The organism is Pseudomonas sp. RIT409, from assembly GCF_003052515.2.
Classification (GTDB): domain Bacteria; phylum Pseudomonadota; class Gammaproteobacteria; order Pseudomonadales; family Pseudomonadaceae; genus Aquipseudomonas.
Genome location: NZ_QARE02000002.1, coordinates 113009 through 170679, shown reverse-complemented (window position 1 = coordinate 170679; position 57671 = coordinate 113009). Strand labels below are relative to the sequence as shown.

Here is a 57671-nt window from a genome sequence, read left to right as displayed (position 1 = left end):
TATTCAGCCACTGGCTGTTCGGCTGACTTGGGCGACGTGGTGGGGTCGACCGGAAGAGTGAAAGTACGCAGATCAATGGTCGGGGCACTGCCACCGCCCAGGCGATGGTCCAGAACCAGCAATTTGGCGTGGGTCATGCCCTGGGTCAGTTGGCTCAGGTACTGCTCGAGCAGAAAGGCTTGGCCCGCCTTGGCATAACCCTGTTGTTCGGCACCGAATCGCAGGTCGGCGCTTTGCGCAGTGGCCAGCACTTCGCGCGACGTTGCCGCGGCCTGGTCATGCGCGACGCTGGCGTGCAGTTGCGCAAGGTTGGCCTGATCCGCCGCAGCGCCCCGCTCGCGAGCGATGAGCGCCTGGGCGCTGATCTGCGCCGCCTGGACACCGTGGTAGGCGTTGGCTGCACCGGCAGGGGGGTGGATCGACTCAACGACGGTTGCGAGGATCTCAACGCCACTGTCGAGTTTTCTCAGGTCCCGCGCGACGGCGCTGCCAATATCGGCCGCCAGATCCGTGCGCTGTTCCCCGAGCAACTCATCAAGCGTCCGCGAAGCGAAATCGTGGACCAGCACCCGGCTGGCAGTGCTGCGGATCAGGCTCGGAATGTCGGCGCTGTTATAGGTCGCGGCCATCGCAGCCTGGTCGTCCAGCCCGATGCGGTAGACGAAGCGCACGTCCATGTTGACGATTTGAAAGCTCTGCTTCTCGGCAGAACCGCCGGCGATCACCTGGGACTTATCGTTGATGTGGGTCGCATCCCACAGCCTGTTCGCGGTGGCAGGGGGCGGTCCTTCGGCAGGATCGAGCGCTGGTTCCGCAGGGCTGTTATCCGCACGGCTGCCCTCCGAAACACTGGTCGCCAGTTCATGGACCACACCGTTCTCAACAGGCAACACCGCACCGAACGGCCAGGGCAGTCCAGCATGCAAGCCAGGCCCGAGGACCTCGACCGGTTTACCGAAGCGCTCGTAGATGCCGCGACCCTGCATGGGAATTTCGTGAACCCCGCTCAGTGCCCAACCCAGCGCGATTATGACCGCCAGGACCGGCAGAAATGCACGGCGCATGTAGGTAAACGCCCAGACCTGCCGCAAGTCGATGCCAAAGCGGTTGTGCAATTCATTCTGCAATGCCGTCAGCGGGCGCGGCGGCCAGCGCAGCAGACCGGCGACGAAACTGCTGGCTACCAGACGAGGCTCGAGCCGCTCGTTGCGAGGGCTGAAAACCGACAACAGCGCTCGGACCAGCAATTCCACTGCTACCAACCCGGGTAGCAGCCCGATCAGCACGGCCAGCCGTACGGGCCAGACACGCTCGACGGAAGAAAAGAACAGGCACAAGGCCGCGATCAGCAATGTCCCGATGGCGACCCGCGTGATCTGGGCCAACTGCTCGGCCTCTGGCCAACTGGCTTCGGATTCGTTGCTGAACTGACGCTCCAATACCAGCAAACCGAAGCCGATCAGTAACAGGAGGCCTCCAACCCCATTACCAACGAGGCCAACCGCGGTGCCGACCAGCGTGAAATTCCATATCATCGCGATGCTGATCAGCGCCAAGAGTGTCCAACCCGCCAGCCAGAAGACCGGCACGCCGATCTGGCCCGCCATCGACGCCCCCGCCCCGCTGATACGCGCTAACAGGCGATCGTACCAACCCAACTCGTCGGCCGAGACATCCTCGACCGAAGAGACGTCCTCCTCATCCGGCGTCAGTACGCGAGAGCGCCACTGCGCCACGATCTGTGCAGACTGCAGTGCCGCGGCGAGCACCAGCAGGCTCGCCGCGCTGTTGGTCAGCACGGCGGTCCACAGGGAAATGGGGGAAAACAGATCGACGAACAGCGATACCACCAAGCCAATGACGCCCAGAGTACCCAGCAGGTAGGTCAATCGTGAAAGCCGACGCACGTGAAAGCCCGCGCGCTGGAACCTTGGCATGCTGGCAGGCGCCACTCCTTCAACATCCAGATCAACCCGCATTGCCACCCCAGAACTTGCTGAATGCTGAACTCATTTTCCAACCTGCCGACTCTGCGGGTGCAATAGCCCGCAACATAGATTCAAGTGGCGTTACGATATAACAAGTGGCGTGAAATTTTCGTCTGGTCATTCACAGACTCAGGGCCAATCCACTCCCCTGACAGCCAGTAGACAGGTTAGTCGCGTGCACGCCCCCGATGGCCGTCTCGACGCAACGGCATGAGGCCCGCCGCCTCCCACACGACGAAAAATTTGCACTAAGCTCCCTGAAAGTTATCCACAGGCAGAGGATTGGCTATGGTGCCGAGTGCCTGGTTGCAAAGAGTCCTTCATCCCGTTGCGAGAATTTTGTTTGAAGACGGTGTACGCGCCATCCATGTCACCCTGTGTACGGCGTTGATTTCCGTCGCAGTGGGTGTGTTGGTGGCTGCTTTCGCTGCCAACGAGCGCATCTTCCTGCTGATTCCAGTCTGGATGCTGATCCGCACACTGTTCAACGCCATCGAAGCCTTGCTGGTCAATGAATTCGGTCAGTATTCCCGGCTCGGCCAGTGCGTCCAGGAATTAGGCCGCGTCGTCGCGGAAACAGCGCTGTTCTTGCCGTTTGCAGCGGTGCCGAAGGTCAGCCTGCTGCTGGTTTTACTGGTGACGCTCCTGGCGATCTTCAGCGAATTCGCAGGCCTGCTGGGCCCGCTGATCAAAGCATCCAGACGCCGGGAGGGCCCTTTGAGCAGCGCGGTGCGAACGCTATGTTTCGCTGTGTTCGGGCTCGGAATTAGCTCAGGCCATACGCTTACTGCGGCGATCAACATCACGCTGGCGTTGATGGCGGTCCTGTTAGTGGCGACGATCGATAAGCGCATCCGGGGCGCTGTCGCGCAAACACCCAGATCTGACGCCGGAGCAGCCGCACGCAGTGATGGTCCTGAATAGCGCCGTTGCTTCAACAGCGTTACACACGCCTTGCGAACAGCTTATCCACAGGCCTTTCTTGCATTTTCGACAACGGTGCTTCCACACATCGGGACTTGACCTCAGGTTCAAGCGCATTTGATATTACGACCATAATTTCCCTGGCATGTCGTCGACGGGATTTTTGCGGAGAGCGGTCTACGCTTCCCTCCACTGTCGATTTTTCTCGAGGAGTGCGTTCATGAGTCATTACGACGTTGTCATCATTGGTGGCGGGCCTGGCGGCTACAACGCGGCCATTCATGCTGGCCAGAAAGGTTTGAAGGTGGCCTGTGTGGAGGGTCGGGAAACGTTGGGCGGGACCTGCCTGAACGTCGGCTGCATCCCGTCCAAGTCACTGCTGCACGCCTCGGAACTGTACGAGGCAGCAACGGGGGAAGAATTCAAGAAATTGGGTATCGAAGTGGCGCCGACGCTGAACCTGCCGCAGATGATGGCCCAGAAAGTCGAGAGCGTGACCGGCCTGACCAAGGGCATCGAGTTTCTGTTTCGTAAGTACAAGGCCGAATGGATCAAGGGCTGGGGGCGCCTGGCTGGGCCCGGCAAGATCATCGTCACCGACGCCAATGGTGCGGAATCCGAGCTGACCGCCAAAGACATCATCATCGCCACTGGCTCAGAACCTACCCCCCTGCCGGGCGTGACCATCGACAACAAACGCATCCTCGACTCCACCGGCGCCTTGTCACTCAGCGAAGTACCCAAGCATCTGGTCGTGATCGGTGGAGGTGTCATCGGCCTGGAGTTGGGGTCCGTCTGGCGTCGGTTGGGCGCCAAAGTGACGGTGGTCGAATTTCTCGACCATGTTGCCCATGGCTCGGACCTTGAGACGGGCAAGACGCTGCACCGCTCCCTGTCGCGTCAGGGGATGAATTTCAAACTGAGCGCCAAAGTGACCTCCGCTGTCTCGAGCGATTCGGGCGTAAGCCTGACCGTCGAACCTGCTGCGGGCGGCGAGGCTGAAGTGCTGGAAGCAGACTACGTACTGGTCTCCATCGGGCGTCGTCCTGTGACGAAGGGGCTGGGCCTGGAAACTGTCGGGCTGGAAGTGGACAAACGGGGCGTGCTTGCCAACAAGGGCCACCGTACGGCGGTGGAGGGCATCTGGGTCATCGGCGACGTCACCTCCGGCCCGATGCTGGCGCACAAGGCAGAAGACGAAGCGGCGGTCTGCGTGGAGCGCATTGTGGGTAAAAAAGGCGAACTCAACTACAACCTCATCCCCAACGTCATTTACACCCGGCCGGAGATGGCCAGTGTGGGTAAGACCGAAGAGCAGTTGAAGGAGGAAGGCCGGGCCTACAAGGTTGGGAAATTCCCCTTCAGCGCCAACAGCCGGGCGAAGGTCAACCACGAAGGCGATGGCTTCGCCAAGGTGCTGGCCGATGAGAAGACCGATGAAATCCTGGGAGTCCACCTGGTGGGCCCGAGTGTCAGCGAGATGATCGCCGAGTACTGCGTGGCCATGGAGTTCGCGGCGTCAGCAGAAGATGTGGCGCTGACTTGTCACCCTCACCCGACACGCTCCGAGGCGCTGCGCCAAGCGGCGATGGGCGCTGGAGGGCACACGACTCAGGCGTGACCGACCCGGGCCTTGCGGCCGCAACGCGGCGTGTCGATGGCGGCGTTTCCAAAGGCGCTGACGGTCGCGCGGCCCGTTGCCCGCAGGGTTTGACCTACAGCAACCCGTTGAAGCCCATCAGGAAGTGCTCTGAAACGAATTTTCTTTTTTTTCCGAACAAGATGCCGAGATTGTTATCTGTGTTGTTGGTAATTTGCGTTCGGCAAGGATTGGGAAAGCGCACGTCCATGTGCAGGAAGGCACAGCATTTCTTCAGAGGCTTCACCTTATGAATCGCAGGAATCTACTGAAAGCTTCCATGGCGCTGGCAGCGTATAGCGCGCTGCCCGCCTCGGGCCTTTATGCAGCACATGCCCTGGCGGCCGCAGCAGACGGCGACATCGAACATTTCGACTTCAAGACCTTGCAAGACCTCGCCAAGCAGATGGCCGGCAAAGCCTACGTCAGCACCAAGCAGAACCTGCCGCCTACCCTGGCGAACATGACCCCACAACAGTTCAACGCCATCCGATACGACGCCGGCCATTCCCTGTGGAACGACGTCAAGGGTCAACTGGACGTGCATTTCTTCCACGTCGGCGCGGGTTTCAAGACGCCGGTGCGTATGTACAGCGTCGACCCGGCCACGAACCAGGCGCGGGAGGTGCATTTCCGTCCTGAACTGTTCAATTACGAAGCCAGCCGCATTGACCAGAGTCAGCTAAAAGGCGACTTGGGCTTTGCAGGCTTCAAGCTTTTCAAGGCCCCTGAAATCGCAATCAACGACATCTTGTCGTTCCTGGGGGCCAGCTACTTCCGCGCGATTGACAGCAACAAACAATACGGCCTGTCCGCTCGGGGCCTGGCGATCGACACCTACGCCCACCGCCCGGAAGAATTTCCGGATTTCACCAAGTTCTGGTTTGAAAAACCAACCAAGGACGCCACGCGCTTCGTGGTGTACGCGCTCCTGGATTCGCCGAGCGCAACGGGCGCCTACCGCTTCGATATCGATTGCCAAGCCGAGCGTGTGGTGATGGACATCGACGCGCACATCAACGCTCGGGCCGACATCGAGCAACTGGGCATCGCGACCATGACCAGCATGTTCAGCTGTGGCACCCACGAACGCCGGATGTGCGACACCATTCACCCCGAGATCCATGACTCGGATCGGCTCGCCATGTGGCGCGGCAACGGTGAGTGGATCTGCCGTCCTCTCAATAACCCGGCCAAACTCCAATTCAACGCCTTCGCCGACAAGGACCCGAAAGGATTCGGTCTGGTGCAGACCGATCATGACTTCAAGACCTACCAGGACACCGTCGACTGGTATCACCGTCGGCCGAGCCTGTGGGTCGAGCCCACCACGCCTTGGGGGGAGGGATCGATCGACCTGCTGGAACTGCCGACCACAGGCGAGACGCTGGACAACATCGTTGCCTTCTGGAACCCGAAAGTGCCGGTCAAGGCCGGAATGTCCATGAATTACGGCTACAAGCTCTATTGGAGTCCGTTGCCACCGGTGAGCACGCCGCTGGCGCAGGTCAATGCGACGCGCTCCGGCATGGGCGGCTTCATTGAAGGCTGGGCACCGGGAGAGCATTACCCCGATGTCTGGGCGCGACGGTTTGCCGTGGACTTCAACGGCGGAGGACTGGATCGCCTGCCGGAAGGCTCGGGGATCGAACCTGTTGTCTCCGTATCGAACGGCAAGGTGCAGGATTTCAATGTGCTTGTATTGCCGGATATCAAAGGCTTCCGTGTGACCTTCGATTGGTATCCAACCAACGATTCCGTCGACCCTGTAGAGATGCGCATGTTCATCAAAACGGGCGATAGGACGCTGAGCGAGACGTGGCTGTACCAGTACTTTCCGCCTGCACCGGACAAACGCAAATACACCTGAGCCATTGACCGCAGCGGTGCATTGAGCCTGCGTGAGCGCTTCTGTGATCCTGCAAAAGGATGAGAGAAGCGCTCGATCCCGGAGCCAGATGCCGGCCCCGTTCTATATGCTGAGCCCGCCGACGAGCCCGTCGAGACCCTGCAATGCTCGGCTGTGTTGTAACAGAAATGAGTCATAGACGGCGGCCGAAAAGGCGCTGGAGATCGCCCGATTTACCAGCGTCAAATTTCACACCCTCAATAAATTCAATAAGTTAGAGACTCCGATTTTTTCGGTCGGGCGACCCTGTCCGAAAATTTGACTAATTCGTTGACAGCCTCTCCATCTGGGGCTGATATATCTCCTGTCACGCCGATTCAGCATGGCTTGCCAAGCTCTGCTGCACCTACCCCGGCGCTTGCGACATACCGCATCTATTTTCTGATCGACAGCCCGAAGCTGAGTCGATGGGCGGTAGCTTTGCGTCGAGAACTTCAACCGGCCAGCCCCCGGCTAGCTGTCCGACAATCACTTCCATTCGAGCGCTTCAAAGGGACTGACCATGATGTCGAATGCCGCCGTTGATAAACCTTCGATCCTCTCTTTCAACATCTCCACGGCCATCGTCTGGACGGCCATCAGCTTGATCGTGGTCGAAACATTCTCGGGGGCGCTGCGTTTTTATCTGGACAAGGCGGGCCTGTCCGCGGTGCTGTACGGTCCCAAAATCCTTTGCTGCCTGCTGCTGATGCTGCAACTCCTGCACTTGAAGACCAGCAAAGGGGTGTGGCTCGGCCTGCTCGCGCTGGTGATTTCGAGCCTGATCGCCATGCTGCATGGCGCGTCACTCAGCAACATCGGATTCAGTGTCTTCGGGATCTGCCCGATATTGTTCGGCATGATTTGCAGCGAACAGCTCATCCATCGCAAAAAGCTGCTGCTGTGGGCGGTCGGCCTGTGCCTGCTAGCGTCTTTCGTCGGGCTGGCGCTGGACAAACTGACGTCCGTTCCCTGGAAAGGCTACAGCTACACACTCGGCGAAACGGAGTTGAGCGGCAATACGGCCTGGGCGGTAGACGAAGCCGACCGCCTGGCCGGTTTTGCACGCGTGTCCAATATCCTGTCGATCAACCTGGCGATGGGCGCGTTGTTCGTGATGCCGTTCTTGCGGTCCAGGCTCTTGATGCTCGTGCTCAGCGGCGTGACTGCTGTGGCGATCGTCATGACGACGAGCAAGGCACCCGCAGCCGGCTTCGTGTGCGCGGTGGGACTGCTGATGATCCTGCGGTTTCACTGGACAGCGCGGGTGGTGATGACGATCGCTGTACTGATCGGGATGATCCTGCCGCTGATCAGTTTTCTCTACGACTTCAACGCGGGCCTGGCCAGCACCGGCACCCTGTCTTCGCTTTACGATCGTTTGATCAACAGTTGGCCGAACATGGCGAGGTGGATCATCAGCGAAGGTTGGGAGCTGACCGGGGCTGGGCTCGGCGCCTATGGCAGCACATTGGCCCTGTTCCCGATTCCGGGCCTGCCCACCCTGGGTTCAGACAGCACCGTGCTGTACCTGTGGGGCATGCTGGGCGCGTTCGGGATTCTTCTGTTCACGTTGCAGATCCCTCTGTTCATTGCCTTGGGCGATGACGTGACGCGGGCGGGACGAGCGTTACTGGCGGTGTGCTTTTGCTGTCTGCTGACGGGCTGGACCACCGACATGCCTGAAATCGCGACGGCCAATTTGTTTCTGGGCATGGCCATTGGTCACGTCCTCGGCCGAAATCGAGTACCGCGTCCGGTGACCTCCACGTTCAGCGGGACGCACGCTCTGTTTCCTGTCCTGCCCCACTTGAATTGAGAGCACCGGCAATGAAGTTCAGCCGCCTGTCAGCCGCATTCCTGTCTCTGCTCAGCGTGTTCCTCGTTCATGAAGCGGCCGCCGACGAGCCGTTCATTCTGGGCATCGGCACCCACTTGATGAACTTTCCGGCTTCGCCTCGAGTGCCGTTGCAGCTTGCGGCGCAAGCCGGCGTCACCGCCCTCAAGGACGATGCGTTCTGGTCGACCGCCGAGCCGGCACCCAATCAACTGAGGATCGTGCAGCCATGGCGTGATTACCTGAGCGCTGCAGCCACGCAGAACTTGTCCCGCCTGGTAATTCTCGACTACAGCACCTTTTTTCACGACAACGCCAAGCCGCGCGCAGGCAAGGTCAAGGCGGGCTATCTGAATTACGTCAATTACGTGGTCGGTCAGTTGGGGAACAGGGTCAATTACTACGAAATCTGGAATGAATGGGACCTGGAAGCCCCGGGCGATCCCAAGCTGGCCGCCGACTACGCAGCGCTGGTGCGTGACACGGTGCCGCTGATTCGCAAGCACACCCAAGGGCAAAACGGCTCGCCCGCGAAAATCCTGGCCGGTTCGATCACCCCCCAGGGCATGGACGAAGGATTTGCCGACCACTTGATCGACGCCGGCATGCTCGATCAGGTCGACGGGCTGTCGATCCATCCCTACGCGCATTGCGCGGGGGGCGGTCGAAACAATCCGGAGGGTTGGGTCAATTGGGTGCGTGAATACGAACGCCATATCCGCACCAAGGCCGGTCGCGACGTACCGTTGTACATCACCGAGATGGCTTGGCCGAGCCACACCGGGAACTGCGGGAGCACCCCCGAAACCCAGGCGGCCTTCATGGCACGCATCCTGTTTTTCGCGCGCACGATCCCCAATCTCAAAGGCATGTGGTGGTACGACCTGATCAACGACGGGGCCGATCGAAAGGATCAGGAGCATAACTTCGGGCTTTTAAATGAAGACCTTTCAGCCAAGCCGGCCTACAACGTGCTGAAGGTCATCAGCCCCTTCATCAAAGACTTCACCTACGACCCAGACGCCAGCGTGTGGGCCGATGACGCTTATTTGCTGCACTTCACGAAGGGTGAAGAGCAGATCGTCGTGGCCTGGGCAGGTGCCAGGAAAACCATCGAGAAAACCGTACATTCCGCTGGCCCCCAGAACGGTGCGCTCAGGCTCATCGACACCGCCCAGCCGCAAAAGGGCTGGTTCAACGCGGAGCAATCCTGGGTTTGCCAAGCGCAGCAGTGTTCGGCGCCTATCACATTGAACGGCTTCCCAAAAATCATTCGCGTGGGCGCATCAGGCTAAGGGATGCGTTTCTGCGCTGGCCTCTTAACAACGTCACTTGAAGAATTGCCATGGATTTCAGAAAAGACATCAATGGACTCAGGGCCATCGCGGTCATCGCAGTGGTGATCTTCCATTTCAATCCCGCCTGGCTGCCGGGCGGATTTTCCGGTGTGGATATTTTCTTCGTGATTTCCGGGTTTCTGATCACCGGAATACTGTTCCGCAATCTGGAGAAAGACAGCCTGAGTCTCATTGGTTTCTATAAGTCTCGGGCGCGGCGAATCATTCCGGCCTTGGCCGTCATGTGCGCGGCCCTGCTGATACTCGGCTGGGTCTATCTGCTGCCACTGGAATACAGCGAGCTCGGCAAACACGTCGCTGCCAGCCTCGGGTTCTACTCCAACTTCACATACTGGTCGGAAGCGGGCTATTTCACTGCCAGCGCCCACGAAAAGTGGCTGCTGCATACGTGGTCGCTGTCCGTGGAATGGCAGTTCTACATGCTCTACCCCGTCGTGCTATTGGGGCTGAGTAAGGTCATGACAGTGCGTCATTTGCGCTGGGTGGTCATGGCGGCATGTGTGGGCGGTTTCGTCGTCTGTGTGATCGCGTCGGTCAAGTGGCCGGAGCCTGCGTTCTATCTACTGCCTACACGTGCCTGGGAACTGTTGCTGGGCGGCGTGGCCGCGTTGTTTCCAGTGAAACTGAATCCCGCGCAACAACGGGTTTTGGAAGCCACCGGCCTGGGGTTGATGGCCGCCAGCTTTGTCGTCCTCTCGGAGCGCGTGGTGTGGCCTGGCTATCTGGCTTTGATGCCGGTGCTGGGCACATTCGCAGTCATCATGGCGGCGCGGCAAGACTCGCCCGTGACCAACAACCGGTTTTCCCAATGGACCGGCAAACTGTCGTATTCATTGTATTTGTGGCACTGGCCCGTCGTGGTGTACATGAGTTATGCGGGTTATCTCGGAAGTCCACTCAACGCGCTGCCAGGCATCATCGCTGCCTTTGTTCTGGCCCAGCTTTCGTACTCGCTGATCGAACAAACGCCGCAGAAAAAAGCATCGACAAGCTCGTGGCGATTTGCGGGTGCGGGCGCTCTGATTGCGCTGGTCTTCGTCGGTGGCACGGCGGTCAATGCCACCGATGGCGCCGTTTCTGCGCTGCGCCCGGTGAGCATCTCGGACAAGGCACGCTTTCTTCAGGATTACGCGACCCGGCAGAAAAACCTGTATGAAAACTATTGGCTGAAATGCGATGCCTTTTCGGCGTTCACTGAGCGCAACCAGACGCAGATCGACGCGTCATGCACGCGCAAATCGGGCGATGGCGGCGTATTCCTCTGGGGCGATTCCCACGCACAAGCGCTGTCGCTCGGCTTGAGAACGTTCCTGGCACGGGGCACGCCTTTCTACCAGGTGGCCTCTGCCGGCTGTAAGCCCAGCCTGACAATAGATACAGGCAGGGAAACCCCAGCGCGGATTACCTGCAACTACTCCAACACCACCGCTTTGAAAGCCATCGCTGCGTTGCAACCTGAGGTGGTGGTGATCGCGCAAAAGGATCAGCACGACAAGACGCGCTGGAACGAGCTGGCCGCGCGGCTCAAGGCCGACGGTGTCAAACGAGTGGTGCTGATGGGGCCTCTGCCCCAGTGGAACCCTTCGTTGCCCAGCGTCATTGCCAATCGTCACTGGGGCACGGACGATTCGCACATCACCGATTCCGCTATGGACAAGGAACTGATCGACACGAACCGCGCCACACGGGCCATGATCGATCCCCACATGGTCGATTTCGTGTCGCTGATGGACGGATTGTGCGTGGTCGACTCATGCCTGGTGCGCTTGCAGGAGGATCATTCATTGCTGCAAATCGACTCAGGCCACTTGAGCTCAGCGGGATCGCTCTACATCGTAAAAAACTACGTGATGCCCGAATTGCGCAAAGAGAATGCGGCGCTTGAAGGGGCACGAGACACCAAGGTCGCTATCAACGCTGCAACGTCTTACTGACCTCGCCAAGAGGAAGACTTCGCACCCCGCCCGCCCGGCGTTGCCGGTGCGGGCTTTTTTACGCGTGGCATCAGGGTGGCTTATCGCAGCGGATCCTCAGGCGATGTTCACGCCGGCACCATCATCCCTAACATTTCCCGGGCGATTCGATCAGCATCGACAAACGCCCGAGAGTAGCTCCCCGATGAAGGCACGTAGTGGTTGTAATAGGTAGCGCCCTCTACGATGGGGCCGGTTATCCACAGATTGGGTTGAGCTCTGCCATGGCTGTCGATATGAATCAGTCCATCATTCCCATCGCCACTGTGGATAATTCCGCTCTCCCGCAATTGACGTATGATCGCTGGCTGCGAGGCTACGGTCAGATTTGGACTGACGTGCGCGGAGATAACCACGTCCAATGACGTCGCACTTTCACCCTCGCGCTGAAGTACAACGTCCCCCGATTCGGGGTCGCGCGTGACGTGCGAAGGATGGACCCAGTCGAGAATGCCAGCGTTTGCCAGTGCTAACAGCTCTTGGTGACGTTCCTTTTGAGGACCCGCCACCATCCTGTTGACCAGTGGAGCATACTCATCGAAGAACACCCGATGGGACGCCCTGCTCAGCCCCTGGTTATCCACAATACGCCGCAGTTGCTCTCGACAGCTCCTCCATACCTCAGCCGCAGCTTTGATGGGGCTGTGATCAAGCCCGTAGCTGCTCTGTTGCAAATCCGCCTCGATCATTGATTTCACCCACTGCCCGTAATTCTCCACAGGTGCTGTCGAATAGCCGGGATCGAAAAGCATAGGGTCTAGGCCCGACACACCAAACATCCGCGCCAGAGCGTGTAGCTTGGGCTCAATCTCGCCCAACAGGTGAGCAGTCGCGATTTCCGACTTCACCCGCAAGGAGGACTCGCCACGCAGAGAGGCGACCATGCCAAAGTATTCCGCAGCCATCTCCGCCTTTATCAGCGGCAACACCTGGCATTCGAAATCCAGGCCAATCGGGTGCCGGGCGCGTAGATCAGCGACGGCGGATAGTGTGAATATCAACGGAGCGGCTCCGAGCCGATGCGGGACGATGTCGGGCCGAGTCCAATAGGGGAGCCCACGACGGGAGTACATAAACAGACGAGGCTCCTCACCGGACGGCTGATAGGTCAGCCCAGCAGGCCCCGCGATGAAGCGCCCTCCCCGTCCCACGGTCAACTGCGCGACCGCGTCCATCGCCGACAGCCCCATTCCTTCGATGCCGACCGCCTGTGTGGAAGCGATAGTCTGGCTCGCATGCGCTTGTGGATAAGCGCAAACACGCTGGGTTGTCTTTCCCAGCCCCGCGCCAGCAGCAGGCGGCTCAGCGTGCCCGATGGTGATCAAGAGCCAATCCACGTGATAGCGCTGTCGGTCATCTGTGGACAATACAAAGGCACCGGTATCGGTGTGCTCAATGTTATCCACAGCATGGGGATGATGGATGACGTCGACGCATGTGGGCAGCGTACGAAGGACTTCCCGATACGTCCATGCCAAGTACTCTCCTAGCCAAGCGCGTGGAAGAAACTCATCAGGCCTGACCACCCGCTCTGCCGCCTTATAGCGCAAGCACCATTCATAGAAATTCGGTCCTGTGCGCCCGGCAAGCCCGTTCAGCGCGGCGGAGTCCGGAAACATTGAAATCTGCGACGCCACAGTGTTGAGCATCAGCCAGGCGGGCTGGTCCACCGAGTGCAAACCCGGACCCGGTTGGCGAGGTTCGAACACATGAATCGCCACCCTTCGCTCGCTGTGCGCGGCGACCGCGCATAGCCGTTCAAGTACGGTCAGCCCCCTTGAACCACACCCGACGATGCCGATCTGTATAGCGGCCCCGCGATCATCGATGGGTTGGCGCTCATGCAGGTCACGAACAAAACGCAAGCTGGCACTCAGTTCCATCTCAGGGTTTCTCAAAAAACGCATCAATGGCCACGGCACGCGATTCAGCCAATGCGGTATCCACGACGAACTTGGCCAGTGCCAGGTCCAGCACGCCAAGCCCGAAGGGCGAGAAGATCGACGGCTTGCCTGGGTCGAGTGCGACCTCGCCGCGCATCAGGCCCGCCAATGTGCCGTTCATGAAGTGACGATGACCGGTGAATTGTTCGGCAAGATGCGGCGAGGTGTTGGCCTTCATGCAATGCTCGACGTCGTCACACAGGTTGTTTGCCGCCAGCAGCACTTCAGGGGAGATGTCGCGCAAGGAAATGTTGAGCACCACCTGACCGGCCCGAAATGCCATCGGGTGCGTAACGTAGGGCTCGCCAGCGGTCGTGGCGAAAATCACGAGATCTGCCGCCAACGCCTCTTCAAGTGAGCCAGTGCGGGCTGTGCATAAGTCCCTCTGTTCGATGAAGGCTTTCAATGCGTTGGCCGAGGCTGAGTCCAGGTCATGCACCAAGGCTTCCCCGAGATTCCATCCCTCCACGGCCAACATGCGCGCGATGTTGCGTGCGATGACGCCGGCACCGATGAAGCTCACCGATCCCGCCTGCCGAGACTGCCCGTTAAGCCAGTAAGCGCCCGAGACCGCCGAGGCCGCCGTTCGAACGGCACTGATCTGGGCGCCTTCAAGGCAGGCGACCGGGTAGCCCGTCTCCCGATCGTTGAGGATCACAACCGCAGAGGCTCGTGGCTTCTGCTGCTGAACGTTGGCTGGAAAACTCGAGATCCACTTGATGCCAGCCACCGCCCCCTCGCCTTCCAGCGATGCAGGTAACGCGATGATGCGATTGGCAGGCTGCTGTGGAAAACGCAGAAAATAGCTGTCTGGATTGAGCGTCTGTCCATCGTGGTGCTGCAGATAGACATTCTCGACCCGCGCCACCATCGAGTGTGCTTGCACGTCGAGAATGTCTTTGATCACGGCACCCGGTATCACATGAAAATCAGACATTGGCCTCCTCCCTTTCGAACGAATGCACGTACTGTTTGAGATAACGGCTGATTGGCTGCGAGGAAAGCGCGGACAGCTCGGCAAGCCCGAATTTCTGAATGACCCACTCGTCGTTGTAGATGGTTTCCAAATAGCGCTCACCGGCATCCGGCGAGATCGCGACCACTACGGCATCCTTGGGAATATTCAGTGACGGCGCAGCCAGCCCTGCAATGACGGTGCCTGTCGAGCCGCCGGCCAGCACACCATTGGACCTGGCCAGCCAGCGACACATGGCCACCGTCGCACGCTCGTCGACTACTTGCTGTTTATGCAGGTGATGCGCACGAAAGATCGGCGGCATCTGACTCGATCCCAGCCCAGGGATGTAGCGTTTGCCCGGCGCCTGCCCGAAAGTGACCGAGCCTGCGCTGTCTACGGCGATGATCTTGGTACGCGGTGAATGCTTGCGGAAATACTGCACGCAGCCCATCAAGGTCCCTGTGGTTCCCGCGCCAACGACGAGGTAATCAAGCGCCGGAAAGGCGATGTGAATCGAGCGAGCCGTGGTTTGCTCGTGCGTCCGAGCGTTGGCCGGATTGCTGTATTGGTTCAGCCAAAGATGGCGCGGGTCTCTAGCGACCGTATCGCGGATGTAGCGGATGCGGGTTCCGAGGTAGCCGTCGTTGTCGTCACGCTCGGTGACGATGACGATCTGTGCACCGAACGCCTCCATCATTTTGATGTTGTGAAGGTTGGTATTGGGGTCGACGACGCAGCAGAACTTGTAGCCTCGTTCCGCGCAAATCATCGCCAGCGCCACCCCAAGATTCCCGGAGGACGACTCGATCAGCACGGTATCCTTGTGGATAAGTCGGCGCTCTGCGTAAGAATCGATCAAGCCAATAGCCGTCTTCATCTTGATCGAGCCCGCCGGGTTACAGGATTCCAGCTTCAGATGGAGGTTCTCGAAGCCAAGACCTTTCACACGGACGAAATTCGAGTCACCCACGATATGAGAAATGAAATTCATGACCGAGCCTCGGCGCGCGCGGCCGCAGCCCGCTTAGGGTGAGATACAACCTTTGCGAGCTGACGCGGTTGCGTCGCAAGCAATGCATCGGTCAATTGCTGAGCACGCAGCGCCACCATCGAGAAGGATTGCGCGTCGCTGATGCCGTGGGTCTTCTCCGAGGTGCCGTTGGCCAGGATCTGCAACCCTTCGCTGTTTTGCAGGCTGACTCGGTAGGATCTGTCCACAGACAGGCTGCCATCTTCTTCGCGCACCAGCCAGGGCAGCAGCAGCGTCAGCAGCGGCGGGACAGCCAGTTGTTCGTAACCCGTGCCGAGGACGATTCCGTCGACATAGAGCGTGGTTTCACTGCCGGTATTGTTGTCACGCAGCACAACGGAATAGGCATCGCCGACCTTTTCCACAGACTCGACACTGGACCAGGTGTGTAAATTAAGACGCTGATGGCCGCTGACCTCGCCCTCGTACATGAAGGAGTACAAGGCCTGGCTCTCATCGGCGTCGATTCCGGCATAGTTGGTCGAGCGAATCTCATCGAACACTCGGGTACGCCGCGCCGGCTCCAACTGGTGGAAGTAGTCCACCTGCTCCGGCAGGAAAGCCATATTGGGAAACTGCCCCAATTGCCCCACTCTGAACCCGACGCCCCGGTGGACGGAGTGCACTTGGGTGGTCGGTGCAGCGCCCAGGAGGTGCGCAACCGCTTCGCCCGCGCTTTGCCCAGAACCCAGGACCAGCCAGCGCTGGGCGATCGGGCCGCCGCCCAAGTGGACGTTCTTCAAATACTGCGACGTGTGAAACACCCGGCCGCCTAAATGCGCGCTGAACACCTCGGGAATCCTGGGAAGGCTGCCGTGCGAAAGTACCAAGCGCCGAGTGCGATAGATGCCCTTCGGCGTCACGATATCCACAGCCTTGAGGATGCCGCTCTCAGTGACCGGTAAGATATCCACAACCCCTTCGTCGTAGGACACATAATCGTTCAACTGGTCGGCAACCCAACTGATGTAGTCCGACCACTCCACTCGGCTGGCAGGGCGGCCTAGCAGACCGAACTTGTACAGGCGCCCTTTCGCCTTGAGGTACATGGCGAAAGAGAAACGGCTGCGAGGGTTACGCGGGGTCACCAGGTCACGAAATACATGATGGTTGATGTCAGTTCCGGCCAATAAAAACGCCCCATGCCAAGTCGCATCGCGCCCTTTCTCGAAGAACTTCACCCGCTGGAACGGCTTCTTGCCGTTGTCTTCCGCTTCGTCTTCCAGCGCACAGGCCAGCGCGATACCGGCGGGACCGAAGCCGACTGATGCGACGTCCAACTCCTGGCGCATACCCTCGATTTCAAACTGATTCATGATGGTTCTTCCTGAAAAGAATGAGACGTGGCGAGCCCAATGGCCCGGTTCAACTCAGCAGCCGTCGTTCATGGACGCGCTTGTCGGCGTAGACCCAAAGCGAAACACGGGCGTGATCGTTCTCCCCGTTGCTGAAACTGACGGGGCCTGCGGGTGTGGAAAAGTGGTCGAAGCGCAGCGCATCCAGCAAATTGCGACGCTGACGAGCAGCCGCGTCGACGAGGGAAAACGCAGCGAGGGTTTCGATGGCGTAGACCGGGGTGTGCTCGCCGTAGAAGCGCTGGTACACCTGATCGACGCCCTGCGCTTCCGCCAGATCGCTGGCAATCGGAAAACTCACCACGTAGATCGTGCCAGGACGGGCAACGCCTTGGACGAGCGCAGGGGACGCTGCGTCGTCGGTGAAGATCAGAGGTAATTCACATCCAGCCGCCCGGTTATCCACAAGGAACTGGTGGCTCGCTTTAAGGCGGCCGCAGTAGACCAACGCGTCAGCCTCGTTAGGGTCGCTCACGACGCGGACTGTGGATAAGCTTGCGCCCTGCTCCAATTCAAGCAGTTGCCTTTGGCCGTGGAGACTGGCATCCGCGAACAACGCCAACTTGCTCAATCCGGCCTCTTGCGCAAAGGCCAAAAGCTGCTGCGCCAGTTTGCGATCGGAGGCGCATACCCGGAACGTGGTGCGCCCGTCTTCAGTCAGCCGGGCGCAGGTGGACGCTGGGAGTATCAGCGGAATGCCCGCCTGTGCATAACGCTCGATGACTGCGGCGGCGGACTCGGATGCGAAGTGCCCAATGACCGCATCGACCCCTGCCTCGATGAACCGTTCAGCAGCCGCTTGCCCGCCTTCGGCGCTGGCGCCGTCGTCGAAATACAGGTGTTGAGCGCGACGAACATGGCTGAACAAGTGGCTCGACAGATAGACGCCGCGCAAAAAGCTTCGAGCGTGCAAGGTGGTGCGTACGTCCAGCGCCGCGCAGATTCCCAGGCGCATCATGACAAGGCGACCTCGGTAAAGCGGGAAGGACAGAAAGCCTGCATCGTGGAGCAGTGGCTCTTGTCCAGAGTTACCCCCGCCATCAGGCTGCTCAACTCATACGCCAAACGTTCCGCGACATTGGGCGCCATCTTGAAACCTATGCCACAGAAGCCGGTTGCCAGGTAGAGGTGACTGTCGTCACTGAAGCGACCGATCAGCGGCCGACCATCATCGGTATAGGCATCCCAGCCCACTTGAGTCACCAACGGCCAGCAGTGATGCGCGTCGTAGCCAAGCCGCGCCACACGCTCGACGACATCCTGTTCATTGTCGAGACTCGCAAGGTTCAACTGGTCAGCATGTCCAGCGCGTTGCCGTCGCTGCCCTCCGACCTGCATCACACTGCGCCCCAGTGGCAATAGATAGGTATTCAAATGATGCGCAATGACCGGCATGCTCGGCGATTGATCGCACCCCATCCGGGTGAACGGTATCGTCCGCGCATGGACCGCGCCCTGCGGTCTGGCCAGGGGACCATTGGCACCACTGGCATCGACCGCCCATGTCGCCGTCAGGCACAGCGGACCGGCGAAGACCTGGACCTGGCCGCCCCCATCCCGGCAGTGATCCACCGCCAGATGGTCAATGAAGGTCGCCTTTTCGCGGACGTACCGGCAAAGGTTCGCCACGGCCACCCGCGCATCGACGATCCCGCCGTTGCGCTCGATCAAAAGGCATTCCTGCGGGCACAGCGCCGAAAAACGACCGTTGTCCAGAGGCCCCACCGAAGCATGCAGTTCGACGTTCTGCGTCCCTTCACTGCCCACCGCGTCGAGATACTGGCCGCAGACATCGGAACTGGCGATATACGCCACTCCCGTGCGTTTGAGTGCCTGCGCGAACAGGGAATGGACGATGCCGGTGCTGTCATCCTGCGGACGGTGGCTGGTCAACGGGCGCAACGCCGGATCCAGCTCCAGCCCGCGCACGATCCCCCCAGTGTCTCGCGTCGCGCCCTGAGCCCCGGCAACTCCTTTTTCGATCAGGGCCACGTCCAGGCCATTCTCCACCAATGCCGCAGCAATCGAGGCGCCCATGACGCCCGCGCCGATCACGATCACATCGAATGAGGTCTTCATCAGCGACTGCCCTCGGTCAGATCTCGTACTCGACGGCGCTGACGTACACCAATTGCTGGAACACTTCATTCTCGGTGAAGCGGCAATAGCGCAGGATCTGTCGGGCGAGGTCCGGAAACACCGGGGCGCCCATCGCACCGATCAGCGCCATGTACGGCAAGATGCGCTTGCCGAGGAGTTGGCGATCACGCGCCGCGTTGATCACGTCCGAGAGCAATACCGCCAGGCCCTTCATGGTGAAGTGATCCACGGAGGTGACTTCGAACCAGCGTGCGACCAGCAACTTGATCGCGGCGGCATCGGCCGACGACACCTTGAGGCTGTCGCCGTCGACGCGTTCGCGTTCGGCCTGGGCCGCCAGTTTGGCGAGTACTTCGTTGAAGGTCTGCTCGCGCCAGGTCGCGAACTTGTTCACATCGAAGTCATCGGTGTCCTGTTCGGGCGCGATCAGCGCCAGATAAAAGCGTGCGCTGTCGGTGCAGGCGTCGGCGACCAGATCCCGCGCCCAGATGGCATAGTTACGGCTGGTCGAAAGGTTTTTCCCATTCAGCGTCAGGAACTGGTTGGTATAAAACGTCTGACGCAGGCGATAGCCGTACATCGTCTGCAGCAACGCCGGATACACCATCATGTGGCTGAATGCGCAGTCGTAACCAAGGAAATGCACCAGCCGGCCTTTGCCAGAGCGACAGTACTCGTCGTACTCCCATGGGGCGTGCTTATGCTCGTTGAGGTATTCGCGGAAGGCACCCAGGTAGCCCGACAGCCCCATGGCCCAAGTATGAATCCTGCGGCTGCCGTCTGGCTTGAGGTCGAGGCCGCCGTCGTGCGGGCGGGTGATGGCCCAATCGATCGGGCCGATCTCGAACTCCTCGTTCAGGAACCGACGGATAAAGGGCCGTAGCGGCGCGTTCTCGAACGTACTCTTGAGGTGGCTGCGGAAATTCGAAAGCGCCAGGAACTCGCGTTCCACAGGCCGCCAGATCATCTGCGCCGAGCACAGCTTGCAGTGAAACCCACTCATCTTCGACGCATTGGGTGTGTGCGCACATTCTTCACACTGACTCGCGTCCGAGTCCGATCCACAATGATCGCAATTGCCGCGGCCGAAAGCCTCGTAGCCCCACTTGTCACAGTGTTCGCAATAGGGCTCCTGGCTGACCTTCTTATAGATGGCTCCGGCCTTTACCGCTGCTTCGTACGTTTCCTCGACGGCCCTCTTGAAGTAGTTGTTGCGATAAGGGCGCATCCAGAAATCGACTTCGATGCCCATCTTGGCCAGGGTATCGTTGATCTTGTCGGTGTTCTCCAACGCCAGTTCCTGCGGCGCACGATCCAGCTCGATCCCGCGACGCAACAGGTAAGACTGATAATCGTCCGAGTACGAGACCAATGTGCAGTCATGGCCTCGCTGACGCTGAACGCGGGTGAAGATATCCGCCGCCAGAAACGGGCCTGCCATGTGCCCGATGTGCAGATCGCCATTGGGTGTAGGTGGGGTGATGGTGACCAGAAGCTTGCCCATTACGAAGCCCTCTGATCGGAAACGTTATGAAGGGTCGCCTTCTGCAAGGCGAATTCATTGAGGGCCATGGCCTGTTGTGCATCTTCATCGAGAAACCGATTGGCCGAGTCGCGATCCCACCACACCACATAGAAGTGAAAGTCTTCGTCGGTATCGTTGATGACGTAATGATCCGTGTGTTTGGGGATGGCTGCGATATCGCCCATGGTGAAAGGATAGGTTTCTTCCCCCACGACCAGCTTCGCGTTGCCCTTGATGCCGATGAAGAATTCCTGGTCGATCTGGGTGTGCGAGAGAGACTGGGTGCCGGGGCGTACAACGCACCAACCGCCCCCAATAGGGGTAGGGTAGCCCTTCCAGGGCAACAGCCGGGAACCGTCCAGATCATACTCATGGACCAGTTTGTCCCACGCCATGGGCCGGAATATTTGAAAGTCTGTCATGAAGTTTCTCCTTCAGCGCGGGGCATCCCTGCCCGTTGTTTTTTCGGCTGAATGACGCCGTTGGGTTGAGGGATAAACTGAAGAAATCCGTAGACAGGCGCAAACAAGAAAATCGCAATCAGCAGTTAAGTTTGACTTAACTCAACTTTGCTTAATCATCATGTTTATCAACAAGTTAGGGTGGCTTTACAGCCCCTGTGTTTCAACTTTGAACACTGAAGCAGGACTTAACTGTCACGTGGAATAGCGCACGCTGTACGGGCCAACAATGATCATCGCAGATCACGTAGTTGTGGTTATCCACAGGCGGATTGTTGGGCAACGCGCGAATCGAGGACAATCGCCTAGACGGGCGCAGGGCAACTGACTTCCAGAGAGCCCGCTGTTCGCTCAACTCAACGGGTGGTGAATTCCCGCTGACTGGCGATCGCCTCAGACACCAGCCAGTCGCGGAACTGTCGGCTGGATTTGGGCAGGATGGCGGTTTCGTCGTAAACCAGGTAGTAGGCGATGGGGGTCTCGATCGTGGCGCGGAATGGCACCACCAGCCGCCCCGAGGCCAACTCCTCCCGGATCAGCGAACGGCGGACCAATGCGATGCCCATGCCCGCCAACGCCGCTTCGATCACGCCATTGGAGTCCACGAACACCGAGCCCCGCTGAACCGCCGCGTCGGCGTCCTCGATCCCTACCGCCCTTAGCCAGAAGGCCCAGTCTTCGCGATGCTCGTCGTGGAGCAGGTTGTAGTTCTTCAGGTCGATGGGGGAAGACAGATAACGCGACTCCGGCAGCAGGCTGGGTGCACAGACGGGTTGCAGCCGGTCATTGATCAGCATCTCGACTTCCAGCCCTGGATACCGCCCCAACCCATGGCGCACCGCGAAGTCGACACCATCGCCAAGCAGATCCACCAGCCGGTTGGTGGTGCTGATCAGCACCTCGATGCCGGGGCACAAGGCTTGAAAATCCGGAAGACGCGGCAACAGCCACTGCATGGCGAAGCCGCTGGTGCAGCTGACCGTGATGGTGTTGGGACCGTTATCGCTCATCAACCGCTGTGTGGCATCGGAAATCTGACCCAGCGCCGGGCGAATGGCACGCAAGTAGATCTTGCCTTCCGGAGTCAGCTCCAAACGCTTGGTATTACGAATGAACAAGGTGACGCCAACGGCTTTTTCCAATTTGGCGATCTGCTGGCTGATGGCCGCAGGGGTGACGAAAAGCTCGCCCGCCGCGCTTTTCATGCTGGCGTGACGCCCCGTCGCTTCAAAGCAAAGCAAGGCGTACAGGGGCGGGAATTTCATGCCGATCCTTGAGTTAAGAAAATCTAATGTGCGTTAGAAAAGCTCGCTTGAGCGGGGGTTCAGACACTGTTGAAATCATCACACCCCGGCTCGAAGAGCGTCAATCTACACCTTTCGAGTCGTTTTGTTGAACGCATTGAAGACGGGAAGGAAGTGTCATGCGGCCATCTGACTATGTGCGGTTACTGCTCCTGGCAGCGATCTGGGGAGCCAGCTTTCTGTTCATGCGAGTGGCGGCGCCCGTGCTGGGTGCATTGCCCACCGCGTTCTTCCGCGTGCTGCTGGGTGCCATCGGCTTGTTGGTCATTCTGGCGATTCTCAAGACGCATCATGAATTCAACGGCAAATTCAAAGCCACCTTGATCCTGGGCGTGATCAATTCGGGCATCCCGTTCTTGATGTACAGCATGGCAGCCTTGCTGCTCCCTGCCGGTTACTCCGCCATTCTGAATGCCACCACCCCCTTGATGGGCGTTCTCATCGGCGCGATGTTCTTCAACGATTCCCTCACGCCGAAAAAAGCGGCGGGCGTATTGGTCGGCCTGTTGGGGATTTCCCTTTTGACCACCACCGGGCCGATGACCTTTACCAGTTCCGTCGTCATGGGGGCCGTGGCTTGCCTGGTCGCCACCAGTTGCTACGGTGCAGCCGGTTTTCTCACCCGACAATGGATCGCCGACCAGGGCGGGCTCGACGCGAAACTGGTGGCCTTCGGCAGTCAGGTCGGCGCGACATTGTTCCTGGCCCCTTTCTTCGGTATTTCCGCCGTGGTCAACCCACCGGTCAGTTGGGGTGACGCGACAGTCTGGCTGTCTCTCGCAGCCGTTGGCTTTATCTGCACGGCCTGTGCCTACATTCTTTACTTCCGCCTGATCGCCGACATCGGACCGGTCCGTTCACTGACCGTGACGTTTCTGATTCCCCCGTTCGGCGTGCTCTGGGGCGTCATATTTCTGGGTGAGCACCTGTCCGTCGGCCATCTGTACGGCGGCGGCCTGATTTGCCTGGCCGTGTGGTTCGTGCTCGGCCAGAGCAAGGCCAAACCTGCTCCAAAAGCGCAGGACACGCCGGCAACGACCTGATCTCGAGCTGTTCAAGTTATCCACAACCTAATAGGGCGCTGGCTTCAGCGCCTGACGGGAGGGGGCTGTGCCGGGTATTTATCCACATGCGGCGCAGTGAGACACCAACAGGCTTCTGGACGTATTCAACATGGCCACATGGACAGACCCATCGATGCTTCGAATGATTGGCTCAGACGCCAGCGCGGAGGCTAAAAGATGAGCAGAGCGATCCCGCTGATTGCCCTGCGCACCTTCGTCGAGGTGTGCAAGGTCGGCAGCATGAAACGCGCTGCGGATCACCTGTGCGTTTCCCCAGCAGCGATCAGCCAGCAGATCAAGGGACTGGAAGACCAGATCGGCAAGCGGCTATTCGAGCGCGACGCCAAAGGAATTCAGCTCACGACCAGTGGCCGTGGCTTGTTCGAAGAGCTGGCTGATACCTTCGACGTCATTGAAAAAGCCTGGTCCAGCGCAGCCCTCAAGCAGCCGCGGCAAACGCGCCTGGCGATCAGCACCACCTCAACCATCGCCAGCTCATGGCTGATACCGGCATTGGGGGATTTCAAGGAACGGTGTCCGACCATCGAAATTTCGATTCAGATCTGCAACGGCCTCTCAGACCTCAAGCATGGCCATGTGGATATCGCTATCCAGCGTGAAATGGCTGCCAGCCCGGACAACCATGCAACCCGTCTCTGGTCGTCGTACCTGATCCCTGTGTGCAGCCCGGAACTGCTCGCCAAACAACGCACGATCGAAAGTCCACAGGACTGCCTCACTTACCCACTGCTGCAAGACACGGAGCGCAATTACTGGAAGGTGTGGATGAATGCGTTTGGTGTGAATAACCGAAAGATGATTGCAGGCTCAAGCTACGGAGATGAATCCCTGTTGATAAGTGCAGCGTGCGCAGGGCAAGGCATCGCTTTGGTGAACAACGTCTTCGCTTCCGAAGCGCTGCGCTCTAAACGACTCGTACAGGTGACCAACGCCACTTCAGAACTGAAATTCGATTATTTCGTGTACTGCGCCAAAGAGCGCCGAGAGGAGTGGGCAATCGTCGAGTTCATGAAGTGGGCAGAGCAGCAGGCGGGGAAAACCGCGAAGCGCTCCACGCCTGACGCCGAAGGCCTAATCAAAGTTGCCTGAACACAGGGCATTACCTTACCCAGTGTTCATATCGTCGCTGAATCCTCGCCAAAGCACCTGAGTTGCGCAAGGTGGCCAGCGCATTGGCCCAGGCGTTCACCACCTCATCGTCCGAGTCAGGGCTAAAGGCGATGTACTGCGAAGAGCAATACATTTCCACTGGTATCCTGCGCAGGGCGGCGGGTGGAACATTCAGTTTATGGGCATAGTAAGCCACCCCTGCGGGCGTATCGCCGACGATGATATCGGTACGTCCTGCCAACAGCATGCGGTAAAGCTGTTCGCTCCCAGCGGCACTCTTGTCGAGATTGGAAAAGCCTTTCACCAACAGCGCGTCGGGTACTGACCCCGCGATCCGGGTGGTCACCCGGGGCGCGTGCATCAGTTGCTCCAACGTATTGATCGGCGCAGCACTCGCCAGGTGGGGAAGAAGACATTGCGCAGACGTCTTGACAATGCGCATCTATTTCCAGCAAGCGATAGCGCGTCGGTGAAGTCGACACCATTTGAGAAACGCCCGAGCCGTATCCGGCGCATCGTCGCCATTCGCGATACACAGCTCACGGCCGACTCTGTTGAAAAAGCCAACCCGGTCCCACCAAAAGCCGCACCTGAGTTCATGAATGGCTTTTTGGAGAGATCACCGCCGCAACCCCGGCTGCGTCGACAGGTGGAGGTGAGGAAAAGGCCTCCGCCGGAGTAACCAAGGCAATCAGCAACCCGGTACTAGCGATACCCAAGCCCAGCCACTGGCCCGCCGTCGGCAACTCGCCGATCAATGGAATGCCGAGCAGGATTGCGACCGCGGGTGCCAGCGCCGGGAACAGTGCGGCGCGCCCGGCTCCGAGCCGCTGGACTGCTTGGGCGAAGGCGAATAACGCGATGATGCCGGACAGCACACCCTGCACAAATACCTGTTCAACTAGGATTGAGGGCGACGCCGAGGCTATGCGCGCAGTGCCCTCTAACAACAGGTAGGACGGCGAGTATGTGACAGCCGACAGCACCGACACCACGACTGTCGCGTCGAGTGGCGCGATCTTCCAGCGCCTTATCAGCACGGTGAACGTCGCGAACATTGCGCCTGCTGTGGCGAACATCAGGTCACCGATCCATGCGAGCGAACCCCCGGAAAAAATTGCTGGTCCAGCGATCGTTGCCAACCCTGCGACCAGCACCACCAGCCCCACCAATCGCGACGCTCGCAGACGCTCGCCTAGAAAACAGGCTGACAGCGCGATACTAGCCAGCGTCAGCACGCCGAGCTGGATCACCGCGCCATGGGCGAGAGGGGCGTACAGGTAACCGCTGGCACCGATGAGGACGAATAAAGGCCCCGCTAATAGCGTCAGCACCAGGCTGCGGCACCATCCGATACCGCAGAGCGTCAATGGGGATCGTCGCAGCAACACTGGCAACAGCAACAGGCCGGCAGTCCCATAGCGCAAGAACGCCATGTCGCTGCCACGAAGCCCCTCGCCGATACCGTGACGTGAAACGGTCAGGAAACCGCCCCAGATGACAGCGGCAAGTACGCCGAAGAGTAAACCGACACGGCTATGCCGCGTCAGCTTGGCTGGGTTGGGGGGTGGTCCAACCGGGTCCAAAACGGCGTCGGACATACTAACGGCCTATTACTCGAAGTCGGTGGACAAGGTGACAGGCTTCCACGCCTCAATTTCCGCGCGCAGGACAGCCAGTTTCTCCTCCACTAGGCGCAACGCGTCTGAGCCGAGCAACAGATGCGCCGGGGGGGTGGGTGACTCGACCAACGTCAGGATGGCCGCAGCCGCCTTCGCGGGGTCCCCAAGCTGGTTGCCGCTGTCTCTAATTCGCCTCGCACGCAGTGGATCCATCACCTCGTCGTATTCAGCAATGGAGCGCGGAGCACGAACCATCGAGCGTCCCGCCCAGTCCGTGCGAAACGCTCCCGGCTCTACGGCGGTTACATGGATGCCGAGGTGTTTCACTTCCTTGCCCAGCGACTCGGACAAACCCTCCAAGGCAAACTTGCTGCTGTGGTAGTAGCCCAGCCCTGGGAAGGTGACGATCCCGCCCATAGAAGTGATGTTGATGATGTGACCGCGGCGGCGACCTCGCATGTACGGAAGCACCGCCCTGGCGACGGCGACAGCACCGAATACGTTGACATCGAACTGCCTGATCAGGTCATCCAGAGTGGACTCTTCGATCAGGCCCTCATGACCGTAGCCGGCATTGTTCACGAGAACGTCGATCGCCCCTATTTCCCGCTCAATACGATCCACCGTTGACTGCACCGCTTTGTGATCGGTGACGTCGAGCAATACCCCCCGGGATTTTCCGGGCGACAACGCCTCAAAAGCGGCGCGCTCGTCCTCTTTGCGTAAGGTACCGACGACGCGATGCCCGGCGGCTAGCGCTGCCTCGGCGGTAGTGCGACCGAAGCCGGATGATACGCCAGTAATGAAGAACAGTAGGGAAGGTTCGGAAGTGTTCATAGCAGGCTCCTTTCCAACGATGGCCTCTACCTTATTTCCCTGCCGACGTTGCGATAAGCCGATAATTGGGCGAAACCCTGTGAAGATAAACTTGGTAATCGCCATCGGTAAGCTTCGCTTCAGGCGCAGTGCGCCGCTGCGGTCTTGCTGGACCATGCCCGCGAGTCGAACACATGTCCCTGCGCGGTCCGCTGTTCAAACCACTCTGCCGCTCGGCACACGAACTTGGTTTGCGTGGTCATCGAACGAAGGAAAACACGCTATGGCACTGTGCAGTACCTTGAGCCCATGGGGCGGGTCGCCACTCGGCCAGTGTTTTGATTTGCACCAATTGGAGAATTTCATGGCTCAAGATCCAGGCGAACTTTCAGCTTCCTGTCCCAAGCACAAAAATGCCTGAACCGGCACGCCTTCAATCGCCGGAGCAATGCTCAGGTCGGCTGGCTCGATCTCCTGGCGCCGAGGGCACTGGATGGTCGCTAACGCCTCGCAGGCCAGCGCATGCTAGAGAACCAGGTCGCCGGTCCGAGCGGGCATGTCGCGCTCCGCGCGTAGGAAGTCGATCAATGCACGCAGTTTGGCCGGCACGCGGCGCCGATTGGGGTAATACAGATGCAGCGAGGGAATCTGCGGGCTCCAGTCGGTCAGCAATCGCACCAGGCGGCCGTCTTCGAGGAACGGCTCGATGTAGCCGTTAATCATATTCGCGATCCCCAGTCCATCGAGTGCCGAGCGCACGAGGATTTCGGAGTCGTTGACGGTAAGACGGCCGTTCACCATAAGATCGATCTTCTCGTCGCCACGGACGAACTCCCAGCGTTCGAGCATTCCAGTGGTAGTGTGACGAAAGTTGATACAGTCGTGCTCGCGCAGATCATAGGGATGCTCAGGCACGCCGTGCCGCTCAAGGTAACCCGGCGAACATATGATATGTGTGCTCATTACCGGCCCGACGCGCACAGCCACCATGTCCTTTTCGACCAGTTCGCCGAAGCGAATGCCGGCGTCATATCCTTGAGAGACGATATCGACCAACAGATTCTCGACCCGCACCTCGACACTTATTTCTGGGTGCTTATCCATGAAGCGGCGCAGCATCGGCTGCAACACGATCAGATGTCCGGCGCGCGACACGTTTATGCGCAGTTGTCCGGATGGATACACTGATTCGCGACCAACTTCAGCGGAGGCGGCAATCAGTTGTTCAACCGCAGGCTGTACCAGCTCCAGATAACGCTCACCATCCTCGGTCAGGCTGGTACTACGGGTAGTGCGGTTGAAGAGCGCCCGTCCAAGCCGCTTCTCCAGCGTACGAACCGCCTGGCTGACCGCCGAAGTCGAGATACCCAGCTTCACACCAGCTGATGTAAAGCCCTTCGTCTCGGCGACCGTGATAAAGGCAATCAGCCCGTCCAGTGGGTCTTGGCGCATATTTTTCTCCATAGAGGGAGGCTGCGCACAAATTGTTCAGCCCAGGTTCATAAGTGATCACGATGGGCCGCTTCCGGATTGTCAGGAACGGCGTGACTGTGCTTCCTCTGTTGGTGAAATATGAAGGCACAGTTGCTGATGCCAGCCATTTTGCCGGTGAGCGTTATGGATAATCAATCCGCCTTCCGCGATGACCAGAGTGTAGGCCAGGGACATGCCATCCCCTATGCCAAGGCGCCGCAGGCATGGCATAGCGGCATTGAACAGGAGCCGGAGCCGTAATCGTCTCGCTGCCTGTACTGTTCAAGCAAACGCAGTCGGCGCGCACGTTTATCGCGGACATTAAATTCCGGCACATGTAATGACCCTACGACGTGTGGTACGACGCACTATGCCCCGAGCGACAGCGACCGCACGCAGAGGCTGTTTCTCCCCCTCCGCCCCACTGGCTGATCGGCGCGCTGTACCACACTCCGGCACCATGGCCGCCGAGTGATCCGCAGAATGTCCACTTCTGGAATTCGCAGGTGGCTACGTCGAAATCGTCGCCCGCCGGCAGGTGGCCGAATTTCAGATCCAGCGTCTTGCCGAGAAAGGTTTGGCGATAGAACAGCTTGGTCAGGTGCAAGGTCTGGTCGGCACTTTAGATGTCCATGGTCGATGCGGACACGAAACCGGCTCTGAGGTCGGACACTTGGTCGAGGTATCGCGACCACTGCGCTCGGTGACCAACACCTGGAACTCGGCATCGGGAATGCCTACCAGTTTCTGTAGATCGAAGCGATGGTCTCGGCGATTTCCTGCGCCGAGCCGAGTCGATGCAAGGGTATTTGCGGCAGGTAGCGCTGCATCGCCTCCTCCCAACTTTCACCGGGTTGCAGGAACTTGGCGAACATCGGCGTTTCCAGCGACCCGGGGGCCACCGCACTCACCGTTACACCGCATTCGGCAAGTTCCACTGACGACTCCAGTCGGCATCGGTTAGTTGATCGAACGGATGGTTCTCCTGCGGCAGACCGGCATTCGGAATCAGCTTCTTCGATACCGCCAATAGCTATTCAGACGGTACCTCGGAGGAAATCGTCGGTCGCGCTTTGCGTGACTTCGCCCGACGCAGCGAAGCTGTAATCGCCACCAAGGTCTTCAATCGGATGGGCCAAGGGCCCAACCGAGCCAGGCTGTCACGCCGGGCTATTTTCAACTAGATCGACAACAGCTTGCGTCGACTGGACACCGACTATGTTGACCTCTACCAAATACACCGGTGGGACGAGCGAACGCCCATCGAGGAAACGCTCGAGGCGCCGCACGACGTGGTAAAGGCTGGGAAGGTCGTTACATCGGCGCGTCGTCCATGTCGGCCTGGCAATTCAACAAGGCGCTGTACAACTTCAAGCTGCACGGTTGGACCCAGTTCGTCAGCATGCAGAGTCACCTCAATCTGCTGGACCGCGAGGAAGAGCGGGAAATGCTGCCGCTGTGCGCGGACCAAGGCATCGCGGTGATGCCTTGGAGCCCACTGGCCCGTGGTCGGCTGGCACGCCCCTGGAACGAAAACACTGAGCTGACTCGCTATCCAGCGATCAATGGGCTTGATTGGTCGTCTGTCGCAGCGGTACAGAGTATTGCCTTGAAGCTTCAGACGAATTGAAGCAGCTCATGAGGTAATCGATGAACAACCGAGTACGCACGGGGATATTGTGGCGGCTTCTGTAGCACAGATAATGGGCCCGGCCCTCAGCCACAGTGTCTGTCAGTAGCGGAACCAGTTGACCGCTTTCCAACAGATCATCAATTTGATAATTCGCCAGTTGAGCGATGCCAATCCCAGCGACGGCCGACATGGTAATCAGCCCAACATCGTCAAAGACCACGTGTTCCGGGATGGGAAGTCGAACGAGCTCACCGTCCACGGCTAATTCCCACGAGTATGTCTTGCCAGAATAAGCGCGGCGGAACCCAATGATTTTGTGGTTACGCAAATCTTGAATTGTCTCAGGTGTGCCCGCTCGTTCCAGATAGCTTGGTGCTGCACAAATAATCATTCGCATGGGGGCAAGCGTTCGGGCGATGATTCCCGAGTCCACCAAGCGGCCATTACGAATCGAAAGATCATATTGCCCATCCGCAAAATCAACCAAGCGGTCAGTGAGTTCGAATTCTATTTTGATATCCGGGTATCTTTTACAAAACGTCGGGAGCAGCGGCGCTATGCATTTACGACCGAAGCCAACCGTGGAGCTGATTCGAACAGTGCCCGCCTCGGTGCACGCAAACGCCTTTAGCTCATGCGCTGACTTTACGACGTGATCCACACTGCTGAAACAGTTTTCAAAAAAATGACGTCCCTCACGCGTCAAATTAACCTGGTGAGTCGTTCGCTCCAGCAACCGAACGTCCAACTGCGCTTCCAATCGACTAATGCTTTTGCTGACCGCCGGAACGGATATACGAAGCTCTCGTGCTGCCGCACTGAAGCTCTGCGTCGACGCCACCTTCATAAACGCAATGACGCCTGCGAAGTTCTTGCCTACCAACTTTTTATCCTTTCCTGGAAAGCTGTGGGTTGGACCCGTAAATAACGATCCGTGTGGAGAAACCCTACCGCGAACAACCGAAGCGTCGGGCGATTGATCTTGGGTCTCAAAACGAACTGCGCGTCAGCTCAGCGACACCAGATAAAATGATGGTCCGCTCACACAACGGAGAGCAATGGAAACAGGCATAGAGGATTTATTTATTATGCTGGGCCAAGTTTCGGCGGTGGCTGCCGAGGGCGTATAGTGTCGCGATCACGCCGATCACAGCAGGTAAAGTGACAGCTGGAAACTCGGTGATTAGGTATGAGGGCGAACAGATCCCAGTCATGACCTCAAGATAATGAAAAATAGCATGACAGGTGAGCCACAGCGTCGCAGAGGTCCAGAGGAACAGGCGGTAAGCGGGGTTTAAGGCGCCGTAAACAAAACCGCCACCAATGAAGATATAGAGAATCCCGATATCTCGGATGAAGTGTTGATTGAACAGCCCGGTCCTACCTACGCCAGGCACCACCGAGAACCAAATCTCGGGTGAGGACAGCATGAAAATGCCGTTTGCGGCCATCGCCGCGCCTAAAATTGTCGTCAGAATGATGATGACTCGAGCCACAAGAGTTCCTCCTCGATACAAGCACTTTTTATAGACGGGTCGGTGTATTAGGTAAATGACCAATTCCCGAGATTTCGGGTGCTCCAATTATCTTGGGGTCGGGTGGACGTTTAGTGGAGTACAGCGAGCGCAGCCTTCCCCCCGTTCGTTGATCGTGGCCGGGGCCGTGATAACGGCTAGTATCATTTTGCCGTTAACAGTAAGCGGTCGGATGAATAAAAATTCGCCTCCCGGCGATGGTCACTCAGCCGCTATCGATTCAGGTGACTTTTCAAGCCTCAGATGGTCAGGGCCCGACTGATGAGTACGTGAGTGGACAAGGCTAGAAGGCCTGCCCAGCGCGGTTGCAACGAACGCATCGTCCGCTGCAGTGTACTCCCCGGAAAGTTTATACCCTCCTGGCTGGCGTTCCACCTCAGTGATCACACCTGAAGGAAGTTTGACGAACACTACAGGCCGCTCTGGTTGCGTAGGCCGACACTTTGCGTAGTTGTACTGTTGCGTTAAAGCCTCCATCGCAGCTTTCGTGCAATCATCGAGTGTCAGGCTACCCTGAACCGGCAGTTCTTTGTTGACGTTCACAACCGTGGCAAGTAGCAGTGTGTACAGTGACATGAATATTCCTTAGGCCCTGGCCGATGCCGCTCGAATTAACTCCGTAAGCGAAGTCGTTTGAACGAACAGACGAAGAGCACCCATGACGTTTTAATTAAAAGCTCCCAACGCGCGGATGGACTTTACACGCAGGGACGGGCGCCGTGAGGGTTTCAATGGTTAAAACTGATTTATCTGCAGCAGGGTGGATCGAAGGCAACACTATTAGTTAAATGAAATAGGCTGGTGCCGATACTATCTGACATGAGAAGAGTGTTCACGTTGAAGTATAGATCCCCTTGCCTGCTGAAGCCTGCTGACCTGTGAACCTGCAGCGCACTTGCAATACCGCCGCCACTGCTTAGGAGTCATTGATGGACGAAGTTTTCTCGAACGTCACGCTGCAGCTTATGGAATCTGATTCGGATATCAAGCGTTGCTTTGAAGTCATGAGACAACTTCGGCCTCAGCTGAAGTCTGCCGATGACTTGCTTGTTTGCGCCCGACGCCAACGGCCAGAGGGCTATAGGATACTTGCGGCGCTGCAAGCCGGCTCCCCTGTGGGGCTAGCCGGTTATCGAATGATGACAAATATGATACACGGCCATTTCCTGTACGTAGACGACTTGATCACTACCGAGTCCATCAGGGGAACTGGTATAGGTGCTCTGCTGATAAGGGACTTGAAAGCTATCGCGGGCCGCGCTGGTTGCAACCGTTTAGTACTAGATACGGCCTTGGGCAATGCTTTAGGTCAGCGTTTTTATTTTCGACAAGGACTGTTGGCTGGGGGCATGCAATTTGCCGTGGATCTGTCATGACGCCGACGCTCTCGGCATGGCCGCTTTCGTCTGAGGGCTTGGCTACAACCCAATCAGCCGTCACATTCGGCAGCGAGGAAGCCCTCACTAAGCCGGTGCAGGTGCAAATGTCTACCACTACAAATCTAGCGGTCATAGATGACGACCGTATGGTACGCGACTCGTTAGCGAGTCTGCTCAGGTCCTATGGCTACTCTTGCCACTGCTTCGAAAGCGCAGAAATCTTTTTGAAATCCGTTCAATTTCCTCGTATCCAATGCGTCTTGACCGACATCCAGATGCCGGGCCTTAGCGGTTGGCAACTCGCCGAAATTTTAAACGCTAGCTGCGCGTCCACTCCAATCATTCTCATGACGGCGTCTCTGGCTTTTGGACATGGGGTACAGGCCAGACCATCGAACGTCTTGGGTGTATTAGCTAAACCCTTCGACAGCGTTGAACTCATTGATTTGCTCGAGCAGGCCCTGAGCTTGGTTTGCCAGAGATACAGATCCTGAGGTGACGAAAAAAGCTGCGTACGAGGGGCTGCGCCGACCGATCTGAGCGTTCGGTACAGGCGCGCCCTCCGACCTTGCTCAAGCGCTGAGATCTACCGCCTTCTCCACGCGCACTGCCGCGTGTCGCAGCGCTAGTTTTCTCAACGCCACATAAAACACCGGTGTCAGGAAAAGACCGAAAAGCGTGACGCCTAGCATGCCGCCGAAAACGGTTACCCCTGTGGCCAGCCTCACCTCGCTTCCTGCGCCGTGTCCTATCAATAACGGGACTGAGCCGGCAATGAAAGCTACCGAGGTCATGATGATTGGACGTAATCTCAGATGACATGCCTCCAGCGCTGCCGCCACGACTGACTTGCCCTTCATTTCCAACTCCCGAGCAAATTCCACGATCAAAATGGCGTTTTTACAGGCCAGCCCCATCAGCACCACTAGCCCCACTTGAACGAAGACATTGTTGTCGCCGCCGGTGGCCCAGACCCCCAGTAAAGCGGAACACATACAGACTGGCACAATGAGGATGACTGAAAAGGGCAGGGTCCAGCTCTCATAAAGCGACGCCAAGACCAGAAATACCAGCATGACGGCCAGGGGAAATACGATCAGCGCAGCGTTATTCTGGCTCACTTGTTGGTAACTTAAGTCCGTCCACTCCAGCTCAATGCCGTGAGGCAGGACCTTCCCTGCTATCTCGGTGAGTTTTTCAATCACCTGGGCTGATGAAAGGATAGCGGGGTCGGAGTCTCCGATAACGTCGGCAGCTGGGAAACCGTTGTAGCGCACCACCGGGTCAGGCCCGAATGTAGGCACCACACTGATCATCGACCCTATGGGCACCATGTCCCCGCGGTCGTTTCGGGTGCGCAGATTTCCAATGTCTTGCGCAGTTTGGCGGTGCGCTGTTTCAGCCTGCGCGAGCACCCGATACACCCTGCCAAATTGATTGAAGTCATTGACATACGCCGATCCTAAATATGTCTGGAGTGTTTCAAATAGACTGGTCAGAGAAACGCCTTGCGCTTTTGCCTTGACTCGATCAACACGTACCTCAAGCTGTGGAATGTTCGCCTGATAGGAGCTTACTGGGTACGTCATGCCCGGCGTCTTGGCCACTTCGGCGATAAAAGCGTTCAGCGCACTCTGCAGGGCGCCATAACCAAGCCCGCCACGATCTTTCAAATAAAGCGAATATCCCGACCCATTTCCTAACCCCTGTATCGGCGGAGGCAGGAGCGCATAGGCGAATCCATCCTTGATCGCCGCAAATCTCGTATTCAGTTCGGCATTAATTTCAGCGGCACTGCGAGTGCGCTCGGAGAATGGTTTGAGGATGATGTAGGAAGCGGTCACATTCGGGGTATTCACGGACTGCAGAGCGTTGAACCCTGCGTAGGCTGGGACGATGTCTACGCCCTCGACGTGATGAGCAATCTCTCCCAATTGCCGTGTGACGGCATCCGTCCGGGATAATGACGCTCCTTCTGGCAGCTTAGCGCCCGCAAACAAGTAGAGCTTGTCTTGGGTGGGGATGAATCCGCCGGGGATTGAGTTGAACAGGCAGACCGTAGCGCCGAGCAGGAGTATGTACACAACGAATACTGCCCCACTACGACCGAGCAACCTTGAGACCGTGCCTTCGTAGCGCTTCGAGCTGCGGAGGAAAAATCGATTGAACGGTCGGAAGATCCACCCTAGACCGGAATCCATACGGCGTGATAGCCAGTCCTTCGGCCCATGGTGATCGCGCAGCAATTTGGCCGCTAGCGCAGGCGACAGTGTCAGGGAGTTGATTGCTGAAATGATCGTCGAGACGGCAATGGTGACGGCAAACTGTTTATAGAACTGACCGGTGACCCCGCTCAGGAAGGCCATTGGTACAAACACGGCGCACAACACCAAGGCGATGGCGATGATGGGACCGGAGACCTCCCGCATTGCAGCGTGCGCAGCCGCTCGAGGAGGCATGCCTTGCTCAATGTACCGCTCGACGTTTTCCACCACGACGATGGCGTCATCCACGACGATGCCGATTGCCAGCACCAAACCGAACAGCGTCAGCGTGTTGATTGAGTATCCGAGCAAATATAGGAAGGCGAATGTCCCTATCACCGACACAGGCACCGCTAAAAGCGGAATGATCGAAGCACGCCAGTTCTGCAAAAAAAGAATGACGACCAAGACCACCAATATTACTGCTTCGAAAAGCGTGTGCTTCACGGAGCTGATTGAATCACGCACGAACACCGTCGGGTCCCACACCGCTCGGTACGTCATATCCTGAGGGAAGTCCGCGGCGAGCTGATCTAACTTTTTATAGACTTGCTCGGCAACACCCAAAGCGTTTGCGCCGGGTGACAAAAAGATGCCGGCGGTGGCCGAGTTTTTGTTGTCCTGGAAAGTGCGCATCGTGTAATCGCCTGCGCCTAGCTCGACGCGTGCGACATCACCCAACCGTACGACTTGGCCATTGTTACCGCTTTTCAAGATGATCTCGGAGAATTCCTTTTCGGAGCGAAGCCGGCCTTGAACGTTGATCGATATCAAGAAATCGGTTGCTTTTGGAGAGGGCTCGGCGCCCAGCTGCCCAGCGGAGACCTGTACGTTTTGTTCTCGTACCGCGTTCAACGCATCCGTTGCGGTGAGACCGCGTGAGGCTAGCTTGTCGGGATCCAGCCAGATTCGCATCGCGTAATCGCCCGAGCCGTAAAGGCCCACGTCTCCAATGCCCTTCAACCTCGATAGCTCATCCTTGACATGCAAAGTGAGGTAGTTGCGAAGATAAAGCGCGTCGTAAGTGTTTTTGGGCGAGAGAAGCGACACATACATCAAGGGTGTAGGGGATTGCTTTTGCGTGGTCACACCGAACTGCCGGACCTGCTCCGGTAGCCTGGATAGGGCTTGGCTCACTCGGTTTTGAACGCGCACAGCCGCAGTGTCCGGATCGATGTCCGGGAGAAAAGTGACCACCACCTGCAACGTGCCATCCGAACCGGCCACAGATTTCATGTACATGATGCCTTCGACGCCATTGATCGCCTCCTCAAGGGGAGTGGCAACGGATTCGGCGATTTCCTTGGGGTTCGCACCGGGATAACTGGCACGGACGACAACGCTGGGCGGCACGACTTCAGGATATTCACTTACGGGCATTAGCGGAATCGCTATCAGCCCGACGACCGTGATAATGATTGACAAAACGATGGCGAAGATGGGGCGTTCAATGAAGAATTTTGAAAAGTCCACAGCTTAAGCCCTCAGTTCTGCGAAGTTTTCATGGCAACTTCCGACGGCCTCACCGGTGCGCCGGAGAAATAGATTCGCTGCTGTCCATTCACAATGACTTTGTCCCCTGGCTCGAGTCCCGACTCGACCACACGAAGCCCTCCATTAATTCGGCCAACTGTAATGTCCCGACGCTCCGCTTTGTCCCCTTCGACCAATACATAGACGAATTTGCGATCCTGATCGGTGAGCACGGCCTTGTCGTCAATGAGTATCGTGCCGTTCTCTTCGTTATTAGAGAGCGATACGCGAGCGAACAGCCCTGGCGTGAAGAGGTGAGTTGAATTGGAAAGGCGAGCACGCAACCGGATGGTCCCCGTCGACGCGTCCATCTGGTTATCTGTGAAATCCACTTCGCCGGTGTGTGGAAAACCCCGGTCGTTGGCGAGGCCAACCCGGACGGTCAGCGTGGCGTGGCCGTCTTTCGAAGCGCGCGCTTGCTCACGGTAACGAAGATAGCTGTGCTCATCGGGGTCGAAGTAAACGTACATGGGGTCCTGGGATACCACGGAAGTCAAAACGGTTTGATCGGCCACAGCCAGGTTCCCCAGCGTCAACTGGGCGCGGCTGGCCCGGCCATTGATGGGGGAGCGTACTTGAGTGAATTCCAGATCAAGTTTTGCGAGGGCGACCGCGGCAACCGCGTCTCTCACATCGGCTTGGCTCTGCAGGTAATTTGCACGGCGGGTGTCGGCATTTTCCTTTGACATAGCGTTGTTTTGCACCAGCGTTTGGGCGCGACGGTCTTGCAACTGTGTCATCGAAAGTGATGCCTTCGCCCGCTCTAACCTCGCCTGTGCGCTGTCCAGCGCAGCTTGATATCTGCGGGGGTCAATCGCTATCAGCAAGTCACCTTTGCGAACCTCGTCGCCCTCCTTGAACGCAACGCGCTCCACATATCCCGTTACTCGGGGACGAATCTGGACCGTGTCGATAGCGCTTATCCGGCCATTGAACTCGTCCCATTGCTTGACAGGCTTGCGTTCAACGGTGACGACATCAACGTCAGCGACCGGAGCGTCTGCGCTTGAGGCTTTGGGTTCTTTGCAACCGGCCAGCATCAATACTGAGACGAACGCTGCGGCTGTCAGCCCGTGGCGATAATTGAGATTGGGCCAGCCGGGGGCGTGAGCATTTTGTTTCGATTTGAGGTCGAGCATGTGGCTGCGGTTCTCGCGGGTCGTGGGCCCTTGGTCAGTTGGAACAAGGGCAGGAGGCGGGCACAGCGGTCGATTTACAGGGCAGAAGACTTGGACGGCTTCGGCGTGCATCAGGAAACGGAATAAATCTGACACGCGGCATCGGAGGCCATGTTGCCGTCGCGAGCGGTCTCGAGTAACGACCCAATTCGGGCTAAAAAACTTAGTCCATTGGTTGCCCGGTACGAGTGGCGGCCAGCATTGCTGTGCTCAAACCGCACAATAGGGTAAGTGCGGCCGCGGCTATGAAGACGCTTTCCCAGCCAGAACTTGAGGAAACTGCCAGCCCCCCAAGGTAAGGGCTGGCAATAGCGCCACTGCGGCCTATTCCGAGCGCCCAGCCAATGCCGGATGCGCGTAAGGTTTCCGGGTAGAGTCTGGCGCACAAGGCATTGATGCATAGCTGTGAACCGATGACGCCAGCGCCTGCGAGCACCACGACGGCTGAAAGGTAGACGGAAGCTTGATTCATCCAGGCGATCAGCATTGACATACAACCGCCAATTACAAAGCTCATCGGCAGGGAGCGAATCCAACCACGGTCAACTAGGTAGCCGAGCAACAAGCCCCCGAGCACTCCCCCGAATTGAAACAGAGACATCATGTGAATCGCATCCGGAAGCGTCCTGCCCGCGGCTTTGAAGAGAGTAGGAAGCCAGCTGGACAGCAGATAGGTGGAAGCCATGCTGCAAAAAAAAGTCATCCACAGCAGCGTCGAGGCACGTCGCAATCGAGGTTGGAACAAAGCGCGGACTTGCCGCGTCAGTTGAGGTCGTCCCAGTAACAGTCGAGAGTCGACTCTGTGAGAGTCAGCCACCGTTGAAGACTCCGGGAGCCAGCGCAGGAGCGCTAACAATGTGATGAGCGGGAGCACGCCCCCAATGATGAACACGGCTTGCCAGTCAAACCGTTCGATAAGTTGGCTGCCCGCCACACCACCGAGCATGCCGCCGAGAGGGACAAAGCAGTACATTGCCGTCACGGCTCGCCCCGTGAAACGAGCCGGCAATGCCTCAGCGGTCAGCGCTGTGACGTTGGGCAGGCACCCCCCGATGGCGAAACCTGTGACGAAGCGCAGCACCATCATGATTTCGACACGGGTGGCGAGAGCGGTTGCTATGGAGGCCAGGCCCACTACGGTAAATGCGAACAAGATGACCTTACGACGGCCCAGCCGATCTCCAGCCTGACCGAGCAGAATCGTTCCAAGCATGATGCCGGCGAATGAGGCTGATAATACTGGGGCGAACTCACCCGCCTTCATATGCCAAATATCGAGCAACTGGGGGGTGACTACGGCCATTGCCTGAATGTCGAAGCCGTCCATCAATGCTATGAACGCACATAGCAGCACCGTGCGAATCTGAGCAAATTGCAGGCGTTCGGGGGATGGCGCAGATAAAACTCGCGGGTTCATTCTTCCTTCCGGTTTACAGTAAAGGCAGCGCTCGTCCAGACAACGTTTATCTCTGGATTCGCGGCTTGCCGGTAAATGGCGTTCAACACTAAAGTTCGTTCGCAGTAGGCACCAATGAGTTGCCGACATATAGGTTATGCCTCAACGTTTCGGGTCGGCGCGCGCCGGCCTCCTCACCTGCGGAAGAGCATCTTTGGATCTGGTTTCAGCCATCAAAACCTTTGTGAAAGTCGCGCAATGCGGATCGTTTTCCGCAGCGGCCCAGGCACTCAATCGAACCCAACCTGCAGTGTCCCGCCAAGTCAGTGCATTGGAGTCGCATTTGGACATGCGCTTGTTGAACCGATCGACCAGCCAGGTAGCGCTCACCGAGGAAGGATTGATGTTGCTCCCCTTGGCGACCGAACTGCTGAGTTGTGCCGAATCCTTGCTCGAAGCTACCAGGCATCGCAATCAGGAAGCTGTTGGCCATGTTCGATTGGCCGCTCCTGCGCCTTTCGGCCTTCACTTGAGCACCCACTTGGGTCGTCTTTTGTCCCAACATCCGGGTCTGTCGGTTGAGTTGCTGATTCAGGAACAGTCGCCGGATCTGATTGGTGACGGGATAGATATAGAAGTACGGGCAGGTGTCGTATCGGACAGCGACCTGATCGCGAGGTGCGTCGGTTCGACATCTGGCTTGCTGGTGGCTGCCCCTGCGTATCTGGCCCGGATGGGCGCGCCTACAAGCCTTGAAGAATTGGGAAGGCATGAATGCATAACGCATCGTCGGGGCGGCTATGACAGCACATGGTGGTTCATGACAGAGCAGGGACCCCTTGCAGTCCCCATTCACGCCAGGCTGCAAGCCAATAATGCTGAAGCTGTGCATCGCGCTGTGCTGAATGGGTTCGGCATTGCGATGCTGTCCCATCTAACGGCAGGGCCCGATATCGGCTCGGGCAGGCTTGTGCAATTGCTGCCGGAGTACCCAGCGAGGCGCTTCCCAATCCATGTTGTCTACCATGCTCGCCAACATGTGCCTAAACGCATCAGAACCGTGGTGGACTTTGTCATTGGCCTTCTTGGCGACGATCCCGCCATGGCCGTCGACGATTGGTTGCTCAGTTAAGGTGTAAACCTGACATCCCACACATGATCACTACGCAGATCCCGCCGCTCAGCGCGCCTCCGGTCCACCACAAGCGATTGGCGGTATGAGTGGGCGTGCCGTGTGCGATCAGTACCACCCGAAGCCCGCTTAACAGGTGGGTTAGGGTAAAGAACACACCCATAGCGTAGTGCGGCAGAAGCCTGATGTTCCAGGAATCATGGATCAGCCCAGCCGGCTCTCCTGTGGCGAAAGACCAGTCCGTGGGAATTCCCAGCCAGATGCGGGCGAAGACAAACACTGAGTTCATATGGCCGAGGATGAAAAGGGCCATGAACGCACCAGAGGCGACCTGAAAGGTGCGGTACCGGTCGGCGGCCGCTTCGCTCCAGCACCAGATCAGCCGTATGCCACTCAGGACTTGGAAGAGCATCACCGCCACAAGCAGAGGTTCTCCTAGCGTGCTCCGATACACTGCCCGACCGAATTCCATGATCTCGCTATGAAGCTGCACGCTGAAAATGCCTGCCGCGTGATTCCCGATGTGAAACAACGCATATAGCGAAGCCAATGATCCACATACACCATGGGCAAACCTCAGTTTTGAAGACGCCGTGACGTGGCGACGTTGCCCCTCATTGCCATTCATGGCGCAGATTACCGAGCCAATCAGTAGCCAAGCGGGTGACCAGCTCCAGACATCCGGGATTTGACTGCCCGCCATATAGGTCAGTACACCAAAAAACACATAGCTTGCTGGCGTAGCTATGGCAATGAGGGCGAACCTGCGCGCCACTGCACTCTGCAACTCTGGCGCACCGGCGATCCACAGATTTATCAAAGGAATAAAGAACGCGAGCATCAGCATCAATGTGGCGCAGACGACACGAAGAGCTGTCAGCCCATGCGTAGGACCCGAGGCGTCTGGAAGCGTAACGAACCAGTGGAAGCCCGTGAGAAGCCAAGGGTAGATTGCGGCGGAGACTGCCGATATCCAGATTGCCCTACTCCCCTTTGCGACCGGGTAGCGTAAAGCTGAGTGTATTGAAAACACTGTACGAACCTCTTGTAGATACAGCTTATAGGTAAGTGCGTTGAAAAAAACGCAATAATCCAAATCTTCACAATGGGCGTCATGTCCCAATCATCAGAAAAGCCGGTAGACCAATTCTCATCAGCACTGTTTTGAATCAAGTCATTCAAGAGACTGTTAGCCGTTGGTTAAATTTATTTTGCGAAAATGTACGTGTCGGTATCCGGTTTTGAATGTGCTTGCAAAGATATAGTGTTTTCGCAAACTACTCTCAGTCACCCGATGCAATTGCATCGAGTGAAAAGAATAAGGAAAAAATTGATATGCCCGCTGTATGTTCGTCAAAAACGATTGCACTTCTCAAATCATTGCTGGGCTTCTCGATCCTTGTCAGCGCGACAATTCAGCTTCCCGCATACGCTGCCGCAAACCCGTGGGAGAAGCTCCCAGAGACGCCGCTTGATTCAGCGGTCTATCATCGGGCCGAGATCAATGGCATTCAGTTGGCTTATGCAGACTCTGGAAAAGGCCCTACCGTTATCTTGCTGCACGGCGGCCCCGCTAATTCGAGCTATCTGAGCTCACAGGTCAAAGCCTTGAAGAGCCGCTTCCGTGTCGTCTCCATCGACACGCGGGGCCACGGGCGAAGCGGTGTCGATCAAGCGCCTTTAGGCTACGACCTGTTTGCAGACGATGCTGTGGCATTGATGAATCTATTGCATATCGATAAGGCTCACATCATTGGATGGAGCGATGGTGGAATCACCGGACTGGATATGGCGATGCGGTATCCGGACCGGGTAGGCAAGGTTGTCGCATTCGGTGCGAACGTGGATACGAAGGGTACGTATAGCGATGCCGACAAGAAGCCTGCGTTCGCGCAGTTTCTGCAACGTGCTTCCGGTGAATATGAACAGCTGTCCCCTACCCCGAAGGGCTTTGAGCACCTGAATGCGGAGCTCGGGCGCATGTACGCCACGCAGCCCGATTGGACGCCTGCGCAACTCAAAACTATTCAGGCTCCGGTCTTAGTAGTGGATGGCGAACATGACGAAGTCATAAAGCCTGAGCATACCCGCTATATCGCAGCGTCTATCCCCACCGCCTCGGTCGTGTTCATTCCGAACACCAGCCACTTCGCCTTCATACAGGCGCCGGAAGACTTCAACAAAATTGTGCTCGATTTCCTTGACGCTCCGACCAGGTTGGCGGGCGTTCGTAAGGAAAAATCCCGCAATTGAACTCTGCACGAACACCGCGCATTGTCCAAACGATGGGGTAAACAATGCCTTTATCAGCTGCACGTTGCGATCGAGTCGGCCAGTCGATGCTGAGCATAAGTCATATACCCGTTTTTCACTGGAATGGCTCACAAGCTAGGAATAACGTCTAACCATCGCGACGATTCGACGCGGTAAAGCTGGATGGCCTTACCGCGTCGAGGTGACTTCACTCAAACTTCAACGGACTCCATAAATGCCTAACTACCCAAAAATTCTCGCATTCGCAGGAAGTGCAAGAGAGGGCTCCCTGAACCAAAAACTATTGAGCTTCTCTATTGGGAAAGTACGCCAACACGGCGCCGATGTAACGGTCGTCGATTTGAGAGCGCTCGAACTGCCAATCTTCGATGAGGATTTGGAGGCGCATCGTGTACCCCAAGGTGCGATAGAACTACGCGAGTTGCTTCGCTCCCATCAAGGCGTATTGATTGCAACGCCAGAATATAACGGGTCAGTGCCGCCGCTGCTCAAGAATGCAATCGACTGGAGCTCGCGCCAGGTCGATGGAGCACTGGGGTCGGAACCTTGGACAGGAAAAATCGGAGCAGTCATGAGTGCTTCTCAGGGGCCATTCGGAGGTGTGCGAGGGATCAGCCACCTGCGCGACATCTTGACAAAGCTGGGCGTGATGCTGACGCCTAATGAAGTGACACTTCCCTTTGCGCAGAGAGCTTTCGCTGGCGAGCTCCCTCACGATGAGTTCACGCGCCAGTTGATCAGCACTCAAGCCCATCAGTTGGTTTCTGTTCTGAACAAACTTCTACAGGGCAGCCCTGCCGAGAAGAGATAGCCTTCCATAGAGGAAGGGTCGCTAGCCCGCTCGGTCAGTATTGATCGTCGGGCGTTGCTGCTATCCAGCGATACAGCTTATATCTTAATGCTGAAACCGCCCGTTTGGTGGGCTGCAGCAACTTGTCCACTGATAGATGACGCTGAGCGGCTCAAGGATCTTTGGTTCTTCGCGAAATCGTCCAAGTTCAACAGGGCATGGACCGTTTTTATGTAGTCTGGAACCACATGAAAACCATATTGATTGTTACCGACATTCGCTTTATTAAGGTTATCTATTCGTGCAGCGAAATAATCGAGAGCATTGAATTTTCCGTCGGGTACCGTTTGATTACCCACAGAGTTCAAATTCGTGCCTGCCGAAATCATCAGGTTCGCGGTGGTTTTATCGATCAACCCTAATGCGTATAGGTTTTTACTCACTAGCCCTAGCTCGTTTGGTGTGATGGCAGTCACATCAAACGATGCGAAACTTGGGCCTAACCCTGCTTTTTTCAAAGCTTCGGTATCAAGTACTCCTTCTTTTTTTCCAATTTGCTGAAGAACTTGATTAGTCAGATATGAACTAGAACCCTTTGCCGAAACAGGAGTTGCGCGTATTGAAACGCTCGACAGAGATGTACCAACGATAGAGGCCATATGAAATCCATTTATTCATTTCTAATCTTACATAACAGTATGTCAGAAAGGTTCCATCGCACATACGGCTAATCTAGACGGGTGGCGTTAAAACAGATTTAGCCACTGAGTTCGACGTTGCCTGCGCACGTCGATTTGAATTGTTCCTGGTTTCCTAGACACCCTCCAAGTTGAGAAAATAGCGTTTCTCACACTCGACTGGCGATAGCATGGCAGTTTCCTCATTTTTTAGCCTTCAAGAAACGTTGCCAACCTGATCTATTTGATTGACTGCCTCGGCGCGGACGAATCATCAGGGACGATGTAACAAGAATATTCAAAGGTTCTCCCGCCGAATCAACGGTCTGACACTGAAGTCACACTAAAGAATTATGGAGTTTCTCTGAGCGGTCATTGACGTGGATGGGTAGCCTTGATCGAGCATGAGACTTGCGGCCTCGCGTTTGAATTCAGCGGAAAAGGAAGGACGTTGCTTGGTCATCATGCACCTCTATCTGACGAGCATTCTCGCCTAAATGGGTGTCCGCTCTCATCAGACCACTACGCTGGGTTGCGGAAGAGTTCTTGCATGGCTGTCAGTGAAGCGTTGTGTAGCTCTTCACTCATCGCGGCACGGAACTGGAGAAAGCGATTGGGAAACGTAACGACTGATCAGGATATCGAAGCGTCACCGGCGTTCTGGCGATCTCAAGAGATGCTTTTGCTCCAACAGGTCACCGGCTTGATGGGCAAAGACCTCACTTCGGATACGGTGCTCAACGAGATGCTGCATCTGCTTTCCGAACTGTTGGGCCTGAATCGTGGGCGTGTCGTGCTGTTCGATGAGGCGTCAGAGCACGCCCGTATCCGCTACGCCTACGGGCTGACTCGAGAGGAAATCAAACGCGGCGTGTACGCGCCTGATGAGGGCATTACAGGCCGGGTGCTGGCCCGTGGGCAATTGATCATTGTTCAGGACATCGACAAGGAGCCATCCTTTCTGGGGCGCGTGGTCGAACGGGCCAAGCTGCCACCGGGCCCCGTGTCGTATATCGCCTTGCCGATCATGATCGGGCAGAAAGTCATCGGGGTGCTCGCTACGCACCGAATCCGCATGCGGGTGCGGCCGTTGACTGACGACATCAGCATCCTGCGGATTCTGGCGACCATGGTCGGCCAGATCCTGCACCTGCGCGCCTACATCAGAGAGAAGACCGAGGCGCTGGAAATTCGCAATCAGCAGCTGGTGCGAGCGCTGGAAACCCGCACCAATCGCTATGGCATCGTCGGCAGCTCGCCGCAATTGCTACAGGCCATTTCGGAGTTGGAAAGGGTCTCCAATTCCACCGCCAGTGTGCTGTTACTGGGCGAGTCGGGCACCGGCAAGGAGCTGTTTGCACGGGCACTGCACCTGGCCAGTCCCAGGCAAGACAAACCGTTCATCAAGATCAACTGCGCCGCGATTCCCGACACGCTGTTTGAGTCTGAATTGTTCGGCTATGAACGTGGCGCATTCACGGGCGCTAACACAGCCCGCGAAGGTTGGTTCGAGCAGGCCGATGGCGGAACGATCTTCCTTGATGAAATCGGTGAGCTGCCACTGTCAATGCAGACCAAGCTGCTGCGCACGTTGCAGGAGGGCACCATTACCCGGCTGGGTGGCAAGCGCGAGATCAAGGTGGATGTCAGGCTGGTGGCGGCTACCAACCGTGATCTGGCCGGGGAGGTCAGCCAAGGCGTGTTCCGCCAGGATCTGTATTACCGACTCAACGTGATTCCGATTCACCTGCCGACCCTGGCCAGTCGCCGTGAGGACATTCCCGCACTGGCGTTGCAGTTTCTCAACCGGATCAATCAGGCCAATCAGCGTAACGTCAGCTTTGATGCGAGTGCGATTGAGCGTCTGCAAGGGCACAGTTGGCCTGGCAACATCCGGGAAATGTCCAACTTGATCGAGCGGCTGGTGCTGCTGGCCGAAAAGCCGGTATTGAGTGCGCGGGACATCGAGCATTTTCTTCCGGCACGCGGGGCGAAAAACTCACCCGTTGCTGCTGTGCGGAGTGCCTCCGCGACCGAGTTCAATCACGAGCTTGTGCGTCCCTACGTGGCGGTCAGCTCTCATTCCGCGGATGAGCTGGTACACGCCGTCGAGCGCTGCGGGGGCAACAAGTCGCGTGCTGCGCAGATGCTAGGAATGACGGCTAGGCAATTCAACTACCGCTGGAAAAAGCTGCAAACCTAGCAGGCGGATGAGGCTTACAAATTGTCGACATTGTTTACATTGTCGACAATTTGAAGGTCGTTCAGGCGAGGCGCTTGTAAGGGGTGAAACTTGGTAAAAGTCCAATCCTCGATTTCAACCTACTGATTTGTATAGCGAATAAAAATTTCCTATCCGATCCATAGGTCTTGGCACAGCCGTTGCGATAGCCCATTGGCGAACGGGCGCTGCACATGCAGCCAGCCCATTGCTCAGCCCAATGGAGAACAAACATGTCCGCTACAACTGCTCAAGTCGCCACTACTTACCTGAAGCCAATCGACCAGGCCGGCCTGGAGGCGTTCGCCGAGAAGGGCCGCAACAACCCACATACCCGTGGGACCAACAAGGTCCATACCGTAGGTCAAGGCGTGTTCCGTACCCTGAGCTACGTGGGCGATCACACGCCGGTGGTGGTTGACGAGCCGCTGCACCTGTTCGGTGAAAACACCGCGCCGGCGCCCGGCGAAGTCATTCTGTCAGGCCTGGGCGGCTGCATCGCCGTGGGCGTCACCGCCGTGGCCACCTGGATGAACGTCAAGCTCAGCAAGCTGGAAGTCTTTCTCGAAGGCGATATCGGTAACCCATCTGCCTGGGGCGCGGGTGGTGCCGAGAAACAGCCGCTGGAAATGGGCTTTCAGGACATCCGCGTCAAGGTGCTGGTGGAAGGCGATGCCTCCCGTGAAACCCTGGACGAAATCGTTCGTCTGGCCAACTACGCCTCACCAATGGCCAACACCCTGCGCAACCCGATCCCGTTCAGCATCAGCCTGGCCGATTGAACCGGCAGCGCTGAACCCAGCGCGCCGCTTACGCAAACACTGACGGGAGGGATTGCCATGAATAACATCGCACGTGCACTCGAACCGGCGGAACGCACCGCAGACTGGGGTGATGACTCCCAGGTGCTCGCAGAGGTCCGCCGCATTGCCATGGGGCCTTTGGCCGAATCGGTTCAGCGGATCGATGAAGGGCATTATCCGCTGGACATCATGGCTTCCCTCGCGCAGGCCGGTGCCTTTGCCGCGCACCTGACGCCGCAGGGCCAGCGTTTCGATGTGGCAGTGGGCAGCATGCATGAAGCCAGTCGCAGTTGTGGTTCCACCGGCTTTTTGATGTGGTGCCACGACGTCTGCGGCCTATACATGGACCAGTCCGACAACACCGCATTGCTGTCGCGATTGGCGCTGCACACCCAAGGCCAGACGTTCGGCGGTACGGCCTTGTCCAACCCGATGAAGGCGCTGGCCGGTATCGAAACACTGATCCTGCGCGCGCGCACGGTGCCCGGTGGCTATCGGGTCAATGGCGCGTTGCCATGGGTCAGCCACATCAACCGGGGTCAGTATTGCGGCGCTATCGCCGGCGTGGAACGTAACGACGGCTCCATCTCGCACGAAATCATGTTCATGCTCGATCTCGATGAACGTGTCGAACTTAAGACTTGCCCGGAATTTTCCGGCATGGAAGGCACCAGTACCTGGGGTGTGCGTCTGGTCGATTATTTTGTCCCACAGGATGCCCTGATCGCCGATCCGGCACGGCCATTTGTTCAGCGCATTCGCGGTGCCTTCATTCTGTTGCAGTCGGGGATGGCCAGCGGTGTTGCCCAGGGCAGTATCGATTCGATCCGTGAGGTCGAGCCGACGCTGGGCCATGTCAACCAGTTCCTGCACAACGGCGCCGACGAGTTGCAATTTGAACTCGATGATCTCAATTCGCGGGTGCTCAGGCTGTGCCGTACCCCGTATGAAACCAGCAAGGATTTCCTGCTGGATGTCCTCGACGCCCGGGTTCAGGGTGCCGAGCTTGCCCTCAAGGCGTCGCAGTCGGCCTTGCTGCATCAAGGCGCGCGGGGCTATCGCATGAGTGCTGCGCCACAGCGGCGCATCCGTGAGGCGCACTTCGTCGCCATCGTGACCCCGGCGATCAAGCACCTGCGCTGGGAAATGGCCCGCCTGATGAAAGAGGAGATGCCGGCATGAGCGCCCTGACCAAACCCTGGCTGCAATTCATCTGCCGCGCCTGCGGCGTAATCTACGACGAAGCACTGGGCGACCCGGACAGCGGTCTGCCGCCGGGGACGCGCTTCGAAGACATTCCGGACGACTGGGAATGCCCTTTGTGTGGCGTGACCAAAAGCGACTTTGAGCTGTTCGTCAAACGTGAAGTGGCAGCGGTCAGCCAGATACCAATGTTTCAGCAGGGCACCGGTATTGTCGTGGTCGGTGCCGGTCTGGCCGGCTGGGCGGCTGTCGAGGCCATTCGCGAACTGGACCGTAGCGTGCCGATCACTCTGGTCAGCGCCTGTAACGGCAACCGCTATCACAAGCCCGAATTGTCGTTGGCGGTGAGCCGCGGTCAGACCGCGCAATCGCTGATTCGCGAAACCGCGCAGGATGCTGCGCAGCGTTTGGGGGTACGGCTGTACTGCGAAACCTCCGTGGTAGGGCTGACGCCAGCACTGCATCAACTGCGCACCACCCGCGGCACCCTGAACTATACCAAGCTGGTGCTGGCACAAGGCGCACGCCCGGCGCTGCCCGCGGCCTTGCCGCCGACCTTGTGCTGGCGCGTCAACAACCTGAACGAATGGTCCGGCTTGCAGGAGCGTCTGAGCGAAAGCGCGCAGCGCATTGCAATCATTGGCGCGGGCATGGTGGGTTGCGAGCTGGCCGAAGACTTCGCCCGGGCAGGGCACAGCGTCACGCTGATCGATCGTAATCCGTTGCCGTTGGCAGGGCTGCTGCCCGATCTGGCGGCCGAATTGCTGCTGAGCAATCAATCCCGACAGGGTATCGAGTTCATCGGCTCGGTACAGGTCGCGCAGATCAGCGGTTTGGCAGATGGCAGCAAAACCGTTAGCACCGAATGCGATCGCCATTTCGAGTTCGACCAAGTGGTGGCCGCCACCGGCCTGATGACTGAGAGCCGTTTGGCGCGCAACGCTGGCCTGGCGTTCGATCGGGGCATTCAAGTTGATCCTCAGACGTTGGTCACCAGTGACGCCGATATCTACGCACTAGGTGACTGCATCAGCCTGGCCGGCATGCCATGCCGTTTCGTAGAACCAATTGCCTTGCAGGCTCAGGTCGTCGCCCACGGCTTGCTGGGCCGTGAACACGCGGGTTACGCCCACGTGCAACCGGTGATCCGCCTGAAAACCCGATCGTTGCCCATCGTGCTCCGCGGCCTGCCATCAATGGCCGGCACCTGGCGGATCGTCGAACAGGGCGAAGGGCACCTGCGCATGGAACAGGATCTGGACGGCCACATGGCGTCCAGCTTGCAAGTTGGCCAGGCAGCCGCCTGAACATCATTTACCAGAAGGACTGCGGGCATGAGCGACGAGAACTTTTACCGACCGTACAGCGATGACGCGCCTTTGTCAGGTTGCAGCTGCGGCCAGCATGCCAGCCAGTCAGTCCACGACAGCGAGGCGGAGCGCGCACGAATGGCTCGAGGGCAAAATCCCGAAAGCCTGTCCCGTGATTTTGTCGAGGCAGCGGCGATCCGTGCTCTGTTTCCCCATGACGCCACTCGCCGGCGCTTCCTCAAGGCGGTGGGGGTAGGCGCAGCCATGGCGGCGATCAACAGCCTGTTACCGATTCAAGCCATGCAAGCGATGGCCGAAGACAAGAACGGTGCGTTGGAGAAGAAAAACCTCAAGATTGGCTTCATTCCCATCAACTGCGCTACGCCGCTGATCATGGCCGACCCGCTGGGCCTGTATAAAGCTCAGGGGCTGAACGTGACCTTGCAGAAGACCGCCGGCTGGGCGCTGGTGCGCGACAACATGCTCAACCGTGAGCTGGACGCCTCGCACTTTCTTGCGCCCATGCCGCTGACCATCTCGCTAGGCCTGGGCTCCAACGCTCAACCCATGCGTGTCGCCAGCATTCAGAACACCAACGGCCAAGCCATCACTCTGGCGCTCAAGCACAAGGACAATCGCGACCCTCGCAACTGGAAGGGCTTCAAGTTCGCCATTCCATTCGAGTTCTCGATGCACAACTTCCTGCTGCGCTACTACTTGGCCGAGCACGGTCTGGACCCCGACCGCGATGTGCAACTGCGGGTCACGCCGCCCGCCGAGATGATCGCCAACCTGCGCGCCGGTAACATCGACGGTTTTCTTGGCCCAGACCCGTTCAACCAGCGTGCGGTGTATGACGAAATCGGTTTTATCCATGTCCTCTCCAAGGACATCTGGGACGGCCATCCCTGCTGTTCGTTCGGCACTTCTCAGAAATTCATCGAAGAGAATCCCAACACATTCGCGGCGCTGTACCGGGCGATTGTCAACGCCGCTGCGTTGGCCCGTGATCCGGCCAACCGGAAGATGATTGCGCAGACCATCTCCACACCGAACTACCTCAACCAACCAGAAATCGTCATTCGCCAAGGGCTGACCGGCCGTTTCGCCGATGGCCTGGGCGTGGTGCAGGACCACCCAGAACGCTCGGACTTCGATCCGATGCCTTGGTATTCCATGGCGACCTGGATGCTCACTCAGCTCAAGCGCTGGGGCTACATCAAGGGTGATGTGGATTTCAACGGCATCGCCGAACAGGTGTTTTTGATGACCGATGCCCGCAAACAAATGCGTGAATTGGCGATGAGTGAAGCCAGCGTCGAACCGCTGTCTGGCTACAAGGCGTTTTCGGTCATGGGCCGGCCATTCGATCCGACCCAACCCAAGGCCTATCTGGATGGCTTTGCCATCAAGCGCACGTAAGAGGAGCAGGGGATGAACACACTGAGATTCAGGGCGGCGCTACTGTCGCTGGCCATGCTCGCAGCGTTGCTGCTGGTATGGCAGCTGGCGACTTTGCCGACAGCAAAAACCGCGAAGGCGGCGATGGATGAAGAGTACGCCATGCTGATGGGCAAAAGCCTCAGCAGCGAGCAACGCAAGGCCAATGGTTTTCCGACGCCCGCCGAGTTCTCGGCCCTGGCGCTCAAACAACTGAGCGACCCGTTCTATGACCGAGGCCCCAATGAGAAAGGCATCGGCATTCAACTGGCGCATTCGCTGGGGCGGGTCGCCATCGGTTACCTGATCGCCTTGCTGGTGGCGATTCCGCTGGGCTTTGCCATCGGCATGTCGCCGCTGCTGTACCGAGCCCTCGATCCGTTCATTCAGGTGCTCAAGCCGATCTCGCCGCTGGCCTGGATGCCAATCGCGCTCTACACGATCAAGGATTCGTCGGTGTCGGCCATTTTCGTGATCTTCATCTGTTCGGTATGGCCGATGCTGATCAACACCGCTTTCGGCGTTGCCGCGGTGCGCAAGGACTGGCTCAACGTCGCCCGCACTCTGGAGGTCAGCCCGTTGCGCAAGGCGTTCATGGTGGTGTTGCCGGCCGCGGCGCCGACGATCATCACCGGCATGCGCATTTCCATGGGCATCGCCTGGCTGGTCATCGTCGCCGCCGAGATGCTGATTGGCGGCACCGGCATCGGCTACTTCGTCTGGAACGAATGGAACAACCTGTCGCTGTCCAACGTGATCTTCGCCGTGCTCATGATCGGCGTGATGGGCATGTTGCTGGATCTGCTCTTCGCCACCCTGCAAAAAAAGGTGACTTATGCTGAATGAAAACGCCAGCCGCACGCCCGCGTTCATCAAGGTCGAAGGGCTGACCAAGCGCTACGGTGCCGCTTCTGCGCCGGTTTTCGAAGAGATCAGTTTTTCCATCCAGCGCGGCGAGTTCGTGTGCGTGATCGGCCACTCCGGTTGCGGCAAAAGCACCATCCTCAACATTCTCGCCGGGCTGGACGAGGCCAGCAGCGGGACGGTGGTGATGGGCGGCCGTGAGGTGTCCGGCCCGAGCCTGGATCGCGGTGTGGTGTTTCAGAACCACGCGCTGCTGCCGTGGATGACGGTGGATCAAAACATTGCCTTCGCCGTGCGCTCGCGCCACCCGGAGTGGTCGAAGGCGCAGGTGGCGGAACACGGTACGCGCTTTCTAGAGATGGTCGGCCTGAAAGGGGCCGGGCAGAAGAAGCCCAGCCAATTGTCTGGCGGCATGAAGCAGCGTGTTGGCATTGCCCGCGCGTTTTCGGTGGAGCCGCAGATGCTGTTGCTCGACGAGCCGTTCGGCGCACTGGATGCCCTGACCCGTGGGGTGATTCAGGACGAGCTGCTGAGCATTTGCGCCGCCACCCAGCAGACTGTGTACATGATCACCCACGATGTCGACGAGGCGATTTTGCTGGCCGACAAGATCATGTTGATGAGCAACGGCCCCCATGCGCGCATCGCCGAAATCGTCATCAACACGCTGCCTCGCGACCGCTCGCGGGAAACCATCCACCATGACCCGCAGTTCTACCGTATCCGCAACCACTTGGTGGACTTTCTGGTGCGCCGCTCCAAAACCATTCAGGAGCAGAACGCGCAAGCCGCCACGCCCGCCGAGCCGCTGATCGTCTATCCCGGCCTCACCGATGACGGTCCACCTTCGGGGCCGGATGGCCCGTCCAGTTCCAAGCTGCGCATCGTCGCCTGAACCCTGTTTGACAATCCCGCTGCATGACTGATGAGAGAGGTTTCCATGATTTCCAATCGCGACCAAGTGACCCAGATGATTCTCGCCGCCAAGGTCAGCAAAGGCTTGAAATGGCGTGACGTGGCTGAGCGTATCGGCCTGTCCAAGGAGTGGACTACTGCCGGTTGCCTGGGCCAGATGACCTTCGACAAATCTCAGGCCGAGACCCTGGGCAAGCTGTTCGAGCTATCGGATGAGGCCGTGGCCTGGCTGCAAGTGACACCGTACAAGGGCTCGCTGCCGACGTCGGTGCCAACTGACCCCCTGATCTATCGCTGGTACGAACTGGTGAACGTCTACGGCACCACCATCAAGGAGCTGATTCATGAGGAGTTCGGCGACGGCATCATGAGCGCGATCGATTTCTCCATGGACATTCAGCGCCAGCCGGACCCCAAGGGCGACCGGGTCAATGTCGTGCTGTCCGGCAAGTTCCTGCCCTACAAAAGCTACTGATCCCGACGCGCACCGGCCGCACGTGTGTGCGGCCGTTCCACCATGGCAACAGGAGGGCGGCATGCTCATCGACGACAATATTCTAGTCGAGGCTTTTCTGGATGATGCCAGCTCTACTTTCAGTTACCTGGTGGTAGACCGCTTGACCCTGAGCGGCGCGATCATTGATAGCGTGCTGAACTTCGATTCCAAATCAGGCCGTACCCATACGCAGTCGGCTAACGCTCTGGTTTCGCGCGTGCAGCAACTGGGTGTGCGGGTGATGTGGATTCTGGAAACCCATGTGCATGCCGACCACCTGTCCGCCGCCCCTTATCTGAAGGACAGGCTAGGGGGCCAAATCGCGATAGGCAGCCATATCACCGATGTTCAGCGGGCATTTGGCGCGCTGTTCAATGAGGGCGATCAGTTCAAGCGTGACGGCAGCCAGTTCGATGCCTTGTTCGAGGATGGCGACCATTTTCTCATCGGCAGCCTCAACGCGCAGGCGTTGCACACGCCCGGCCACACGCCGGCCTGCATGACCTATGTGATCAGCGCGGGCGACCATACGCTGGCGTTCGTCGGCGATACCCTGTTCATGCCGGATTACGGCACCGCCCGCTGCGATTTCCCCGGCGGTGACGCCAGAACGCTGTATCGCTCCATCAAAAAAATCCTGGCGTTACCCACCGACACGCTGATTTACATGTGCCACGACTACCGCCCGAACGGCCGACCGATCGAATACCTGACGACAGTCGACGCCCAACGCAAGCACAACATCCATGTGCATGACGGCCTTGGTGAAGATGACTTCGTGGCCATGCGTGAAGCCCGCGATGTCACCCTCGCCATGCCCGCGCTGATCCTGCCGTCGGTGCAGGTGAACATGCGCAGCGGACACTTGCCGGAAGCCGAGGCCAATGGCGTGCGGTATCTGAAAATTCCGATTAATGCCCTGTGAGTTCAATCATGTTCGACCATGCGATGCTGAGCGTGCTGTTGGGCGGTGGTATCGGTGCGATCCTCGCCCTGACCGGCGCCGGAGGAGGGATTCTCGCCGTGCCGGTTCTGGTATTCGGTCTGGGCTTGTCACTGCCCCAGGCGGCACCGGTTGGATTGCTGGCCGTAGGACTCTCGGCAGGCGTGGGCGCGGTACTCGGTCTGCGGCAAGGGATCGTTCGCTATCGTGCCGCAGGCCTGGTCTCGATGATTGGAATCGTCGTGGCTCCGCTAGGGCTCTACATCGCTCATCGCGTGCCTAATCTACCGCTGGCGCTGATGTTTTCGATGGTCCTGATTTATGCGTGCCTGCGGATGCTGCACAACGCCAATCGGGACCTGCGGCATGGAGCACCACCACCTCGCCTGGACTCCATGCCCTGCGTGCTCAATCCAGTCTGCGGGCGCTTGCGCTGGACACTGCCCTGCGCACGCGCGCTGGCACTGACCGGAATGCTTTCAGGAGTGTTGTCCGGACTCCTTGGGGTGGGCGGTGGCTTTGTCGTCGTTCCGGCGCTGGCCCGTTGCACCAACCTGGAGATGAAGAGCATCACTGCGACCTCGTTGGCTGCCATTGCCATTGTGTCGATGGGAAGCGTGACCACTGCAGCTGTGACGGGATCGCTGTATTGGCCAGCGGCGCTGCCCTTCGCAGTGGGGGCTGTGCTCGGGTTGCTGGCTGGCCGTTTGTTCGCGGGGCAGTTGGCCGGACCTCGCTTGCAGCAGGCATTTTCGGTGACGGGGATCGCTGCGGCCATCATGCTCGCTGGGCATGCTCTGCTGCCTTAGTACTGACGACAGCTTTTTGGAGGCTTTAGCTTTCCTTCACGCGCCAGCGCGGATAGCGTCGACATCTCGCTGGCTATTTCCAATACACCTTTTTGGTCGACGTCTCGTACCACCGGTACCACCAACCCGTTAGGCGTGTCCGCTGCGAAGCCGATAAAAATGATTCTTAAGCAGAATTTGCTGACCTTCGGTCAGTGATGCATTGAAGTACGGGAAGCGTTTAATGCCACCGTACAGGCCTTGGCAATAAACGCCAGCAGCGTGATCTTGATGCCTCTGCTTGCGGGATCGTGGTTGAGCATCTGGCGCAGCTCTTCCAGCTTCGTCACGCCCACGTCATCGTGATTGGCGACATAGGGAACGCATACTCAGTTGCGATGTAATAGGCACCTGAGATTTTATGAGGACCGGATGTAAAAGCGAAGATCCTGACCGTTGCATCCGAGGTATCGCTTTGTCGAGCGACGGCGAGACGCTGTATCTCTGCCCGATCTCCAGTCGTCAACTTCACTCGATACCAACTGGCTGACGGGCTACAGAACCTATAAGATAGAAAACCGAACGGTTCTTTAAGCTTTGCAGTGGAGATATTTGCCATGGGGAGACCCCGAAAATTCAATCGAGAATCTGTGCTCGAAAAAGCGCTCCCAGTGTTTTGGAAGCACGGATTTGCTGGAACGTCTCTCCAGCATCTGGAGCAGGCCACGGGGGTCAACAAATCAGGCCTGTACTCAGAGTTTCAAGACAAGGAAGACCTGTTTTTCAATGCTCTGGCTTACTACTACCAGCACAGAGGGGCACTTGAAATACTGAGCGCGCAGCCGTTGGGGTGGACTAATATCGAGCGTTTTCTGCGGCTTGGAGAACGGCAGGAGAATGGCTGCACAGGGTGCTTCTCAGTGAACGCATTACGTGAAATCTCGACCCTGTCCGACGGCATACGCCAACTCTTGAACGACAGCCATCGTCGTTTGATGCCTGAGGTCGTGGCAAACGTACATGCCGAGAACACCAAATTGCCAGCCGAGGTGGTCTCGGACCTGGTCATGGTGTTCTTTTCAGGCGTATGTGTAGAAAGCAGCTTGCGAGTCAAGGATTCTGACGATCCTGTCGGCCACTTCATGCAGGCGTTAAAGCTGCTTTAATTTTTTCAAACCGATCGGTTTTTTATCTTGCCGACGACCTCCTGCTGATCTATATTGAACCAGTCGGTTCTAAATCAATTCGGAACCTTAAGTAGACCGGGTCTGCTCACGGGCTCCCGGTTTTTCAATACTCCGGTCCATTTCTGCCCCCGCTGAGTGCTCGATGCTCGGCGTTAGGGAAGCCTTGCCTCGATAAAGGCAATCTGTAGGAGAATTACCATGGCGTTGAAAATTCATCCCATCAATCTCGGCAACATGCAGCTCGACTCCAGTGGCTTGGTTCTGTTTCGCAATCCAGGCGAAACAGTGACGATTCCTGTACTTGGGTTTCTCATAACCGGCGGTGAAGAACCCATTCTGGTCGACACCGGGTCGCGAAGCATCGAGCAGTACGCCGCTTTCGACTTGCCGTACGAAGTGACTCCAGAGATGACACTCGAGTATCACCTTGCGCAACACGGCATGCGCATGAAGGACATTCGTCACATCCTGCATACCCATGCCCATATTGATCACGTCGGAATGACGGATCTGTTCCCTATGGCAACTACGGTCGGTATCTCCCGCCGAGAGCTGGAGTTTGCGGCTTCCGGGATCATGGGCCCGTTGATGTACACCGCAGCGGACACTAAACATCTGATCGATCGTCTGCATACGCGAGGCGCTATTCGACTGTTCGACGTCGACGGGACTTTCGAAGAGGAGGTTATTCCGGGCGTCGCTGTTCGTCTTTCGGGTGGCCACACACCAGGCTCGCTGTCGATTCTCGTCGAGACAGATGAAGGGATGGCCAATATCTGCGGTGACATCGCTTACAACCTTCAAGATCAGTTGATCGATCCCATCCTTGATCAGGCGGCGCACGAGCCAACCATTACCGCCAACCGTGCAATGTCGACGCTTGAGGAAAAGAAAGCGCTCAAGCGCGCCCTTGCGGACAGCAAGTTCTTGCTGCCTAGCCATGACGTCCCTGCGCTTATCCGTAATGGAAAAGTAGTGGGGGTGATGAACGATGCCATCTCCAATCCCAAGGCCGATGTAACTCACATTGCCAATTACACCCCCATTGAGGGTAAGTAAGGCATGACGGCAGTCGTTCCTGCATCCGCTCGCCATTGGCGAGCGGTACGTTTCGCGTTGGGCATGGCGATTTTTGTTTTCGGCGCATGCCTGTTGATCAGCGGACTTTGATGAGTTGAATTCGGCATGACTGAGATTTCGCTTTCCAGCGCATCTGGCGGTGCAGAGCCGCATCAGAGGCTGTCCCCCCAAGTACGGTTTTGGCTACTGGCGTCGATCACGCTTTCATTTCTCGCAGGTTCCAGCGTGCCGACACCGATCT

At 57.9% G+C, this 57671-nt stretch carries 48 protein-coding genes and 4 pseudogenes (2 of these 52 running past the window's edge); 27 read left to right on the top strand and 25 right to left on the bottom strand.

What is annotated here, in order from left to right:
• A protein-coding gene (locus DBP26_RS03315) for a protease modulator HflK (protein WP_108236275.1) crosses the window boundary here: on the bottom strand, window positions 1–1979 show its 5' portion. It extends 1 nt beyond the left edge of the window; 1979 of the gene's 1980 nt are visible here — the first part of the coding sequence; the start codon lies at window positions 1977–1979; only part of the stop codon is in view: it crosses the left edge, with 2 bases visible at window positions 1–2.
• A 348-nt stretch (window positions 1980–2327) separates the two neighbouring features.
• Between DBP26_RS03315 and DBP26_RS03310 the strand changes: the two genes are divergently transcribed.
• The 6 genes from DBP26_RS03310 (at window position 2328) to DBP26_RS03285 (ending at window position 11568) form a co-directional block, all read left to right on the top strand.
• A complete protein-coding gene (locus DBP26_RS03310; RefSeq protein WP_112235847.1) occupies window positions 2328–2912 on the top strand; it encodes a CDP-alcohol phosphatidyltransferase family protein in 585 nt (194 codons plus the stop codon).
• Window positions 2913–3132: 220 nt separating this feature from the next.
• Window positions 3133–4533 carry a dihydrolipoyl dehydrogenase gene (gene lpdA / locus DBP26_RS03305; protein WP_108236277.1) on the top strand — a complete coding sequence of 467 codons (1401 nt, stop codon included), beginning with the start codon at window positions 3133–3135 and terminating at the stop codon, window positions 4531–4533.
• Window positions 4534–4801: 268 nt separating this feature from the next.
• Entirely contained in the window at window positions 4802–6421 is a 1620-nt protein-coding gene (locus DBP26_RS03300) for a glucan biosynthesis protein D (protein WP_108236278.1), read from the top strand.
• Between the two features lie 541 nt (window positions 6422–6962).
• On the top strand, window positions 6963–8258 hold the full coding sequence (locus DBP26_RS03295) for a hypothetical protein (protein WP_256601122.1): 1296 nt from the start codon (window positions 6963–6965) through the stop codon (window positions 8256–8258).
• An 11-nt stretch (window positions 8259–8269) separates the two neighbouring features.
• Window positions 8270–9571, top strand: coding sequence for a hypothetical protein (locus DBP26_RS03290; RefSeq protein WP_108236279.1), 1302 nt, complete (start codon window positions 8270–8272; stop codon window positions 9569–9571).
• 50 nt (window positions 9572–9621) lie between these two features.
• Entirely contained in the window at window positions 9622–11568 is a 1947-nt protein-coding gene (locus DBP26_RS03285; protein WP_108236280.1) for an acyltransferase family protein, read from the top strand.
• Between the two features lie 107 nt (window positions 11569–11675).
• Here the strand turns inward: DBP26_RS03285 and DBP26_RS03280 are convergent, their stop codons facing one another.
• The 9 genes from DBP26_RS03280 to gcvA form a co-directional block, all read right to left on the bottom strand.
• A complete protein-coding gene (locus DBP26_RS03280) occupies window positions 11676–13490 on the bottom strand; it encodes an FAD/NAD(P)-binding protein (protein WP_158541415.1) in 1815 nt (604 codons plus the stop codon).
• Between the two features lies 1 nt (window position 13491).
• Window positions 13492–14487: a 2,3-diaminopropionate biosynthesis protein SbnB gene (gene sbnB, locus DBP26_RS27210; protein WP_256601126.1), complete on the bottom strand. Its 996-nt coding sequence runs from the start codon at window positions 14485–14487 to the stop codon at window positions 13492–13494.
• Window positions 14480–15499 (bottom strand): 2,3-diaminopropionate biosynthesis protein SbnA, encoded by a 1020-nt coding sequence (gene sbnA / locus DBP26_RS27205; protein WP_256601128.1) that lies wholly within the window; start codon window positions 15497–15499, stop codon window positions 14480–14482. The genes sbnB and sbnA overlap by 8 nt, the downstream gene beginning before the upstream one ends.
• The gene (locus DBP26_RS03270; protein WP_256601130.1) at window positions 15496–16854 is read right to left on the bottom strand and encodes a SidA/IucD/PvdA family monooxygenase; all 1359 of its coding nucleotides are present in this window, start codon (window positions 16852–16854) and stop codon (window positions 15496–15498) included. Before DBP26_RS03270 ends, sbnA begins: the two co-directional genes overlap by 4 nt.
• A gap of 49 nt (window positions 16855–16903) precedes the next feature.
• Complete coding sequence (locus tag DBP26_RS03265) at window positions 16904–17851, bottom strand: ABC transporter substrate-binding protein (protein ID WP_108236282.1); 948 nt, start codon at window positions 17849–17851, stop codon at window positions 16904–16906.
• Window positions 17848–18972, bottom strand: a complete 1125-nt coding sequence (locus DBP26_RS03260; RefSeq protein WP_158541416.1) for an FAD-dependent oxidoreductase — start codon at window positions 18970–18972, stop codon at window positions 17848–17850. Before DBP26_RS03260 ends, DBP26_RS03265 begins: the two co-directional genes overlap by 4 nt.
• Before the next feature lie 16 nt (window positions 18973–18988).
• Window positions 18989–20497: a methionine--tRNA ligase gene (locus DBP26_RS03255; RefSeq protein ID WP_108236284.1), complete on the bottom strand. Its 1509-nt coding sequence runs from the start codon at window positions 20495–20497 to the stop codon at window positions 18989–18991.
• Window positions 20497–20940, bottom strand: a complete 444-nt coding sequence (locus DBP26_RS03250) for a cupin domain-containing protein (protein ID WP_108236285.1) — start codon at window positions 20938–20940, stop codon at window positions 20497–20499. Before DBP26_RS03250 ends, DBP26_RS03255 begins: the two co-directional genes overlap by 1 nt.
• Window positions 20941–21335: 395 nt before the next feature.
• Entirely contained in the window at window positions 21336–22244 is a 909-nt protein-coding gene (gcvA, locus tag DBP26_RS03245) for a transcriptional regulator GcvA (protein ID WP_108236286.1), read from the bottom strand.
• Between the two features lie 158 nt (window positions 22245–22402).
• Here gcvA and DBP26_RS03240 point away from each other — a divergent pair, with 158 nt between their 5' ends.
• Window positions 22403–23326 carry a DMT family transporter gene (locus DBP26_RS03240; protein ID WP_108236287.1) on the top strand — a complete coding sequence of 308 codons (924 nt, stop codon included), beginning with the start codon at window positions 22403–22405 and terminating at the stop codon, window positions 23324–23326.
• Window positions 23327–23524: 198 nt separating this feature from the next.
• On the top strand, window positions 23525–24457 hold the full coding sequence (locus DBP26_RS03235; protein ID WP_108236288.1) for a LysR substrate-binding domain-containing protein: 933 nt from the start codon (window positions 23525–23527) through the stop codon (window positions 24455–24457).
• A 10-nt stretch (window positions 24458–24467) separates the two neighbouring features.
• Here DBP26_RS03235 and DBP26_RS03230 read toward each other — a convergent pair.
• The 4 genes and pseudogenes from DBP26_RS03230 to DBP26_RS03215 form a co-directional block, all read right to left on the bottom strand.
• Window positions 24468–24896, bottom strand: a pseudogene (locus DBP26_RS03230) (transporter substrate-binding domain-containing protein); the annotation flags it as partial.
• A 178-nt stretch (window positions 24897–25074) separates the two neighbouring features.
• A complete protein-coding gene (locus tag DBP26_RS03225) occupies window positions 25075–26079 on the bottom strand; it encodes a DMT family transporter (protein WP_108236290.1) in 1005 nt (334 codons plus the stop codon).
• Between the two features lie 12 nt (window positions 26080–26091).
• Window positions 26092–26937, bottom strand: a complete 846-nt coding sequence (locus tag DBP26_RS03220) for an oxidoreductase (RefSeq protein ID WP_108236431.1) — start codon at window positions 26935–26937, stop codon at window positions 26092–26094.
• 504 nt (window positions 26938–27441) lie between these two features.
• Complete coding sequence (locus DBP26_RS03215; RefSeq protein WP_108236291.1) at window positions 27442–28368, bottom strand: LysR family transcriptional regulator; 927 nt, start codon at window positions 28366–28368, stop codon at window positions 27442–27444.
• Between the two features lie 120 nt (window positions 28369–28488).
• Here DBP26_RS03215 and DBP26_RS26920 point away from each other — a divergent pair, with 120 nt between their 5' ends.
• Window positions 28489–28650, top strand: coding sequence for a hypothetical protein (locus DBP26_RS26920; RefSeq protein WP_158541417.1), 162 nt, complete (start codon window positions 28489–28491; stop codon window positions 28648–28650).
• A 476-nt stretch (window positions 28651–29126) separates the two neighbouring features.
• Here DBP26_RS26920 and DBP26_RS03205 read toward each other — a convergent pair whose 3' ends face one another.
• Window positions 29127–29327: an SDR family oxidoreductase gene (locus DBP26_RS03205; RefSeq protein WP_158541418.1), complete on the bottom strand. Its 201-nt coding sequence runs from the start codon at window positions 29325–29327 to the stop codon at window positions 29127–29129.
• A gap of 66 nt (window positions 29328–29393) precedes the next feature.
• On the opposite strand from DBP26_RS03205, the pseudogene DBP26_RS03200 reads away from it, so the two are divergent.
• A pseudogene (locus tag DBP26_RS03200) lies at window positions 29394–29941 on the top strand (aldo/keto reductase); the annotation flags it as partial.
• A gap of 10 nt (window positions 29942–29951) precedes the next feature.
• On the opposite strand, the gene DBP26_RS03195 reads toward DBP26_RS03200, so the two are convergent.
• The 3 genes from DBP26_RS03195 to DBP26_RS03185 all read right to left on the bottom strand — a co-directional run bounded on the left by DBP26_RS03195 (window position 29952) and on the right by DBP26_RS03185 (window position 32133).
• The gene (locus tag DBP26_RS03195) at window positions 29952–30905 is read right to left on the bottom strand and encodes a LysR family transcriptional regulator (protein WP_177410998.1); all 954 of its coding nucleotides are present in this window, start codon (window positions 30903–30905) and stop codon (window positions 29952–29954) included.
• Window positions 30906–31101: 196 nt separating this feature from the next.
• Window positions 31102–31518: a hypothetical protein gene (locus DBP26_RS03190; protein WP_218565110.1), complete on the bottom strand. Its 417-nt coding sequence runs from the start codon at window positions 31516–31518 to the stop codon at window positions 31102–31104.
• A 240-nt stretch (window positions 31519–31758) separates the two neighbouring features.
• Window positions 31759–32133 (bottom strand): hypothetical protein, encoded by a 375-nt coding sequence (locus DBP26_RS03185; protein ID WP_108236294.1) that lies wholly within the window; start codon window positions 32131–32133, stop codon window positions 31759–31761.
• 353 nt (window positions 32134–32486) lie between these two features.
• Here DBP26_RS03185 and DBP26_RS03180 point away from each other — a divergent pair, with 353 nt between their 5' ends.
• Window positions 32487–32933: a GNAT family N-acetyltransferase gene (locus DBP26_RS03180; protein WP_108236295.1), complete on the top strand. Its 447-nt coding sequence runs from the start codon at window positions 32487–32489 to the stop codon at window positions 32931–32933.
• Between the two features lie 575 nt (window positions 32934–33508).
• Here DBP26_RS03180 and DBP26_RS03170 read toward each other — a convergent pair.
• The 3 genes from DBP26_RS03170 to DBP26_RS03160 form a co-directional block, all read right to left on the bottom strand.
• A complete protein-coding gene (locus DBP26_RS03170; protein ID WP_108236297.1) occupies window positions 33509–36673 on the bottom strand; it encodes a multidrug efflux RND transporter permease subunit in 3165 nt (1054 codons plus the stop codon).
• A gap of 11 nt (window positions 36674–36684) precedes the next feature.
• Entirely contained in the window at window positions 36685–37872 is a 1188-nt protein-coding gene (locus DBP26_RS03165; RefSeq protein ID WP_177410997.1) for an efflux RND transporter periplasmic adaptor subunit, read from the bottom strand.
• Between the two features lie 202 nt (window positions 37873–38074).
• Window positions 38075–39328: an aromatic acid/H+ symport family MFS transporter gene (locus tag DBP26_RS03160; protein ID WP_158541419.1), complete on the bottom strand. Its 1254-nt coding sequence runs from the start codon at window positions 39326–39328 to the stop codon at window positions 38075–38077.
• A gap of 193 nt (window positions 39329–39521) precedes the next feature.
• Here DBP26_RS03160 and DBP26_RS03155 point away from each other — a divergent pair, with 193 nt between their 5' ends.
• Window positions 39522–40439, top strand: coding sequence for a LysR family transcriptional regulator (locus DBP26_RS03155; RefSeq protein ID WP_108236435.1), 918 nt, complete (start codon window positions 39522–39524; stop codon window positions 40437–40439).
• Here DBP26_RS03155 and DBP26_RS03150 read toward each other — a convergent pair.
• Window positions 40432–41286, bottom strand: coding sequence for a hypothetical protein (locus tag DBP26_RS03150; RefSeq protein WP_146749657.1), 855 nt, complete (start codon window positions 41284–41286; stop codon window positions 40432–40434). The genes DBP26_RS03155 and DBP26_RS03150 overlap by 8 nt on opposite strands.
• Window positions 41287–41774: 488 nt before the next feature.
• Between DBP26_RS03150 and DBP26_RS03145 the strand changes: the two genes are divergently transcribed.
• A complete protein-coding gene (locus tag DBP26_RS03145; protein ID WP_108236300.1) occupies window positions 41775–42692 on the top strand; it encodes an alpha/beta hydrolase in 918 nt (305 codons plus the stop codon).
• Window positions 42693–42927: 235 nt separating this feature from the next.
• Complete coding sequence (locus DBP26_RS03140) at window positions 42928–43524, top strand: NAD(P)H-dependent oxidoreductase (protein ID WP_108236301.1); 597 nt, start codon at window positions 42928–42930, stop codon at window positions 43522–43524.
• A 77-nt stretch (window positions 43525–43601) separates the two neighbouring features.
• On the opposite strand, the gene DBP26_RS26830 is transcribed toward DBP26_RS03140, so the two are convergent.
• Window positions 43602–44162: a hypothetical protein gene (locus tag DBP26_RS26830; protein WP_146749658.1), complete on the bottom strand. Its 561-nt coding sequence runs from the start codon at window positions 44160–44162 to the stop codon at window positions 43602–43604.
• A 376-nt stretch (window positions 44163–44538) separates the two neighbouring features.
• Window positions 44539–44643 (bottom strand): annotated as a pseudogene (locus DBP26_RS27200) (transposase); the annotation flags it as partial.
• A gap of 213 nt (window positions 44644–44856) precedes the next feature.
• Here DBP26_RS27200 and DBP26_RS03130 point away from each other — a divergent pair.
• From DBP26_RS03130 to DBP26_RS03085, 10 genes are all read left to right on the top strand, one after another.
• On the top strand, window positions 44857–46383 hold the full coding sequence (locus DBP26_RS03130) for a sigma 54-interacting transcriptional regulator (RefSeq protein WP_108236303.1): 1527 nt from the start codon (window positions 44857–44859) through the stop codon (window positions 46381–46383).
• Between the two features lie 251 nt (window positions 46384–46634).
• Entirely contained in the window at window positions 46635–47183 is a 549-nt protein-coding gene (locus DBP26_RS03125) for an OsmC family protein (protein ID WP_177410996.1), read from the top strand.
• A gap of 57 nt (window positions 47184–47240) precedes the next feature.
• Complete coding sequence (locus DBP26_RS03120) at window positions 47241–48386, top strand: acyl-CoA dehydrogenase family protein (RefSeq protein ID WP_108236305.1); 1146 nt, start codon at window positions 47241–47243, stop codon at window positions 48384–48386.
• A complete protein-coding gene (locus DBP26_RS03115) occupies window positions 48383–49714 on the top strand; it encodes an FAD-dependent oxidoreductase (RefSeq protein WP_108236306.1) in 1332 nt (443 codons plus the stop codon). Before DBP26_RS03120 ends, DBP26_RS03115 begins: the two co-directional genes overlap by 4 nt.
• 27 nt (window positions 49715–49741) lie before the next feature.
• Window positions 49742–51139, top strand: a complete 1398-nt coding sequence (locus DBP26_RS03110) for a CmpA/NrtA family ABC transporter substrate-binding protein (RefSeq protein ID WP_108236307.1) — start codon at window positions 49742–49744, stop codon at window positions 51137–51139.
• 12 nt (window positions 51140–51151) lie between these two features.
• The gene (gene ntrB / locus DBP26_RS03105; RefSeq protein ID WP_108236436.1) at window positions 51152–52003 is read left to right on the top strand and encodes a nitrate ABC transporter permease; all 852 of its coding nucleotides are present in this window, start codon (window positions 51152–51154) and stop codon (window positions 52001–52003) included.
• Window positions 51993–52916 carry an ABC transporter ATP-binding protein gene (locus tag DBP26_RS03100; RefSeq protein ID WP_108236308.1) on the top strand — a complete coding sequence of 308 codons (924 nt, stop codon included), beginning with the start codon at window positions 51993–51995 and terminating at the stop codon, window positions 52914–52916. The genes ntrB and DBP26_RS03100 overlap by 11 nt, the downstream gene beginning before the upstream one ends.
• Before the next feature lie 45 nt (window positions 52917–52961).
• A complete protein-coding gene (cynS, locus tag DBP26_RS03095; RefSeq protein WP_108236309.1) occupies window positions 52962–53411 on the top strand; it encodes a cyanase in 450 nt (149 codons plus the stop codon).
• A 61-nt stretch (window positions 53412–53472) separates the two neighbouring features.
• Window positions 53473–54357, top strand: a complete 885-nt coding sequence (locus tag DBP26_RS03090; protein ID WP_108236310.1) for an MBL fold metallo-hydrolase — start codon at window positions 53473–53475, stop codon at window positions 54355–54357.
• 8 nt (window positions 54358–54365) lie between these two features.
• Window positions 54366–55184, top strand: coding sequence for a sulfite exporter TauE/SafE family protein (locus DBP26_RS03085; RefSeq protein ID WP_108236311.1), 819 nt, complete (start codon window positions 54366–54368; stop codon window positions 55182–55184).
• On the opposite strand, the pseudogene DBP26_RS03080 reads toward DBP26_RS03085, so the two are convergent.
• Window positions 55181–55534 (bottom strand): annotated as a pseudogene (locus DBP26_RS03080) (2-oxo acid dehydrogenase subunit E2); the annotation flags it as partial. The gene DBP26_RS03085 and the pseudogene DBP26_RS03080 overlap by 4 nt on opposite strands.
• A gap of 279 nt (window positions 55535–55813) precedes the next feature.
• On the opposite strand from DBP26_RS03080, the gene DBP26_RS03075 reads away from it, so the two are divergent.
• From DBP26_RS03075 to DBP26_RS03065, 3 genes are all read left to right on the top strand, one after another.
• Window positions 55814–56329 (top strand): TetR/AcrR family transcriptional regulator, encoded by a 516-nt coding sequence (locus DBP26_RS03075; protein ID WP_256601144.1) that lies wholly within the window; start codon window positions 55814–55816, stop codon window positions 56327–56329.
• A gap of 219 nt (window positions 56330–56548) precedes the next feature.
• Complete coding sequence (locus tag DBP26_RS03070; RefSeq protein WP_108236313.1) at window positions 56549–57409, top strand: N-acyl homoserine lactonase family protein; 861 nt, start codon at window positions 56549–56551, stop codon at window positions 57407–57409.
• A 126-nt stretch (window positions 57410–57535) separates the two neighbouring features.
• A protein-coding gene (locus DBP26_RS03065) for an MFS transporter (protein ID WP_108236314.1) crosses the window boundary here: on the top strand, window positions 57536–57671 show its start. The gene runs 1085 nt beyond the window's last position; the window shows 136 of its 1221 coding nt (coding positions 1–136); its start codon is at window positions 57536–57538; its stop codon lies off the right edge, out of view.

Bases quoted from the DNA above. Each gene is read 5' to 3' on its own strand.
- lpdA (WP_108236277.1), top strand. From the start codon at position 3,133: ATGAGTCATTACGACGTTGTCATCATTGGTGGCGGGCCTGGCGGCTAC.
- DBP26_RS03300 (WP_108236278.1), top strand. From the start codon at position 4,802: ATGAATCGCAGGAATCTACTGAAAGCTTCCATGGCGCTGGCAGCGTAT.
- DBP26_RS03295 (WP_256601122.1), top strand. From the start codon at position 6,963: ATGATGTCGAATGCCGCCGTTGATAAACCTTCGATCCTCTCTTTCAAC.
- DBP26_RS03290 (WP_108236279.1), top strand. From the start codon at position 8,270: ATGAAGTTCAGCCGCCTGTCAGCCGCATTCCTGTCTCTGCTCAGCGTG.
- DBP26_RS03285 (WP_108236280.1), top strand. From the start codon at position 9,622: ATGGATTTCAGAAAAGACATCAATGGACTCAGGGCCATCGCGGTCATC.
- DBP26_RS03280 (WP_158541415.1), bottom strand. From the start codon at position 13,490: ATGGAACTGAGTGCCAGCTTGCGTTTTGTTCGTGACCTGCATGAGCGC.
- sbnB (WP_256601126.1), bottom strand. From the start codon at position 14,487: ATGTCTGATTTTCATGTGATACCGGGTGCCGTGATCAAAGACATTCTC.
- sbnA (WP_256601128.1), bottom strand. From the start codon at position 15,499: ATGAATTTCATTTCTCATATCGTGGGTGACTCGAATTTCGTCCGTGTG.
- DBP26_RS03270 (WP_256601130.1), bottom strand. From the start codon at position 16,854: ATGAATCAGTTTGAAATCGAGGGTATGCGCCAGGAGTTGGACGTCGCA.
- DBP26_RS03265 (WP_108236282.1), bottom strand. From the start codon at position 17,851: ATGATGCGCCTGGGAATCTGCGCGGCGCTGGACGTACGCACCACCTTG.
- DBP26_RS03260 (WP_158541416.1), bottom strand. From the start codon at position 18,972: ATGAAGACCTCATTCGATGTGATCGTGATCGGCGCGGGCGTCATGGGC.
- DBP26_RS03255 (WP_108236284.1), bottom strand. From the start codon at position 20,497: ATGGGCAAGCTTCTGGTCACCATCACCCCACCTACACCCAATGGCGAT.
- DBP26_RS03250 (WP_108236285.1), bottom strand. From the start codon at position 20,940: ATGACAGACTTTCAAATATTCCGGCCCATGGCGTGGGACAAACTGGTC.
- gcvA (WP_108236286.1), bottom strand. From the start codon at position 22,244: ATGAAATTCCCGCCCCTGTACGCCTTGCTTTGCTTTGAAGCGACGGGG.
- DBP26_RS03240 (WP_108236287.1), top strand. From the start codon at position 22,403: ATGCGGCCATCTGACTATGTGCGGTTACTGCTCCTGGCAGCGATCTGG.
- DBP26_RS03235 (WP_108236288.1), top strand. From the start codon at position 23,525: ATGAGCAGAGCGATCCCGCTGATTGCCCTGCGCACCTTCGTCGAGGTG.
- DBP26_RS03225 (WP_108236290.1), bottom strand. From the start codon at position 26,079: ATGTCCGACGCCGTTTTGGACCCGGTTGGACCACCCCCCAACCCAGCC.
- DBP26_RS03220 (WP_108236431.1), bottom strand. From the start codon at position 26,937: ATGAACACTTCCGAACCTTCCCTACTGTTCTTCATTACTGGCGTATCA.
- DBP26_RS03215 (WP_108236291.1), bottom strand. From the start codon at position 28,368: ATGCGCCAAGACCCACTGGACGGGCTGATTGCCTTTATCACGGTCGCC.
- DBP26_RS26920 (WP_158541417.1), top strand. From the start codon at position 28,489: ATGAAGGCACAGTTGCTGATGCCAGCCATTTTGCCGGTGAGCGTTATG.
- DBP26_RS03185 (WP_108236294.1), bottom strand. From the start codon at position 32,133: ATGTCACTGTACACACTGCTACTTGCCACGGTTGTGAACGTCAACAAA.
- DBP26_RS03180 (WP_108236295.1), top strand. From the start codon at position 32,487: ATGGACGAAGTTTTCTCGAACGTCACGCTGCAGCTTATGGAATCTGAT.
- DBP26_RS03165 (WP_177410997.1), bottom strand. From the start codon at position 37,872: ATGCTCGACCTCAAATCGAAACAAAATGCTCACGCCCCCGGCTGGCCC.
- DBP26_RS03160 (WP_158541419.1), bottom strand. From the start codon at position 39,328: ATGAACCCGCGAGTTTTATCTGCGCCATCCCCCGAACGCCTGCAATTT.
- DBP26_RS03150 (WP_146749657.1), bottom strand. From the start codon at position 41,286: ATGCTGATGCTCGCGTTCTTTATTCCTTTGATAAATCTGTGGATCGCC.
- DBP26_RS03145 (WP_108236300.1), top strand. From the start codon at position 41,775: ATGCCCGCTGTATGTTCGTCAAAAACGATTGCACTTCTCAAATCATTG.
- DBP26_RS03140 (WP_108236301.1), top strand. From the start codon at position 42,928: ATGCCTAACTACCCAAAAATTCTCGCATTCGCAGGAAGTGCAAGAGAG.
- DBP26_RS26830 (WP_146749658.1), bottom strand. From the start codon at position 44,162: ATGGCCTCTATCGTTGGTACATCTCTGTCGAGCGTTTCAATACGCGCA.
- DBP26_RS03130 (WP_108236303.1), top strand. From the start codon at position 44,857: ATGCTTTTGCTCCAACAGGTCACCGGCTTGATGGGCAAAGACCTCACT.
- DBP26_RS03125 (WP_177410996.1), top strand. From the start codon at position 46,635: ATGTCCGCTACAACTGCTCAAGTCGCCACTACTTACCTGAAGCCAATC.
- DBP26_RS03120 (WP_108236305.1), top strand. From the start codon at position 47,241: ATGAATAACATCGCACGTGCACTCGAACCGGCGGAACGCACCGCAGAC.
- DBP26_RS03115 (WP_108236306.1), top strand. From the start codon at position 48,383: ATGAGCGCCCTGACCAAACCCTGGCTGCAATTCATCTGCCGCGCCTGC.
- DBP26_RS03110 (WP_108236307.1), top strand. From the start codon at position 49,742: ATGAGCGACGAGAACTTTTACCGACCGTACAGCGATGACGCGCCTTTG.
- ntrB (WP_108236436.1), top strand. From the start codon at position 51,152: ATGAACACACTGAGATTCAGGGCGGCGCTACTGTCGCTGGCCATGCTC.
- DBP26_RS03100 (WP_108236308.1), top strand. From the start codon at position 51,993: ATGCTGAATGAAAACGCCAGCCGCACGCCCGCGTTCATCAAGGTCGAA.
- cynS (WP_108236309.1), top strand. From the start codon at position 52,962: ATGATTTCCAATCGCGACCAAGTGACCCAGATGATTCTCGCCGCCAAG.
- DBP26_RS03090 (WP_108236310.1), top strand. From the start codon at position 53,473: ATGCTCATCGACGACAATATTCTAGTCGAGGCTTTTCTGGATGATGCC.
- DBP26_RS03085 (WP_108236311.1), top strand. From the start codon at position 54,366: ATGTTCGACCATGCGATGCTGAGCGTGCTGTTGGGCGGTGGTATCGGT.
- DBP26_RS03070 (WP_108236313.1), top strand. From the start codon at position 56,549: ATGGCGTTGAAAATTCATCCCATCAATCTCGGCAACATGCAGCTCGAC.